The following is a 51,771-nucleotide window of genomic DNA, read 5'->3' on the forward strand; positions in this document are numbered from 1 at the left end:
CAACAATTTGAACTTCCACATGACCGGGATAATTTTTCAACGCTGTGTAAATCTCTGAACCTTCGTGTACATAACCACCAGGACTATTAATTGATACAACTAAGTCATCGCCATTTGCATCTTCAAGCGCTTTAGAAATCTTACCTGGGCTTGCAGCATCCATTTCAAACCAATCATAAATCCACGCTTCATCATTTGAAATGATTGGGCCTTTAACGTCAATGTTCACCGTCATTTTGTTTCTCACCTCCTTCAGATTCAGTTAATTTCGTATAGTTTTTCGTAATATGATGTGTATTTAAATTAGGATCATCTGAAATTTCATATCCTACTTCTAATCGAATTTCATTTCCTGTAAATGCACTTGAAGAAATGAGTTTATCAATACTTGTAGCGAGATCAAATATACTTTGATAAGATACAGCTTTAACTTCAATTTTTTTACCTAAAAGATACTCTTCTTTTTCAAAAAATTTAACGTTAGCTTCATCAGAAATCTTTTTCAACAAAGGTTTCACTGTGAAAAGCATGTAGTTTTTAGTTTGTTTTTCTACATCAGCCATTTCACCATAGATTAAAGCTGTAGGTATCCCCATTGCCATTGCTACTTGATTTAAAAAACCATTTGTAACTTTATTTATTTCTTCCACACTAGGGCCATTAGCAGATCCATTATAAACTTCTTTGTACTCAATTCCTTTTTGCTGCGGAACAATAGCAATATCTTTCTTACCAATTGCTTGATACATGTCATCTATGAATTTCTGTAATTTATCCACTTGTTCTTGTGTTTTAGCACCGATCATATCCATATCAACTACGCCACGAATTTGATTTTTTCGTTTCTGAGAACTTAAAATTCTTCCGAATAAGTCGCCATAATCAGCAAATAGTCCATCGATAAGTGGTGATAACTTATCATTTCGATATTTCAAATGGATAACTTCACTTTGTTTAAAACTTCTCTTAAACTGATAATCTTTTACTGTGACATTCGTAAAGGTATCTTCAAACACAGCATATTCGTTATGTTCAAAGTCATCAGCAATAAGTAAATCGCCATCATCAGCTTGAATAGCTAAACATTCATTATCATAAACAAGCTTTCGAATGAATATTTCCCAAAATGTACTTGCTGTCATGTTTTTATTCGGCCTAACATTTAACCGATAATATAGTTCGTTTTTTTCGAACTCTTCACCATTTTTCACCCTAAATTCTGATTGAGTAATTGTTCTCCCTAATAAAGATATACAAGTATCAATAGCTAATCGCTTCATGTGGACTCTGTTCGCTGTATCAATGAACATATCTACATCAAACATAAATTTAATTTCCTTGTTTTTGTTTAATACATCACTGATCCATCCAATTATCATCACCCCCTTTATTAAAATTTAATATTGCCTATAACAAAATCAGTAGCTTCTTGTATCTCATCCGCCCGATAAAGAGCATGAACAAAACACTGAAATCCATCTGTTTTTCGACGAACAGGCTCTTTCTTTTCGTATATTTTATTTCCATCAGCTTTGATAACAACCAATACATTTTGTGTATACCAACGCATCAGCGGATTATCATCAAAAACAATTTGTTTATTCGCAAATGCCATTTCAATACGTGGAGCTAACAAACTATGAATTGCTTTTGGGTTTCGTATAACTTCTATTTCAAATCCTTCTGCTACTAATAGTGGTCTTATTGCTTCCATACGGAAGTTATCCGCTATAATTTTTTTAATCCCATATTGTTCTCGCATTTCTACAAACCAATCAACAATGTGTTGAGGATTAATAGTCGGTTCATCAACAACTGTTAGTAATCCTTGCTCTTCCCACTCTTTAATTGGAGCGAATTTTTGTTTCTTGAACTCGCCTGCTTTTTTAGAATATCCGTAATAGATATCAACAAATTCTTTTCGTACGAAGGAATGAGTTTTAAAAATGTATTCCCCATTTTGTCTAAATAAAAGACCACATGCTGCAAAGTCCCGAATACTTGCAAAGTCTAACGCCCCTATGCATTCTTGAGCATATAAATCAGGAAAAGGACGATTTGTAGCAAGAATTTCTGACCATTTTGCAACGGACCGTTCTAAATTTGTAACAGGTAAGTTCATTCGCTTTGTCATGAACTCTTCTCGGTTACTTGGATCGTCCTCTAAATCCTCATACTCTTCTTTTATTGTTTCAAGTAAGCCTTCAGCATACTCACTTAACGGCTGAGATAACATTGGATTCGCCATTTCCCAATTATCGATTTCATCAACTTCTTTTTCATCATTTAATTTACAGATGAAAGGGAACAGCGCATTCGGACGGGCTTCACCCTTTAAAACTTTCATTGCCTTTTCTTTTAATTTATCTAAGAATCCATCTCTTACATATCCATCTGTACCAATGTAAAACTCACGCGGATTTTTCTTTTTTCCCAAACCACTGATGTGAACACGGACATCTTTATTGCTTTCATATTGATGGACTTCATCAAACATTACAGCGCCATCGCGAAGACCATCTTTTGTGTCTCCGTTTGATGTTCTAAACTTCACTACACTTCCAGTCGATTTCGAAATGGTTTGTGTTAATGTTGTTTTAAAAGCTCTTTGTAAAACTTCATTTCTTTTAATACATTTATGAATTTCATCTGGGCTTGTTTTTGCTTGCTCTTCACTGTTTGCAACAACGGAAATGTTATATTCAGGAATTCCATGTAATTCGCTTATTAAAAAGTGAAGAATAACTGTCATTAAACCATTTTTACCGCCGCCACGGCCAAGCATCCACAAGAATTTCCGATAAAATACACGGCTATTTTTCTTATAAAATAAAAAGACGAATGCTATTAAGAATTTTTGAAATGATTGTAATGGAAAGTACCACTTTTCACCAAAGCGGATACACTTCTCGATCATTTCATCATCAAAATACAAGTCGTCTCTGTTTAAAACGTATTTTTCCAGGTATTCAATTAACAGTTCTCTTTCATTGTTGAACTTTACTTTACCACTTCTATAAAGTTCAATGTATTCATCTACATATTTTTGCCTAATCATACTAAATCACTTGGACTGTAACCCGAATTAGAAGCACCAACTTTAGGGGAAAGTTTTATATCTCTTCCCAAAGCAATTAATGAACTGTTAATTTTATTCCTCTCACTTATAAGAGGGTGGGCTTTAACAAAAACTTGAGAACCGTTTTTTATCGTTACAGTCTCGCCTTCTTTATTAATAGTTTTATTTATTTTTCTAAATGCTTTTACAAGATCAATATATCTTTCTACCTTTTCAACTTCGACTAAATCTGTAATATCAATACTATTCATAAGCTGTTCTTTTAACCTCACAATACTAACAGCCATCTACCCACCCCCTTACGTGCGTAAAATCGAAAAAAACCTGACAGTTAACCCCCTCCTCCGGTGCCCCTTAGAGCATTTTTTCATGAAATTATTTAAGGGGGGGTGTTATTACCGAACCATTTTTACCACTTTTCATCGTTTTCCCATTTGTTTATCTTTTTAACAAACACTCTACCGTGTTCTTTATTATGGCAATCCACACAGACTGTTTCTAAGTTATCTATTTCTAATGCAAGTTCTGGATGATGTTCTAGTTCTTTTATATGATGGACAACGAGTTGAATCTTCTTACGCTTTGCACTCTCACTGTATTCATTGGTATCTGTTTGTACTCGACCATTGCGTTTACATTGCTGGCACTCATAAGAGTCTCTCTTCTTTACTTGTTCACGTATACTCTTCCACTCACCACTGTCATAGAACTTACGCTTCTGTTGTTTGGTTTTATATTCATTCATGAAGCTTACCTCTTTGTTTATAAAACAACTTAGCTATATCAAGAGCTAACAGGATAATCCAGAATGGAATTAAAAAGAAGATAACAGCAATTGATATAACTATTGTTGCTATCAACCATACAGCATCATCTATATTCTTTTGTGCAACATCACATATCAATGGATATAACCTGATTGTTGTATAAAGAAGCCCAACAATAAGATAAGCTAATAACCATAGCATTCTATCATTCTCCTTCCTCAATCCTTCCACGGAATTGAATATCAAGACATTTCTCGCAATAGAAACTCCCCAAGATATGGATAGATACTTGTCTGTTATCAGCTTGTATCTGTGTTGTTTTACTATCCATCAATTGATATCTATGTTCACATTCTTTATGTTGATTGATATGTTGTTTGTACTTCTCTAACTTCCACATATCTACAAACGCACCGTTACATTTTGGACAAACAGTTACTTCTTGATATTCTTCTTTTGACAGATAATTAACTCTATCCTGATGGCCACACACTAAACATTTAGAAGTATGGTAATGGTTAATCCCAGTACGAACCTCACACATCTATCTCACTCCTTTCAAAAGAATATTCCGATTATATATTTACCAAATAAATACAGGTTGTTATAATAAAGTTAACATTGCCATCAGGAAAAGTGACTCGCACCCCAAAGCGAGTTGCTTTTCTTTTTTTATGGCTATTTTTCTAAGAATTCATCCACCGCTTTACCCAGCAAACTGATCATCGCTTCTCTCTTTTGCTTTGGTGTTGTATTATCTTGCATATCATTAAAGATAGGAAGTACACTTTCTAATTTCTGTTTATCGATACGTTCATTCACAAGTTCCTGTCCTAACATTGAAATGAAAGTACCAATTGCAACCGCTTGTTCTTGTTTAGTTAGTTTCATTTTTCATCCTCCTCCAAAATAAAAAGCATCCATTCGGGTGCTTTTTTTATAGATTATTAATTTGTACTTTAATTCCGGTACGTGAAGTTTTAATCTTATTCCAATCACCTAATGATGAACCACTGATACACATCAACAATATTAAGTAACTGGAAGAAGAGCAAAAGCTCTCCCTAATGACAGTATCATTCAATCATTACCATCTGCTGGTTTCGGATTTTATGTGCTATCATTATGAAACCGTTTAGACAACATATAGATTATAAAGGAATCTTAATGAGTTGTGTTTTCCGCCACTTCCCACAATACAAATATATCACGTTGATTCCAAAACGATCGGCACATTTTCTGCCAAAAAGCGGTCACGACTCTGCCACTAATATTAAATTCCACATGAATACTGCACAGTTAAGTTATAATGAAGGACTTTACTATAATCCAATGCTTCTTATGCTATATCAGCCTGTACAACTTACGTTTAATGTTAATAAGATATACAGAAAGTATTTTTAATAGGAGATGATTTTATGTCCAGTTATAAATCGAAATGTCATGTTAGAAAGAATACGATTACTACAGGACCTTTTCTAGTTCCATTAAATGCTGCGGTTGGACAACCAAATAATAGGCTTGTAATTATCCTTAAGAATCCAACAAGACAATCGCTAGAAGCTGATGTGGTAATCGAGTATTGTCCTCCTGTACAAATCTCGGTTGATGGTACACCACTTCCCTTTATAATTACTGAGAATGAAAGACCTTTTCTGGAAGGGCTTGGCCTAACAATTATCCCTCCAATGAGTTGTACTCGATTAGAGTTTGATATTAGTTCTTTTGTAAACGGAATTCTTCATGTTAAATCCACAGGAGATTATTTAGTAGGAGAACGTCCATTACGTGGAAAACTTGAAATTGAAGTTGTTGGTGGATCTGGCCTTTCTAACCCTACAAATCCTGGTCTTTCCGTTGCAGATCCCTCTATGGTATTCCATTTTGCTGATTTCATAGTTTAAAAATAGGAATAACTTAATCTATGAGTATTAGTTATACTATTTAAGACACAAGTACAATCCTCTACTAAATTTCATATCGATTAAAATTTCTCACATCATTTTTCTAAGTAATGTTGGGATATCGTCATAAGAATATAATTTGCTTGATAAACCTAAATTCTCATAACGATGTCCCAATTATTAATTAACCTTATACATTTTGCTCAACTGACTTACCCATATCTTATATTGTGTGTAACTGCCCCCTTCTCTGAATCGTTTGGTATCATTGATTTCGTTTCACTTTCTCTTTTGAGTTACACAGTACGAAAATTATGAGTAACTGTATAGGGATACCATCAGCATTTTGCAAAACAACCTACGCTATGCTGAAAAATAAAATAAGCTGTCCATCTGGACAGCTTATTTAAATAATTATCGTTATTGGAAGTCGTTTTAAAATTCTACATGTTTACTTTTTTCTTATTCTTACGAATAAACCACAACACCACAGTTAAAAATAATAAAAAAATCAGTAAAAAGAGCGGTATTTTTTGAATAAAGAAAAATCCTTTCCAAAAATCTAACCTAGTACTATCAGGAGAATCTGTTGCCATCACACCTATAAAAAAAGACAACGGAATAGTAATTATATTTATCCCTAAACCGAGCATTACGAATGATAGATTTTTACTCCAGATTTTTGGTAATGCAGCCATAATAAATAAAACTAATGCGGTACCAATTATAAGAAACAGTGATCCAAAATAAAACCCAAAATAAAATACAATATCCACAATAAATTCCATAATCCCCCTCCAAGACTTTAATTATACCATCAATAAGGGGAACTTTGGTTGAATATGATATTCATAGAAAGTTAACATAACGCAATATTATCGGTATCACTGAAAAGAGAAAACCGTACGCTCACCAAGGAACCTTCTTTTTTAGTTCTATGAATCAATGCATTTTATATATGCTGCAATAACTCTAGATTTAAAAAGAAATAAGCAGTGATTAGATTTTAAACCTAGTCATTGCTTTATCCATTGCATCTTGGTTAACACCTATATAACGTAACGTAACCTTCTCTGACGAGTGATTGAATATCTCCATAAGTAATGCTATATTTTTTGTTTGCATGTACATGTGATACCCATACGTCTTCCTCAAGGTATGTGTGCCTATTTCATCTAATCCGAATTCTGCCGCTGCTCCGCTTAATATCTTATATGCCATGCTACGGCCAATTGGACGATTCCTACCTTGTCTACTTTGCAATAAGTACTCATTATCTTCCCTTTCCTCAATAAACCATTTAAGTTCTCTTTTCAGTGCTGCAGTAATTTGTATTCGTTTCTGTTTCCCAGTTTTCTTTTCTCTCATAGATATATGACTACCTTTGACATCTCCTACCCTCAATTTCAATATGTCCGAGATTCTCAGGCCTGTATTGATTCCCATAATAAAGAGAATGTAATTACGTAAGCTCTTCTCCTTAAAATAACCTTTTAGCTGCTGAATTTGCTCTGGATCACGTATTGGCTGAACGAAATTCATTATTCATTCCCTCCCGTTTCTTCTGTCTCGTAAACTTCTAATCCAAGCGCAAAAGCAAGTTTATAAAACGCTTTAGACTTCCAACGTCGATAAGTACGCTCTGACATCCCTATTTCGTTATAAACCATGTAATCACATACGTCCTCTTCTTCTAAATAACGTTTATAAATAATATCTCTTTGAATACTTCCTGCACGTCCGTTTCCTAATCGATTTAGAAACTGATCAATACTTAATGAAATTTTTTCAAGCCACTCTTCTCGTTTGCTTTGTTGAATATTTGCTATTGCAACATCTTCTAATGGCTTGCCAACTGTATGTGTAGGACCGTGCTCACGTATTTCATAAGAAGGAGTGACTTTCATTTCTTTACGCATCATCCCAAATTGCCTATGTATACGCACGCTTTCCAACACACCTTCTAATTCCTCTTGTGTCGCTGTTCTATCGATTTTTGGTAAGAAAGATAATTGTTTAGTCATGTAAGACCACTCCTTTTTATTTTTAAATTACTTTTGTCTTATTACTCCATGTCTTCGTTCATAACAAGGTCTATGCATGCCCATTAAATCTTCAATATCACGAGTGCTTAATTTTTCTTTTCGTTTTTTCTTGTTTTTCTTCTTGGCTTTATTCGATTGCTTTTTCCATTCACGTAGTTGATTCTTTAACCCCTTCATTTCCTCATCTCCCTTTTCAAAATAAAAAGGACACCTATTCCTAAAACAGCTTTAATTGCTGCTTTAATGAATTGGTGTCCTCTAGTTTTCTAGCCGGACTATATTCGAATGTTATTTTAAATATCCAAATAGTCACTATTAACATCATTAGTATATTTGCTGATTTCCTTTTCTTTCCCACACTTTTCACATTTATAATAACTAACTATCCCCATCTTACCAGTTTTAAAATCTTCATTGTCATGACTTTTAATACGTTTATATCTATGTATACATTTAGGTTCTTTTAATTTATCAAACCAATTTCCTAACATAAATTAATTCCTTTCCTCTCGAAAATATTCTTATTATTCCCATCCCCTTAAGCATACCTTAGAACAGATTCCCAATCAACGAAACGTGGTAGCATGTTTTTCTATAAACAAAAGGAGTATCTTGTTCAGTTTTATTTACGTGAATTGATTCACATTATTTACACATTTCCAAAATTTATGGATGAAATTATATATATTTTTCTTTTATATTTGTTACCTCCGTCATACAATAAAAGTGAAATTTCATATTTTTGGAATTTCATTAAACAAATTTCATTAACAGAGCAGGAGGAAAACACAATGAATAGTCTTTACGACAGAAGACCTAGTAGCACTCTAACTGTAATTATCGGTATTTTATTAATTCTTATCGCTTACGTAGGTTTGGCTTATACTAGTCTACCATTCAATTTTACATTTATAGCTCTAGCTGGTGTCATAGCTCTATACTTGAACTATGGTATTTATGGCCTTAAGTCAGCCTTTAGTCCGCTCCGAAAAGGAGTAATTAAAATTATTTTAATTGGTTACATATGGTATGCAGTACAAAGTTCGCTTGTTGCAGCAGTAATCAAATTTGGTTTTAACTTTCCGGTTGCTAGTAACGGAGCGACTAATGTTTTTGTAGACAACACACCTGCTCAATTCATCTATAACGCTTTAGATATTATATTTAGTTTAATTGGTGAGGAATGTCTCGTTTTAATTCCATCTATACTAGCAATTTACTTTTTGAAAAAACATGGAGTAAATGAGAAACGATCTATGATTATAGTTACAATTGTTGGAGCATTCTTTTTTGGCTTGGCACATTATTCTACATATAACGGTAACCTCGTTCAGATTTTCTTTATCATCGGTTTAGCTAGATTACCATTCAACTGGGTTGCTTTCAAAGCTAATTCATTATGGGCCAGTTCTATTACACATATCTTATTTGATTTCACACCTTTCTTAACAGCATTATTATTTTCTATCCTACGCTAAAATGATGATTAAGGTTGAATACGAATGACCATTGCGTTCTTCTTATTCAAAGTGCAGTTAGCTTTTGCTAGCTGCTTTTTTTATTGTAATCTTCCCAAAATGCACCTAAATGTCCTTTCCCCATATATTACTTTTAATAATTACTTAAGGAGTGGTGAGAATTATGCCGTCTGTTGTAGCTAACCTTCTTGTTCAAAATAGCAATGGTGCTTTTAATTTAGGTGATTTTTATAATGTTTCTCCGAAAGAAAATACAAAAGGTTATAATGGCTCGGGTGCCTCCAATGTTGGTTTTATTGTTAATACCTTTAATGGTGTAAGTGCAACAAATACGTTTGATAGTGATGTTGCAGACCAAGATCAAGTAGTAACAAGTTAAAACTGTCCACTTTTTGAATAAAACCTAATATTTCATCTATACTAAACAGTACAACCTGCTTCTTACCCAGGTTGTATTAAATAGAGCAGTTACCACAACTAACTGCTCTATTTTAATTTTTGTTACATTAACTTGATATTTTTATCCATACTATAAATCAACCATGAAATTTTATACTCCTTAAATTAATGGTTGTAGTGTTCTTATTGCAGTTAGCTTTTGCTAGCTGCTCTTTTATTTATTACCTTCTCAAACAATCCCCGTACACTATAATCTGTCCTTTCTTATAACTTGATCTCGTCGCTTTCGTTATAGAAATAGGCTTATATCCTATAACCTTTCCAGGAATCATTCATATCTTGTTTTTGAAAAAGTTGCTCTGTTTTATAAAAAGGTAGTTGCGGAAACAACTGCCTTTTTATTTATGACAAAATGAAATTTTTATTAAGATCATTATTATTTCCACATAATACTTTTAATTCCGCTTATACTTTGGCTGTAACTTAAAGTTACATACCATTTACTTGTAGGGCCTAGTTTCTTTTGTACAACAGGTAGTTAGCTCATTAAGCTAGCTACTTTGTTGTGCAAACTGAAGTTTTTATCTAGTTTACTTTCCTGCATAACATTTTCAAATCTGTTTATACTATAAATGTAACTTGTGGTTACAATTTGCGTATCCATGTGGAATAGTATTTACAGCAAGCAGTTAGCTACTTTAGCTAGCTGCTTTGTTGTGCCAAATAGCGTTTTGGTTTAGTTTTTACCTATTCATTATTTCCTTCTTTAATCTTCGCTTGTATAGCTTGCAACTCAGTTATCAATTTATCTAAATCGCCTTCCTCGTAGATTGATTCAGAAACTTTTTCTAATCTAAAAGCATATGGATTTTTATTTGTCCAATTCCCAATAATTTGTCCTTCGACCATATTTCCCGTAACTTTAAATTCTTTAATAAACATTACCCACGCTCCATTTCTACCAAATAACGATTTTGTTCACTTTTTTGATACATTTATGAAACATTCATGTGTTATCTTCAGTACGTTCTATTCTTTTTATAAAATCGTGTGAGATATACCAACACAAGAAGCTCTAGAGCCCTAACTCTAGGGCTTCTTAATTTAAGTAAGGATTTTGTTTAAATTTCTTTAACATTATTAATTCCTTTGCATACAGTATTATTACAAGAAATTCAATAAGTGCTCCGGTCTAGTTACCTTGAATTTCTTGCAAACCTTGTGGGAAGAATCCGTTTATAACAAACGGGTTCTTTTATCTATTCACCTTTTAACTGGACAAGCATATGTTATTGTATAGAGGCATCTGCTCATGGTAATCTATCTTTCTTTTCAAAGAGCATACTTATTGTGTGCTCTTTTCATTGATACGAAATAACAATGTTATTAAAACTAAAGTGCAAAAGTAGTTATTTGCTGGTTCCAAAATTAATTAAACTAATAACATATAAATGAAACATTAATAAAAAAAGATTATGCTACTATTTTTCTAAACGCAAAGATGAGGTGATTTTGATAGAATATAAAAATAAAGATATATTCAATACATTTACTTTTTCAGATATTAAACCTATTATCATCCCCCACCATCCAACTGGACCGACTGGTGTTACGGGGCCTGCTGGTGTAGGTTTAACAAACTACCTATATATTTTTGATACTACCAATCAGTCAATTGTAGTAGGTGGCAGTGTCACTTTTAATACCAATGGACCTATAATAGGTAGCGCTTTTACCCATATAGCGGGCACTGGAAATATTACAATTAACACCAGAGGAACATATGTAGCAGAATTCCAGTTAGAAGCTGCTCGTGAAAACCAATTTTCCTTTGCACTAAACGGTACACCGATTCCTGGCGGTCGTTATGGAACTGGGTCTCCACATTCTATAAATCAAGGTACTGTTGCTTTCACAGTAACAACTGTTCCTTCAACATTAACTTTAATAAATAATACTTCTTCAGCAGGTACTATCACCCTATCTAATAATGATGGCGGCTCTTTAACAAATGTATCTGCAAGTATAAGTATTTTTCAGGTAGGGTAATTACTTAGGTTAAAGAGTAATCATTTATAAAGCAACTATACTTTATCCTTATAAATCACTTTTTAATCATTTAATTTTTAAAAATTTCGATTTGTGATAGAATAAGCACATATCAATCTTTTTACTTTCACTTTAAAGATGATACTTCGCTTTTGGTCCTAGTTTCTTAGGACCTCTTTTTAACTAAATAAAAATTTGGTTTGAACCCATTCACCAATTTCATACTTTTACATACTTTAATACTACCTTTCTGTATAATGTGAGTTCGTCACTTTCGTTATAACAAGGTATAAGGAGCGCTCTTGATTAGCGCTCTTTTTATTTGTTGTTAAATAAGAATTTTGTTTAAAAATTAATAACATTCTCTAGCTTGGTGCACCCTATACCTAAAAGGAGCATTTATGAAAATTTTAAAATACATATCCCTTACTATTGGATGGATTGCATTATTATCAATTTGGTATGTGATTTTCTTTCCTTAACCCACAAGTTAATTTGTACAGTATGCGTTTCTTTTATCGCACTATTTATTAGCAATAACATATACTTATACGGACTATAAAAAATACAAAATATAATTCTTGGTCGAAGAGCACCCTTAGGGCAAATGGTGCTCTTTTTGATTAAAATAACTATTTTGTTATATTCCTTGCACTTTTAAATGAGACAAGCATATGTTGTAGTATAGTGTTTCATCACTTATATACACTTCCTTTTTTCAAGAGTACATATTTGATATGTACTCTTTTTGCATCACTATAAAATAACGCTTTTGTTCAATTTAGTAATTTCTTATATAATGGAAGTTAACTAATCCAGAAGGGACTGAATTATGCGCAGATATCAATATTTTTAATCTACCCATCACAACAATATAATGGAGGTAAAAGTATTGATTACAGAATTACAGACACAAAGATTACATCTAAGACAAATGAAGGAATCTGATTCATTAAGTATGTTTAAAATATGGTCTGATCCTGACGTTACAAAATTCATGAATATAAGTAATTTCACTGACGAAAATCAAGCGAAAAATATGATTCATTTTCTCAATGAACTTGCTCAAAATAACAAAGCTTTCCGTTTTACCATTATTGAAAAAGATTCTAATCAAATTATCGGTTCATGTGGCTATAATTCCTTGGATTTCGAAAACTCAAAAACAGAAATTGGCTATGATATTTCGAAATTCTTTTGGGGCAAGGGATATGCCCCTGAAGCCATTTCTGCTCTATTAGATTATGCTTTTACACATTTGAAACTAAATCGTGTCGAAGCAAAAGTTGAACCTGAAAATGTGAACTCCATAAAAGTATTACAAAAATTACAATTCACTTTTGAAGGGACTCTAAGAAAAAGCGAAATCTCAGCTGGGAAGCTTATCGATTTAAATATCTATTCGAAATTAATAACGGATTAATTTTAGTCCCTCGGCCTATACTATATTGAAGTATAGGCTTCTTTAATTTTTATACAAAATTCAAATTTTATATCTAATCATCTATAAGTTAGTTACCCGTCCTTATATATCGTATAATGATTATAAAAGGAGGTGATTATCATTAATACTGGAGATATAACTCAATTAATAGAATTTCTAAAACTGAATATAATCCCAATTGCAACATTTTTGATTTCCTTAGTGACCTTTATCATTACATTTGCTAACTTTCAAAGAAATAAAGCAAATATTACATGTCAGCAAATTGGCAATAATTCTTTAGCTAGCATAATGAGACCTGATAGAATTGATTTAGACACGCCTGATGTATATTGGCAAAGTGATTTTAGAGCAATTATTGATGTTATTATTACTAACAAAAGCGCCTTACCTATTTCGATAATAGAGTTTACTTTAAACAATAAACGAACTTTTAACTCTTATAGCAAACCTGGTGATCGCTATTGCGCTACAACACAACCCAGAGACACGATACATAATGGTGTTTTATCAAGCGGAACTGAACACCAAACGATATTTTTTATAGACGATAAATGTTTACAACCTGTATTGGATATTCCCCCATATACATCTTTAAGAGGCACTTTATTTTTCCACTTTAACGATCCAAATGATGTAGTGGTTGGAGATAACACTTTAGAAGTTATTACTTCTCGGAAAAACTTCGTCTTCTCGATAAAGATATCTGGCAACGTCCATTCTGTCCTTCCGCTACCAGATAGAATCCTTCGGGCTCGTGATGAAAAGTTTTTATGAAATCAATCCGTAATTCTTCAATATATTGGTCAAGTTCCTTCTTTCTAGTATCTTGAATATAAACTTTAGTGGAAGCTAATTCATTAGCTACTTCTTTAGCTTCCACAAGTTTTTTAGTTAATTTTCCAACCCTTTCTTGAGCCTCACCTATACCGAATATCAATGTGTTTCGCATCATGATAGTCTCTAATGCAATTGCTGTTCCCTCATTCGCAATCCATTGACCACGATAGTAACCTGATAAACCTAAATCTCCAGCATCATACGCTTTATCTGATTCCTTTCTGTTTTCTAGCGCTGATTGTTGCAATTGATTTATATATTCCTTGATTACTTCCTTCATTATCTCCAACCCCTTTTTTTAATTCCTTCAGTTTCTCACAATCGATTTCTCGAATCGTACTGAGGCATTTTTTCCAGTCCTAATTACTGGTGTTGTTACAGCCTTTTCTATATCCCACTTTCTAGTGATTACTCTTGTCATAAACGTGCTATAGCCAATTCCATTGGGCTTAGCTCGTTCTAACCACACTTTTCCCAAACCTTTTCTTTTTATAGCTGGTTTCGTAGAGGCCTCTTGATATCCCCAACCGCTATTTAATCTACTGTAAAATGTAGCTGCGTTTATACCATTCGCCTCAGCGATTCTACGCCATTTCGTGTGCACTCCCTCAAACTTGTTATGCCTTACGCTTCCTGGTGGTGCTGTTACTGCTTCTTCTAAATCCCATTCCGCTTCATAAACACGATAATGTAGCGTCTTTCTACTAATTCCATTAGATAAAGCTCTTGCATATTCTTCATCGGTTAACCAACGATTTAAAGCCGCCATCATTCTCCCTCCTAATCAAGTGCCAAAAATTGTGCCCTAGTACGATTTGAATAAGTTATCCTAATCTTCTGAATACCTTTCCCATACTCTTCTAATGTTGCATCCCAAGCTTCAGCTTCATTCCTAGCATCAAAGCAATCCATCTTTTGCCGTTCCTCTTTATCGTAAAAATGTACTTCAAAGCTTGGATTCAAAAACTTTTCACTGGTGCTTATAGCGTTGTAACGGAAACTCCCTATAACGTCATCAATAGTTAATTGCTTCATAATCGCATCCCCAGTTATTTAATTTTTTCCGTAATCGTAGTTGAAACACGATCAACTTTTCCACCTTGCCAAGTAATTACTTGTTCCCCGAATCCTGTTACTGGAGGATTCAGTGGCGTGACCTCGCCATTTTTGACCACATAAATTTTATTATCAGTAACATCGATTTCAACTTTCGTAGGCTTCATACGACTGAAATCCCCCTTTTTCTTGTTAGCTAACTTTTTGTTGTTGATTCCGTTGCAGCTCTTGTTTCATTGATTCGAATTTCACTAACCATGCTTGCCAACGCTTATCGTTTTCTTCTTGCTGCTGTATTGCCACTTCACAATTACAACCGCTCGTTTCAATCACACCTGGATAAGTTTCTTTACGAATAATTCCTGTATCATGACATAATACACACATGCTTATTCCTCCTTATTAGAAACCTAAGTTTGCAAGCCTTTGATCAGCTGTCGTAAATTTCAATACCTTTGAATCACCTAATAAACGACTAACGGTCTTAGCATCGTATTTATTAAAAAGTTTTTTTCCAGTAAAGTTTGTTGTGGTAAATGTACTCATTCCCTGTCTAGCATTTGATACCGCATATAACAGGCGTTGTATGAAATCAGATGCCTGTCTATTTGAATCCGTTGAACCACTTTCTGCCCCAAGATCATCTAATACTACAAAATCAGCTTGTCCAATTAATTGAACGAAATATTGAAGTGTATGTTTACTGCTCTTATCATCAAAAGAATCCATAATCATTCTTGTTATTGCTTCTAATTCAACGTACAAGCAACTTTTCATAAGATGATAATTTTCTTCTTTTTGACTGACATCCCAAAAATATTGATTTAATTCATGAAGCATGCTGTATGCTAGGAAACTTTTTGCCGTCCCTTGATTTCCTGTAAATACAACTTTTCTTATTTCTCCGTTCTTTAAATCCTCCAAGGTTTCTTCTACAGCTTTCTTGTGACTAATCGTTTCATCACATCCGGCTCTGTAATCAGATAATCTTGAAAGAAGAATTTTCTTGTTTGTAATAACACTAGCCTTTTCCAGCATGTTGAATTTCTGCAAACGGCTAATCTTCTTATAATGAGCGTTAGCTTGTTCTTCCAAAACCTTATCGTTTTGCTCAACTACACATCTTGGACAAACAGGTTTTCCTTGATAAATAATCATTTGAATTGGCTTAATGATTGTTTGTCCACCTATTACATAGGAGTGATTCATACATTGATCAGAATGGTAATTCACCTTCGATTCCAGGGATTCCGCCAGTTTTTTCATTGGTGTTGCCATATCTATTCGCTCCTTTTACACCTTTGTTCTTAAACTCTATTTCTGCTGCATTTACATCAGCTAAAGTACGAATGTTTTTGTTAACCCACTGTTTTAAAATCCCTTCAGCATAATTCCATTTCTTCTGCTGTTTCAAAGCACGCTCCATAGCTGCTTGTACAAGCTCTTCGCTTGTATCGTTTACCCATTGTGAAATACTTTCGGCTATGAATGAATTTAAAATACCGAAATTATTTTCGTAGAAATAGAAGATGCTACTACTACTTTGTATATTAGTATTTTGTTTATTAGTACTTAGTTCTTTAGTACTTAGTAGCTTGGGATTTTCCATAAATGGAACTTCCATTTGTGATTTTTCCACTTGTGGATTTTCCATATCTGGATTCTCCACTTGTGGAACTTCATAAATAATTGTCTCCCAGTTAGTAATCTTTCCCTTTTCGTTTTTTACAGGAAACCTTCTAACATAACCGAATTTTTTTAGTTCTTTCATTCCTACTCTTAAACTATCAATTCCATCTTTCGCATGAGTAGATATTTCCTCCATGTAAAACACCCAATCATCTGGTAACGATAAAATGTAAGCCAATATTCCTTTTGCTTTCCAACTTAAACGTTCATCTCGAAGACCTGTATTATTAATGGTTGTGTAATTTTTACTTTTACTAACTCGAAATGTTGCCATTTATTTACCTCCTTGTACAAACCGCCACATATACTTGTCCACTTTTGATAATTCGTTGAATTTCATAATGCGGATAACCAGCCTTGAAATACTGTTCAATCATTTGCTTTAATTCATCCCTGCTCTTTGCTAAGTTCCAAAACTTATTAGGTAATAGCACTTGATATTCAGTTAGACGCATCTACTATTTCCCTACTTTTCGTGATATACTTATAACAACTGTTTTTTCTTAAAGGACCCACTGCCATGGGTCTTTTTATTTTGTTTTACGTCACTCCAAGCCCACTGTTTTATTGGTTCATAAGTAATGTAAAGTAACAATGCGCTGCACGCGATAAACATTGCGAATATAACTAACGATGTTGTATCTTCCACTAAATCACCTCCTTTTGTGTTTCAAGCCAAGCTTCTAAATCCTTTTGTAGGAAAAGTAATTTGCGCCCTTCCCTAATCACTGGAAACTGTGGATGACTTGCTAATTCATACATTCTACAAACAGCGATATTGAGATATTCTGCTGCTTCTTTCACCCTCATTACTTTGTTTGGTTGTGATTGTTGTTGGAACTGCGCTAAAGCAGCTTGTATCTCCTCTCGAACAACTTCGCGGATTGATTCTTTAATGATTTGATCTAATCCCATTTCTTTTTTCTCCTTCCTAAATTATATTAACGATGGATAATCATACTAACCTTGGCCGTCATGCTTTTATGTATGATATCTCTTCATTGAAATCTTTCTGTAAAATGTTGCAATAACTGTTTACTGCAAACGCTGATTTTACGTCTCTCCAAGTTGCTGCGAAAAGTTTCTTTCCACCATCATGAACAACTTAATTCCCTTCCATAAAAACAAACTCATTTACTGGATGTTGCAAAACTTGTAATTGGCTCATTTTTTTCACCCCCCTTTAGTTTCATCTAATGAAACCTCATATTCAAAATTTTTTTCCTGTTCATTAAATAGAATGTCGGTTTTTTCACCTAAAACATTTGATATTTTTACAGCTACATCATAATAAACTCTTAGATTATAATTTATAATTTTATAGCAGTAAGACTTTGATATACCAACCATATTAGCTAATTCATGATATTTAAGACCAGAATCTTCAAAAGCTTTTTGAAGTGCCGTTAGTTGTTTTTGATTTTGCATCTGATCACTCCCTTCTGATGCTTACAAACTCATTATAAGTTTCATAACGTGAAACTTCAAGTGTTTTTAACAAAAAAATTTCAGAGAAGGAAACTTTTTTTACTCTTTACGTTTCTTGCTAGGAAACTTTATAATGTAATTAACGTAATTTACGATATATCGTAAAAAGGGGAGTATTTAAATATGGAAATGAAGGATAGAATTAAACAAATTCGAATAGATAACAAAATGAATCAAGAACAATTCGGAAAAGAAGTGGATTTAACTAAAGGGACTGTTTCAAAGTTTGAAAATGGAAAAGCATTCCCAAGTCGTGAAACCATAGAAAAGATAGCGAAGAGATTTAATGTACCTGTAAATTATTTGTACGGAGAAAATAAAGATGACGACTCTAGTGATGATAAATATAAAAAATTCAAAGAAATCATGGAATGGCTAGAACCGCTGCCAAAGGATAAAGAAGATATGGCGTTAGAACAAATGTTAGCTATCGCTCAAGCTCTTAGCAAACACCATAATAAAACAGAAAAATAGCCCCTTAATTAGGAATGGCTATTTTTTTAATTTCTGCTATATATTCTTCTAATTGATCTGGTGCATATTCTTTCACAGTATCTAAAAATAGGATTACAATTTCCTCTTTCGTCATCCTTAATTCTCCCCTTACATCCTGTTTTATATATTAACCGTCTTAAAGTGGAAAGTTTTTGTCGTTTCAGTCAAAATGTTTCCATTCCCTATAAAGTAGAAATGACACTACCAATTTGATAGTGTCATTTCTAATATTATATTAATTACCCGCCTCCTGGGCCTGGATCAATCATATATAAAGTTGTTTTTTGTTCTTTAGCACTTTGCACCTTATCTTTTTCTGTCACCTGAAAAGCTGTGATAGAAAGACAAACTACAGTAGCAATAGTGAAAACTATTTTCAAAAGCTTATTTTTCAAGCGTTTCACCACCCTTTTTGTATAATTCAATTATAACATTTCAATGCTGTCTTTGGTAGGAATATATAGAAATAATCACCTGATTTAGAAAAACTTTCTATAGACATTTCTAGGTATTTCTTCCCTTCTTCTCCTCCGACCGCAAGCCCCATATAGTACAATTGAAAACTACTAAGATATCCATTTGTATTTTGTAAAGCTTGTAAAATTTTAATCGCTTTTTGATTTTCACCTAGCTTTACATATAAGAATGCTTTTTCAGCATCATCTAGATTTTCTGGGTTAATGGTATGTAAATCTTTTTCATGATATATTCTTAAAAATAATAGTGTATTAAGTACTTTTTCTCTTCTTACTTCTAATTTTTTATTCACTGGAACACCAATTATATTTAATGATTTCTCCATGTACTCTTTAGCATTTTGATAATCAGAGAAAACATAACTTTCTCCAATTTTGCAATATGCTACTGCCTTTGTGCTAACATAGCAATTACTTTGATCATTTATTATTTCAAAACATAATTCACGTGATTCGTCTAAATTATTTTCGTGAAGTGCAACGAAAACTTCCATTTCTTTTATTCTTAATAAAAGAGAATCTCTTAATGTATGACATTTAATTCCCAAGATGTCCGGTAATAATTGCTGAATATGTTCATTGACCATCTTATAATTACCTAAATCAAAAAAAGAGTAAATTGTATTTAAAACAGATATTATTACCAGCTCGTTATCTGAGTATTTTTGATTTTTTCTCATTTTATCAACTTTCTCAAAGAACCTCTTAGGAGTAGTTATATTTTCACTTCTTTCTCTTAATGTTTTGTATAATGGAACCAAATTTAAATTTATCCTTACAGTTTTTGAATTGCCTTTTTTCTTTTCTTCTTCGCTTTTATTTTTATTAGTTTTAAAACTCATTATTCGTTGAATTACTAGGTCTTGAAGACCATATTCTCCAAACATATCTAACACTTCTAATGCTAATTTCAAATTTTTATGTGATAGTGTAGGTATACACTCTTTGATGCATTCCCTTCTAAAATCAACATTTTTAGGCTTATATAGCTTCAGCGCATCAACCAAGTGCATAAAATCAAATTTACCTTGCTTCTTAAAATAACTATTGACTGTTGTATGCGTTACTTTAAAACGTGTTGCCAATTTACGATTTGTATAACCATTTGATTTTAGACACTCCTGCATGTCATTTAAATCCAATAAAACTTGCACAATCCTTGTCCTCCTTATGGACAAAAAAGACAACGTTACCCTAGATGTCTTATGTTTACAGGAAAACGTGCCATTATATCTAGGTTATGTGTTATAATTATGTTTGAGACTTATGACAAGTGTTTTCCCTAGCGCGTTTAGGGAGGACGGTGTAAGGGTGTTGCGAGCACCACTTGCACAGTCGTAGGTCTTTTTCACGTCCGTTTATTTTATTATTTTCATAATATCACATTTTTTCCAAAATTCAGTCGTGTAGTTATCTGATTCTTATTGAGAAAGTTTTAAAATCGTTATATATCAACGTTTCTCAAGGGAGCCTAACGGCTCTTTTTTCTACAATAAAAAAAGAGCCGTTAAGCTCCACCTATGTACTATATGCCTGTTCCAGGGTCTAAACTTATATCCCATCCACCGCCGCCTGGATCATTTGTGAATTTTCTCATAGTCTTACATCCCCCTTTATCTAATTCTATTAATATTTTACTATTATTGAACATTGGATGACAATCATATCCTATAACTGAATTTGTTTATATATGGTAGAATATATCCATCGCTGATATGTCCAAACATGTAATTTTCATAGCAGCAAAATTACAACTAGACTTATACAACATGATTCAAAACAAATGAAGGAGTGTTTTAAGTGAAAGGACATATTCGAAAAAGAGGAAATAAGTATTGTATTGTTATTGATATCGGGCCTAATCCAGAGACAGGAAAAAGAAGACAGAAGTGGTTTTCTGGGTATAAGACAAAAAAAGAAGCACAGGCTGATGTGGCAAAGAAAATTACAGAGTTAAATGAAGGAACTTTTATAGAGCCATCTAAAGTTACGCTAAAAGATTACCTAAATCATTGGCTAGAAATTAAAAGTATGAGCATAGAAAAGAGTACCTTTGCTGGCTATAGGGCATTTATCAACCAACATGTTATACCTAGTATAGGAATGGTCGCGCTCCATAAATTAAATGTTATGCACATTCAAAAATGCTATAAGACTGCGATAGATAAAGGGATTGCAAACAATTCTATTCTGCTTATGCATAGAATTTTAAAGAGCGCTTTAAACCTAGCTGTAAAACAAAATATTATTTCTCGAAATCCAGCAGATTTTGCTGAGATACCTAAAAAAGAAAAAACCCCTATCCAGACTTGGACAGAGGAAGAAGTAAAAAAGTTTTTAGCTCATTCACAAGAATCACGATATCACATTGGGTATCTACTTGCAATAACTACAGGTATGCGTCTAGGAGAAGTTCTAGGTTTACGATGGCAGGACATTGATTTTGAAAAACATACTGTTACAATAAATCAAACATCTGGTCATGACAATAAAATCAAAAAAACTGCAAAAACAAATTCATCAAAACGCACAATTCCTGTACCTAATGAAACAATAGCAGCCTTAAAAAAACATAAAATTTTAATCAATAAAGAGAAATTAAAGTTTGGTTCTGCTTATCTAGATCAAGATTTAATAAATTGTAATGAGTTTGGAAGAATCATAAAAAGAGCACATTTCAGAAAAAGTTTCATTAGGATGACACACAAAGTAGGTATAAAAGAAATTAAATTCCATGATTTAAGACATACACACGCCACTCTACTATTGAAACAAGGAGTTAACCCTAAAATCATCAGTGAGCGATTAGGTCATACAGATATTTCAATGACATTAAGTGTCTATTCTCATGTTTTACCGAATATGCAGGAAGAAGCAGTTAAAAATTTCGGTAAAAGTATCTTTGGATAACCTATGTTTGCAAAATGTTTGCATTTTATCAAAAAAAGTCAAACAAATGTTGTCATATCAAGGTTTGTTTGACCTATCATCTTATATTCTTGATAAAATCTCCGAATCCCTATTGAAATATTTAATAATGGAGCGTTCTCACCACCGCGGGTTATGCATTCGAATCGATATACATAGGAGAAAAAATCTTGTGTTTTTTCATCTTTTATCGGCCCTGACATCGCCTCACAAATATTTTGTGATCTAAGAGGGGAAAAATAGATTTCTTCTTCATTTGTATTTTTTAAATATATAGGACGCTCACAAAAAATATGTGAGATTAAAGCGGGCACCCACTTAGAATACGTTTCATTATCATGTAGTACTGGCAAATTAGAAATCAAATCGGATTGCCATTCATATTTTGGTGGTTCTACTAATCTATTTGGTTTCCAATCATGAATAATCTCATACCAACTTTGAAAAATATAATCGAGCTGCTCTTGTCTAATAGGTTCTTTCGATACAATCCATGGTGTATTTTCATTTAATACGTATGGGTTATGCTGAATAAACAATATATCCGAAAACATATCATACAATCTTTCATTCAAACGTTTCAACTTACTCGTTAATAAAAATGTCTTATAATGTATCTCTACCATGTCCAGCCATTCAATAGGAAAGTATATAAATGATACCTTTTCATTTAAAAGGGGTTCTACTATATTTTCAAATGTTAGCAGCCTTAATTTTTTCATAAAATGATTCCTTCCTTTCTTCAGTTGTCTTGATTATCAAAAAGCTAGAACAATAGTTACTTAATCTAATCCATTTAAACCAAGTATTTAAAAGAAACGTAAAAACTGTTTATCTATATAAATTATTATCAAACCAACTCTTTTAAAAATTCAAAGTAATTATCATGTATAACACCTCTACTATATTTGAATTTTGATACATTCGAATTATACATTACACTTAATGCATTGTACTTATCATTTACAATATCTTTACAAAAAAACCAAAAAAGAACACCTTAATTCGGTGCCCTTTTTACAAATATCAACCTTTATGTAATTGAACATATAGATAACAGTAATCCCCCAAATGAAATTGCTCCTAGTAAACCTACTACAACTCCTGTTAAACAAATACAATCAGCAAGACAAATAGAAGACTGCGATAATGGAACAAATGACCTACTTGTACTCGAACCATATTGTTTTATTTTCTCATAATTCACATCTAACATTAGATGTAAACATGTTACACCATCCTCAATAGTATGTAGAGGTTCTTTTTCTAATCGCTCCAATAATTTACTATCAAAAGCAACTGCTAGAGAGTACTGCTTATCCGATTTCATATTTTGATAAATTAGTTGCAAACGAGATAATATATTGTTTTTCTTCTTTTCAGATGTTACTGTACATTTCATTTTATTAAATTCATTTAATAACAGTGTCAATTCATCTCTTTTTCCGTATAAATCTTTAGCTATTTTTCTCTTTAGTTTATACGAATGGAAAATAGATTTTAGTTCAACCATATTCATACACTTCCTAATTACATAGTATTTACCCTATTATTTTGTAGATAAACAGTACTTTTTAATCTTATTTAAAATACACTTAAGCAACTTCATTTACTATCGATTAACATTACATTAACCTTACACGGTTGTAATAAAATCATTAGCTAGAAGGAAGCAATGCCTAAACTAGACAGATATTTGATGATAAAACCATAAGAAAAAAGCAATGATTAGATTTTAAATCTAGTCATTGCTTTATCCATCACCTGTTAATTACATCTATATATCTTATTGTTACTCTTTCACTTGAATGATTGAATATATCCATTAATAATGGCTATATTCTTTGTCGGCACGTACATATAACTAATGTTTTTTTATTGATAAAGTGAAACTTTAATCAGCTCTCACCAATCGGGCTTTTATGGGCAGTCCGCCACCTAACTTCTCTTTGCTCTCGCTGAATTTTTTTGGGGATGTTACTGCCCGCAACTAGCAAGATAGATGTTATCAATATTCATACGTTACAATAGTACCAGTAGTATCAGTAAAACCATCAAAACAGTTAGAGCAACCACCACAGCCTCCACAGCCGCCACAACCGCCACAGCCTCCGCAACCAAAACAACCGAAGCAACCAATACAACGGAAGCCACCACAACGGAAGCCGCCACAACGACCTCCACCACAACCGCCACAACGACCACAACCGCCACAGCGACGAGCAGCATCTTCAATATAGTAATATGGATATTGGTTTTGCTGGTCCCAATAGACAATATTTCCAGACCGGTAATCATTAAGGCTTAACGCTTGTAGTTCTTGTTGAAACTGATTCATTTTCATAACCTCCGTTTATAAAATACAACCTCATCGATACTTCCCTATATTCCTGTTCGTTACATCTAAGTAGAAATAGCGCTATAAACTAAGTTCAATACGTACACCAACAAAGTATGACTTATCACTAGATGATGCACCTTGTTCATATACCTATTTTTACTATGGGCTCATTTTTATAAAGTGAAACTTTAATCAGTGGGGTTTTGTTCATCCCCTACCTAACTTCTTTGCTTCCGCTGAATTTTGAGGTGGGGGGCTTACTGCCCGGCAAATAGCGGGATAAATAAAAATTTAAAAATATGAATTCTAGCGTCATATCTTCATACTTACTAAGTTCAATTAATTTCTCAATAATTATGATGCCATGTCCTATATATTTCCGTCTGCTGCTTAGATTTTTCTGTACTGTAAATGGCTTTCGCTATAACACCTCCAAGTGACCGGTTTCTATGACGGATATGAAATTCCAACAAAAAAAGCCCTAATTAGGGCTTTTCATTCTATTTCTCCAGCAAAACTCTCTATGAAATTGCTAATTGAAAAAAGACACACTTAGATTGATGCGTCTTTTTGTGATGCCTCTTTTGTGAAATCATATAAAGCAATTGCGCCTAAAAGAACAAGTATACCTTGAGGAACATCTAGCAAAATAGTTTTCCAAATTTCTGGAATTACCCATTTAATATCTGCTGCTGTTTCAAGATATGTTTGGAAATAGCTGATTGTAAAATTAATTATCCCTAAAAATACAAACAACGATAAACCAAATCGAATTAATTTCTTATTTGTAAACATATAACACCTCTCAAAATTCATTGGATATTCCTGCTTTTGCTTCTTTATATTTCTATATCTTTATATCTAATTTTAACACATAAAGAACTCAAAAAAATACGATATGCATATTTGCATATCGTATTAACAACACTCCATGATAATTTAGGAATTCCTGCGAAGAAAAAACAACTCCGTTACAGCTAATAGCTCGGGTTTCTTTTCTTATTTAACTTCATACCACCAACATTTACGTTCTTTAATTGTAAAATAAATGTGACAGAAGTTTATCCAGTTAATGCGTAGACAAGTAAATGAGCTAAATTATCGATATTCTATTTCGCCATATCCGTAGCACTAATAACTTTACGCAAATTTGACAAGAAAAAATATATAGATAGGTATGATTCAGACCTATCTATAACATTACTTCTATTCTTTATCCAATTACGTCTTTTACGTCTGTATCCACTGGCCACTTTTCTAATGTATAAGCCATTTCCCAAAATGAATATTCATATTGACTGCTAATAATAAAATGCTGTTTCATACGTTTGCGGTCTGCCTCTGTTACTTTTTCAGCGATAGTATCTAAACGTGTAATTTGTTCTTCAACTAGCGTACGGAACCAATCAGATCCATAAGCAGAAATCCATTCGTTATAAATTGGCTCTTCCGGCTGGCACTCTTTTAAGCGTTCGCCAATTTCATAATACAACCAATAGCAAGGTAAAATTGCTGCAATGGTATCTCCTAAATGCCCTTCATACGCAGCACGATACATATGTGAAGTATACGCATATGCAGTTGGCGCAGGAATAAAATTATCTTTTTCTTCTTTCGTTATCCCTAGTTTTTTAGCAAAATTCTCATGTAAAGATAACTCGGCCTCATATGTATTTTGAGCATGATGTGCCATACGAGCTGTCGTCTCTAATTCAAGAGCTTTTGCAGCTCCTAAAGTTTGTACTCTAGCAAAATGACTCAAATAATATGAATCTTGAAGCACATAATAGCGAAAACTAGCTAAATCTAATGTTCCTTCACCAAGTTTTTTTACAAAAGGATGGTTAAAACTCGCTTCCCAAATTGAATCTACTTCTTTACGTAATGATTGTGAAAAAGTCATTTAAATCCCTCCAATAATGTATAAAATATAAGTATTTATCCACAATTATTAAAGCTGTAAAATAAAAAAACTTTCTTTACAGGCGTAAAGAAAGTGAAATTGACAGTATTTATTTACTCATTAAATAGCAACGTCTTTCCCACTTCCCTACGCTGGCATTAACCAGATCAGGTACTAAGAGTCTCAAAATCACATTTGATCTCAGCCTATAAAAGGCCCCCCTAGTGGATAAATATTTTGTTTTTATAATGTATTCATCATAGCATACTTCGTGAAACTGTCAAAAAAATTCGTTATATAATCTCCTTAAAACCCTTCTTCTTTTCTAACTTTTAATGATGTTTCAATAATCATATCTAATAGTTTGCTATAACTAATTCCCGCTGCTTCTGCACTTTTGGGCAATAGGCTTGATTGTGTCATCCCTGGTAATGTATTAATTTCCATTACATATGGAATTCCGTCCTTCACCATCATATCAACTCTTGCATAAACACTACATTTTAATGCTTTATAACAAGTCAGTGAAGCTTTATTTACACGTTCCTTAATTTCTGCTGGAAGTTCGATAACTTCCTCAACGGTACTAGTATCATCATATTTTGCATTGTAATCAAAGAACTCGGCTGCATGTCGAATTGAAACTATAGGTAACTGTTTTCCATCCAGAATAGAACATGTAATTTCATCACCTTTTATATACTTCTCAATTACTACTTCAGAATCCCATTCGAATACAGTTTCTAGCATTGAGATCAATTCATTTTTATTGTAAACGATTTTCACCCCGACACTCGATCCGCCAGAGTTTGGTTTTACCACTAATGGAAATCCTAACTTATCTAACTCATCAAGATTTAGATCCTCCATTTTTGTAAGTTCAATCCAATCTGGTGTTTCTACACCTTCATAACGTAAAATCTTTTTCGAAATATTTTTATCCATACATATACTGCTAGATAACATATTACTTCCGCTATAAGGAATCCCTAAACTCTCCAGTGTTCCTTGAACTGTCCCATCTTCTCCGTATTTTCCGTGTAATGCGAGCAATGCAAAGTCAATGTCTTTCGCTTTTTCAATTAAATCCATTTTTTCGTTTAATGTAATTGGAACTATTTCATACTTATTTTTATCTAAATGAGCAATCATTTCATTCCCCGTCATAATTGAAACTTGTTTTTCAGACGATACCCCGCCCATAATAACACCGATTTTCATTTTCTCAACTCCAAATTTCATTTTTTAATGTATCACCAATTATTTTAATTCCACGAACTATTTCTTCTTCTTTCAAGCGCGAAAACCCTAATCGGAAAGTGTTTGCTCCTTCTCCATCAGAGTAAAAAACATCTCCAGGTGAAAACGTAACGCCTTTCTCATAACACTTTTGTAAAAGTGTGCGGGCATTCATATGCTCTTCTAGCTCTATAAATAAATGAAGTCCACCATCTCCAGTCATTCTTTTAAAAGGAATGTACTGGTTACATGCCCCGACAGCTAACTCATATTTTTTCTTATAAACAGATCTTGCCTTTTTTAAATATTTTTCAAAATATCCCTCATGTAAATATTGAAACAGAACAGCTTGATCTAGCGTAGATGTGTGAATCGTTCTTGCTCTTTTTACGCTTTCTAAATAATGAATCAGCTCTTTATCTGCAATAATCCAGCCTACACGTAAACCAGGGAAAAGCACCTTTGAAAAGCTACTAATATAAATCACATTATTGCCAGCTCCCGCAAAAGTTAATAATGGAGCTAAATGTGAACCTGAATAACGTAATTCTTCATTAAATCCGTCCTCTATAATAGGAACGTTGTATTTTGAGAATAACCTCATCAATTCCGTTCTTTTCTCTGAACTCGTAACAATACCGGTTGGATTATGATAAGAAGGAATTAAATAAGCAAAATCAAAATCTTTTTCACGCAAACTTTTTTCAACTTCATTCGTATCAATACCATCCTCATGCATATCAATCCCATGAACTTCAAGTCCATGTAAACGGAAAAGCTTAAGTGCAGCATGGTGAGTTGGATTCTCACAAATGACACGACCGGATTTTTTTGATAAAGAAGAGAGTACAATATCCAATCCTTCTGTAAATCCATTTGTAATTAGAATATCTTTATTCGAAATGTCTACACCTTTCATTTCCATGTAATGAAGTAAATAATTCATTAACGGTCTATATCCCTTTGCATATCCGTAGTTCAATACGATGTCCCCTTCAATGGACATACGAGTAAGAAAAGCTCTTTTGAAATTTTCAACATCAAATAGCTTCTCATCCGGGGCTATACTATTAAAAACAATCATTCCCTTTTCCCAACGAACACCATGTTTCATTAAATCTAATTCGTCCGCTAATGCGGTCACTGTATTAAGTTTATTTTTCCAATCTATTTCAACAGACGAAGTGTTAGATATATCCACCTTGGCAACAAAGTTCCCTTTTCCTTTAACTGCATAAATGAGTCCTTCTTGCTCTAAATCTGCATAAGCAGCGAGTACAGTGTTTCTACTCACACTTAGTAATTCACTTAGTTCCCTTGTTGATGGGATTTTTTGATCCCCGAGCAAATGCCCTTTCATAATCATTTTCTTCAAATAATCTTTCAATTGAATATAAACGGGACGTTCTTTAACAACTTTAAAATCCTTAAACAATTTCTTACCCCCTGCAATCATTTTTGCATATTTATTTCATTCTCAAAAGGTCCACGGCATATGTATTTTTTATAAAGGGCGGTACGGTCTTACAAATCTTTTCGATATAAGTTTATTACATCTTTTAAAGCTGCAGCTGCAGCGCCTCTTGGATTAGAAGCCCCACCAATTGTAGTAACTTGTCCCATCGTATCTGTAAAGAACGTAATTCCTTTTTCGGTTCCATTTACTTTTGCTAACGGATGATCTTTTTCTATTTGGCACGGTTCAACATTTAAATTCACATTGCCTCCCTCATCCTTATATGTTGATGCTATTAATTTAATAATTTTATGTTGTTCCTTAGCATTTCGAATTTGCTGTTTTGTAACGTGCTCGATTCCTTTTATATGTATATCAGTAAGTGTTTTCTCTGTTTCCATTAAGCTGTTTGTCAAAAGTAACAATTTACACGCACTATCTGAACCACTTATATCTAATATAGGGTTTGTCTCAGCAATTCCTTTATTTTGTGCTTCTTTCAGTGCTTCTTCAAATGTCATATCTTCCTCATACATTTTCGTAAGAATATAATTAGTTGTTCCATTTAATATTCCTTCTATTTTTTCAATACTGCAACCGGCTAAACTAAATTGTCCGATATCTAGTGTCGGTAGTGCAGCGGCTGTTGCACCGCTATATCGAATTCGTATATTTGCGCCTTTTGCTGCTTCATTTATTTCTCTCCAATTTGTAACGAGCGCACCTTTAGAAATTGCTACTATATCCATCTGTTTTTCAATCGCTTGTTTCATATATTGTTTCCCTGGATTTCCATCTTTAAGATTTGTAACTGTTGATTCTACCAATACAGTACCACTTATGCTAGTTGTTGCACGTTCCTTCGGATGATACTCTAAATATTTTTCAATTGCAGCGGTACCGCCACCATACATTAATAAATGATGAAGTGATAAGCCGTCTTCATTATGTATTGCAATATTTCTCCCTAATACGCCGCTTACAACTAATTGAATCCCATATGTTTCATATATATATGAATATTTTTCATTTAATAATTTTATAAACTCTCTGCCTACTGTTCCGTATCCTGATAATACAACTTGAATTTTCATAATATCCCCCCATATTTTTCTACCAAATCCCTCTTTCAATATAATATAAAGCGCTCTCGAATTCCATCGAGAGCGCTTTATTATTACCTATTTCGGTAAACGTGATAGCTTTTCAGCAATTGTTCTATAAAACTCTTGAATGCTAGAAAAACCTAACGAGTCTGAAACACTTAACCCTATCATGTCGAGATGGTCCCAATTCGCTTTTGTTTCGATATGATTCCATTTTCCAATCTGTAATGACTCATTATTATTTACAGTAACATTAGAAGATGGTGCAATCATAGAATTTGTATTTACTACACCATCATTTTGCCACCAAGAAGTATCAACTAGCGGACGGTTTTCTTCATATCTCGCATAAGAACCTAAGAAAAATGCATTTCCCATTAACACTTTATTCATCGTTATATGAGGCAAATGTAAACCTGTTATAGGTGCTGCTTGTGATGCATGTCCACTATAGGATAAATAATACACATCTGGTTGCGTCTTTACCCAATTATTTAACTCCTTTGCACCATCTGTACTTAAATCCCATTGACTTATATCTTTTGTATTTTTCCAAAGTGAACTATTTAGAATACGATTACTATATTGGAAAAAGGACTCTCCAGCATTCTTCTTTATACCCCATTGATCCAATTTAAAATCATATAATGATAAATTATTGTTTCCTCCAAAGCTTGCAGCTGTAATGAGTAAATCTTTAACAAACGGCAGTAGAAGACTACCATCCGCAAGTGTTGTACCGTTGTGAGGGGTTGCTAATGTTGTAACACTATGAACGTATGATTTTCCGCCTTCAAATAGTGGTGATATTTTGGTGTCTGGGTGATTTTTCACATAATTCTTTTCTTCAAAACTACCTTCTTTTAATAGCTGTACTAATGTTCTAATCGTTTGTCCACCCATGCTATGTCCAACTAAATGAACTTTATTTGTTTCACTCCAATTCGGCGCAAAACCACTATAAGTTCTGCCAAAACGATTATGTCCATGTTTCTCAGCATGGACTGCACCATAGTCTACTGTCCCACCGCTAATTTGTGCATACAATTCACATGCACGATCCCAGTTACTAGAAACAGGTCCAACAGCTGCGGTATGTACCGTATAACCATTTCGTTTCAAATCTTCCTGTATATCATGAACACCACCCCAATATTTTACGCCAAGCATTTCTTCTCTACCCCATCCAGCAAATCCATTCACCAATATGATAGGATAATTATTTTGTTGCCTCTCTTCAGCGTATGATATTTTCGCTGCGAATGAACATACGGTCACTAATGCAAAAAAACATATTTTTAAAAATAACTTCCCCATACTTTCTCCCCCCTAATAAAACGTTTACATTTTTCTTCCTGAAAAAATTAACAGAATAATTTAACAACTTAAACATAATGTAAATTATTTTATATACATTGTATATATAGAAAACATATACAACTGTTGATAAATATTAATTCAAGCAAATATTTACTTTTTACAATATAACTTGTAAATCTATTTATTTAGATTTATAATTAGATATAGTTTCCTCATGTTAAAAAGATTTAAAAACCATAAGAAAACTAATCTCATTGCTTGAAAAGGAGGAAAAGGCATGCAAATCGGATTCAATATTCATACATTATCTCAACCTACTAAAATAACTCCATCTCATCTTGAGCATAATACTATCTCTTCTACTAAACTTGAAGATAAAAAATCAAATGATTCCATCAAATTTGATATTCGTTTATCTGAAAAAGAAATGAAACAACCTGAGCATAAATTTAATGAATTAGATTTATGGAAGATGCTAAAAGATAAAGGTGTTCCTTTATGGATTATACTTGAAATGCTACAAAAGGCTCGTAAAGAAAAAGAAGCACAAAATAATTCAGTTCAAAATTCAAATGCGATTGAAGAAACGAGTGAGACTCGATTAAATGAAGTAATGTAAGTTATTTAAACGGTATTAAAAAGAGCTCGAGGTTGATAAAGTATCCATCAACCTCGAGCTCTTTTTTAAGATTTTTCTCCAATCGTTACAAACTGAATTGATACCTCATCTCTATAACCTTCAATTAACTTTCTTACTTTTACTTTTTCATTAATCAACGTATTATCTGTCGATATTTTAGGGTTTTCATCACCTAATGACTTTTTCAAGTGTAGAAGTTGCATATTCGTTTCATTTGCTTTTATTTCTTTATACACACTATTTTTCACCACAACGATATACCATAGTGCTCCATAGTCACGTTTATTGCCAAGCCAAGCATCACTACCATATGTAACAGGTATCTTGTTTCCTTCTATTTCAATACTTTTTATATTCTTTTCTTCTTCATTTATAAATAATAGGGAACTTTCTTTTGGAAAATTCGGCAACGTATCTAACGTTTTAGAAAGGGATGCTTGATCACGTTTACGAAAAAGCTTTGCATTCATCATCGCTTGTGCAGTAGATTCATTTATTATCAGAACCCTTTTTTGGTCAAATCTACCTGTTTTCACTGCAAAAGCTTCCTGTTCTTTCGTGTTTTCCTTATAACGATTCATAATTGCTCCAGTATGATTCTCATCTCCAATGATTAACACACCGTTAGCTGGAAATCTGTTTTCGTTTTTAGAGCATGCACTTACACTTAATAACAATAATATACTTAATATGAAAATAGATAATTGTTTTTTCATCACAGTTCCTTCCATAACTTCAAATTGTTTTTTTACATGCTTTTCTGCAATCTTACTTGCTGATTTTCTCTATTGTTCCATTGTCTTATGAAGCTTTTGTAAATAACGCCAACGAGTTATAAAGAAATATAAAACTTGTATACATATAAATGAAATTAAAATGACGATAGAGCTATTTAGAATAGAAAAATCGACTAATTGTTGTAATGCCATATAAGCGACTACAGTATGTATTACTGCAACGACAATTGGTAAGAAAAACATTAATAATAACTGTCTCGTTACAACTTTCTTTAGCTCCCGTTTACTTAACCCCATTTTCGAAATCATTTTATACTGCTGTTGATCACGATTCAAATCAGTATATAATCGGAAATAAATAAAACTAGCAGCAAATGTGAAGAAAACGATTCCGACTAAAACACTAGCCATAAGTAATAACCCATTCGTTTGTTTTGCACTTAACAACTCTATTGTTAGTGCTCTAAATTCAAAATGTATATCTCTAGGTTCTTGATCAAATATATTATTTAATTGGTTTGAAACCTCTTTCGTTTTTATCCAATCATCTACAACAAATCCGTAAGTACGATATTGAATAATATCTTCATTATCTGGACCACTATTAAGTGGAATTCCATCATATACATGATCTTGAATAGCAATATATATCCCTTTCGTATCATGTGGCAAAACTAAATTATCGACAGTTTTTTTCACATGAAATGTCTTTGTCCAATCGCCTTGAATGACTTCAATATTCTTCTTATAATCACCATTTTTAAATTCTTGTTTTTGTGATACCATTCCAGGAATTAATAACATTTCATCTTCTTTTTCAATCGTTTCTTGTTGATACCCTAGCGCTCTCGCAAGTTCGTTATATTCACTTAATTTCATTACATATACATTACTTTCTGTATATATATATGAAGATGAAGCCATTCGATACGGAATATTAGCATCAGCCAGATGGTTTTTTATAATAGAGAGATGTTTATCCGCTATTTTGTTGTTTTCAGGAGCCATGTATAGTAATGTATACGGATTCGTCATCCTTACTAAATCTTTATTTCCAAGAGCAGCTGTCGTGCCAATTGCTGTAAAAGCAACTGCTGATATAATAGATACTATAAAAAACATTGTTGCATTATCTTTCATACGATAAATTAATTCTGAAAATGTTAGTATATTTGTTCTCTTTAAAAAGAAAGTTTCTCTCCTTTTAGCAAGATGCAATATATAAACGCTACACTGTGTATATAAAAAGTACGTTCCAATAATCACCAGGAATACTCCTATTCCTAGCACAATAAAACTATGATTTGGGATAAAGCGAAATACTAAAATATAGCCATACCCTATACTAAATAAAGAAAAAATTGATAATAAAATTGACGATTTTGGTTCAGGTTTTGGCTTTTCTCCTGCTTGAATCAGTTCCACAAGCTCTGTAACTTTTATCATTTTAAATGTTACTAGCGAAACAATTAAAAATAAGAACAGAAATGTAATGATTGTTAATAATACAGCCTGTACTGGTATATAAAAAGGCAAGCCGTTACTAATCATTAATACACTTGCGCTTATTAATAAAACTAGTTTAGAAAATATGAGTCCAATAAGAATACCTATACATATTGAACCAAAACCAATTAACATATTTTCAATTAACAATAACTTTTTAAGCTGTCTCATTGACATACCTTGCATCATTAAAACGCCAAATTCTTTCTTACGCGTTTTTAAAAACGAACTAACTGAATATAAAATGAAGAAAAATGAAAATACAAAAATCAATCCTTGCGAAACTGAAAATCCCAATGTACCAAATGCACTTATTGTTGCACTTGTCGATTTCAACTCACCTTGTAAATCAGGATGAAATAATAAAAGAGCATACGTAAAGAAAATCATAATAGAAAATGCACTACTTAAAAAATGAGCAGCATATGTACGCTTATTGCGAAAAATATTATTAAATGCGAACTGACGAAAAGTCATGCCTTTTTCCTCCTAACAAAGAAAGGACATCCATAATCTTTTGATAAAAAGTTTGCCTACTTTCACCACAATAAATTTCGTTATATAGTTGACCATCTTTAATAAAGATTACTCGGCTGCAAAAGCTCGCTGCATACGGATCATGTGTAACTAACATCATCGTTGCTTTTTCTTCTTTATTTAGAGTATCAAGCATCTCCATTACATCATTTGAAGATTTAGAGTCCAAGTTCCCTGTTGGTTCATCTGCAAGTAATAATTGCGGCTTATGAACGATCGCACGAGCGATTGCTGTTCTTTGAGCTTGTCCCCCTGATATTTCAAATGTTCTTTTATTCAAGATATCTGTAATATTTAACTTCTCTGCAATCTCTTCCAATCGCTTGTTCATTTCTTGCACGGAAACACCATCTAAAGTCATCGGCAATACGATGTTTTCTTTTACAGTAAGTGTGCTAAGAAGATTAAATGATTGAAAAACAAATCCTAATTGTTTTCTGCGGAATAACGCTAAATCTTCTGATGATAATTGGAAAGGATTTGTGCCATTTATTAAAATTTCTCCCGATGATGGAGAATCAATAGTAGATACCATATTTAATAACGTTGTTTTTCCACTACCAGATGGCCCCATAATCCCTACAAATTCACCTTCTTGAATTGATAAATCAATATCAACTAATGCTTTATAAGGTACTTTCCCTTTATATACTTTACTAATACTTTTTGCATGTAAAATTTCCATGTATATTCTCCCTTCATTTGCACGTCTCATAACAGAGTGTAAATGAATTGTCTTACAGCTCATATTGATTCGTCTTTCATTTATCTTACACGCTTGTAAGATTTCTAAAAAAACTGATAATAAAACTTTTTTTAAACTGAAATTAACGCATAACTATCTTATAATAATTGTATAGTAGCAGGAAATACAAAGTATATGAAACCTTTATTATATAAATGAGAAAAGACCGATTGCTTTATCGGTCTTTTACTACCCAACGTTATATTTTTATCCACTCAGATCTTCTCAATATATAATGATTATATATTTGATTTTCTATCCTCTGTTGGCTCTTATAAATAAACCCACATTTTTCAATAACTTTATTTGATGCTACATTGTTAATTAAAGCAATTGCGTTAAGGACATTTAAATTTGTTTCTTTAAACAAAAAGTCAATTAAACCTTTAGTCGCTTTTGTAGCATAGCCATGATTTTGATGTTCATTTGAGATAGCATACATTATCTCTCTGTTTGGTGAAGGGAGTTCTTCTTTCATACCTGTGCAGCACCATCCAATAAATTCATTTGTGGTTTTCTTAAATATTCCTAGTCTTAATATGTGATCATCTATGTTAGTCGTAGTTCTCACTGCATGAAGAAACGCTTTATTTTCTGGTATTTCATAATTTACAACCCAATTAACCCTTTGTTCTTTCGTCGATTTCCAGTCCGGTAAAAACTTTTCTATTTCCGGTTGATTGGATATGTTATAAATACTCTCTGCATCTTTAGTGGAAAACTCTTGTAAGTAAATTTCACCACAATCTAGCCTAAATAACTTAGCGGAATTTTCTATTTCCATGACCATCCCCCATTGCCATCAACCTAAGCTTTTGAGATACCCCCATACCGAAATTTTCACCTTTTTACAGTTATTTATGAGAATTCAGCTCATTTTTTCGTTTTCGGGAACAATCAATTTCTTAAGTTGATGGGTATGTGATAATGCATCCATTTGAACAAATTTTCCTTTTCCATACCGATCACACACCTTTTGTAGAGTAATAGTATCAGCATATCCCAGTTTAAGAAGCTGATTACGAAATATTTAGAATTTTTTCGCGAGAATCCTCCGAAATGTAATACGGACTTTAAATATTTTCATTTATAATTCTCTATTTGTCTATACTTTTCATACCGCTGTTGTATAAGCTCTTCCGAGGATAATAGTATCAATTTTTTCAGAGATGATTCGATTACAGATTCAATCACTTTTGCCTGTGATTTTATATCATTTTGTGCTCCACCTTTAATTTCAGGAATGATTTCATCAATAATTCCTAAATGTTTTAAATCTTTTGCTGAAATTTTCATATGTTCAGCAGCTTCTGGAGCATACTTAGCGTCCTTCCATAGGATAGATGCTGCTCCTTCTGGCGAAATTACCGAGTACCATGAATACTCTAACATATGGATATGGTTACCGACACTAATGCCAAGAGCTCCACCACTTGATGCCTCTCCAATTACAATACAAACAATTGGCACTTTAAGTGTAGCCATTTCAAATAGATTTCGAGCTATCGCTTCAGAAATTCCACGTTCTTCAGACCCTTTCCCTGGATAGGCGCCTATTGTATCAATAAATGTAATAATAGGGCGATTAAATTTATCAGCTTGTTTCATAAGTCTTAGCGCTTTTCTATAACCTTCTGGATGTGCCATTCCAAAATTTCTTTCTATATTTTCCTTTGTATTTCTACCTCTTTGATGACCAATAACCGTAACGGGCATCCCTTTAAATTTTGCAATACCACCTATCATTGCTTTATCATCACCATATAATCGATCACCATGAAGTTCGAGAAAGTTTGTAAACAATAAAGGTATATAGTCCAATGTCGTGGGCCGGTTACGTAGCCTTGCAATTTGAACTCGTTGAAAAGGTGTAATATTAGAATGAATTTTATCTTGCATTTTATTTAAACGTTTTTCTAATACATGAATTTCTGGCGATAAATCTACATTATTTTCTTTCATAATTTTCTTTAATTCATCAAATTTCTCTTTTAATTCAATAATAGGACGTTCAAAATCCAAACTCATTTTACCCTCCAAATGTTATGATTTACCTCACTCTAATCAAAAGACTTAGAAATAGAATCAATAAATAATTCAAAACCATCCACAACTATTTTTTGTTCTGATTCTGATAAATTATTGAGAATACTTTGATAAAATGTAATGGATTGCTCTCTTAAGCAATTAACAGTTATGTGACCTTTTTCTGTGAGGTGCAGAAAAAGTTCTCTTCTATTTTTTTCATTTACTTCACGATAAATAAGCCCCTTTTTTACTAACTTATCTACCAATCTACTTACAGTTGAAGTCTCTAATCTAAGTTTATTGGATAGTTGCCAAACAGTTAATTTTTCCACCTCTAGTTCCTCTAACGCCATCATTTGAGAAGTTGGTAAAGGTTTTTCAAATAGCCCATTGGGCAAATTTTGAGATTCAAAAACCCCAGTTATTATAATCATTTTCTTAATATCTGTTCTTAGTTTTAAGGCATCTTCTCTTTTCAAATAGGTCACCCTCCTACAACTAATGTATCATACATCAATTGTATTATACATGAATATGTTTTTTTCACAAGCTTAACGTAAGCCAATATTACAACAATGGTACGTTAAAAAAGCAAACGGAATACATCCAGCTTGATATGACACAAATGCTGTCTGGTCTAATCCCTGGTGAAACGATGGAAATCCCCGAGGCATACATTGGTCAAAATCAGAAACTTCCAGCACGTGTTATTATCCATCGTTTAACCGATGATCAAACGCAAATACGTCTGAAAAACCAAGCAATACGTGAAAAGAAGAAAGGCATTGTCATGAAGGATAAAAGTAAACGTTTAATGAGCATGAATGTATATATCACGAACACGTCGCTAGAAGAAGTACCGACGAACTACGTGCATTCATTATATTCACTTCGTTGGCAGATTGAAATTTTGTTTAAAACGCGGAAGTCATTCTTTGAAATTGATGAATGTAAAAATATAAAAAGAGAACACCTAGAGTGTCATTTATATGGGCAACTCATAGGTATTCTCCTTTGTTCTTCTACAATGTTTCAAATGCGACAGTTTCTGCTTGAAAAGAAAAAGCAGGAACTGAGTGAATACAAAGCGATTTATATGATTAAAGATTACTTTCCTTTACTGTTTCAAGCGATAGCCGTTGGCACAGAAGAACTTTTAAAAATTCTGCATCGCCTTTATCAACTGCTCAAAAAGAACGGTCGTAAATATCATAGACATAAGAATATGAACGTCTTTGATATTCTAGGGATTGTGTATAACACGACGGTGAAGCATAGACAAGCTGCCTAGCGAAAAATCACTTTTTAATAGGCTTCTTTAGCATGCCTACTTTTTTATCACTTACTAGTTTTGAAACAAGAAGCATTTCGTATCTAGTAATTTACTTGATTAGCTTGATGGGAATGTAACCATCCCCCTTAATCACGTTTACAAATACATTATAGTGCCTTAATCTGCTTCGTAAGTTCCATAAACCGTTCATCCAGTGCTTTATATTCTTTGTCGTTAGAAGTTAAAAAGCTTAATTTCCCTAGTACTTCTTGTCTCTCTGTTTCTAACGTTAAACGTAGCTCTTCAATATCATCTCTTGTTTTCGTAGGTTCTTCTAGCTGCTTTTGTATCGTATTGTTTGAAAACACGAGTTTTGTGTTAGTTGTTTTCTCCAAAAAATATCGATCGTGAGATACAATTACTAATGTTCCGTTATACTCAGCTAATGTATTTTCAAGTTGTTCACGTGAAGGTAGATCCAAGTGATTCGTCGGTTCGTCTAAAATGAGTACATCTTTTTCATCTAAAATATAAGCCATTAGCTTACATTTTACTCTTTCTCCCATACTCATATGCTCAATCGGCTCTTTCCATTGAGAAGCTTGGAACCCTAAATGTTTCATTAAATTTTGGACTTTTCCTCTTTCTTCAAACGTCTCTTTAAAAAATAAATTTTCTGGTGTTTTATCAAGCGGTAAATCAAAAACTTCTTGTGTTAAATAGCCGATGTTCGCAGATGGTGAAATCCATATTTCTCCTTCAGCAGTTTCCGTTCCCATAATCATCTTCAGTAATGTTGTTTTCCCACTACCGTTTGGTCCAACAATCGCAACTTTCTCACCGTGCTGAATTGTAAAATTAACGTTTTCAAATAATACTTTCCCATGAAAGTCTTTTTTTAATTGCTTCACTTCTAAAAAACGTTTTCCTACTTTTTTGTTCGCTTGAATAGAAAACTCAACTGAATACTCTTCTTTCACACGTTCTACTTTCGCTTTCTCCAGCTCTTTTTCAAGTCGTTTTCGTTTTGACTTCACTTGTGCATCCATTCGCTTCGCTTTTACACGATAGAATTCTTTCACACCTTCTTGTTTTGTAGACTGTGCGTGTGCCTTTTGTGACCATGAACTCAATTCTTTTATATGTGTTTCTACTTGTTCTATCTTTTTTTGCTGCTTTTCATATTCACGCTGCTGCGACTTTCTTTTTTGCTCACGTGCTTTCATGTAGCTCGTATAATTACCACTATGCTCAATTAATTTTTTGTCCTCAATTGACCATATTTTTGTTGCGACAACATCTAAAAAATATCGATCATGCGATACAACGATAACTGTACCTTTCATGTTTTTTATTTGTTTAATGAGAAATCCCGTACTGATCTCATCTAAATGATTTGTCGGTTCGTCTAATATTAAGACATTAGGATTTTCAGCAAATCCTTTTGCTAATCGAATTTTCAGCTTTTCACCACCACTTAAAGTATGAAAATCGTTCGTTGGCACGCCCCATTTTGCAAGAAGTTCTGCTTCTTTTGCAATTACATCATTACTAATAAAAGATTCTATTTCTTGCTCAACATATGCTGTTGTCATATTCATTTGCATCCATTCAACAGTACCTTTTGAAGGTTCAATCTTCCCATTTATTAATTGAAGTAACGTTGATTTACCAGCACCATTTTTACCGATTAATCCGATAACATCCCCTTGTTTTACTGTCACATTCATTTTCTCTAACAACATATTTTCTTTTATTTCAACATAAACATCATTTAATTTTAATAGTTCTTTCATAAATACCGATCCCTTTCATTAAGGGAGAATAAAAAATCCTCCCAAATAAATTTGGCAGGATTAGTCATTACATTATTTATACCCAAATAAGCTATTGCGCAATATAAATAGCAATACCGTTGTATGGAAATTGGGCAGACTAATCCTATTTTTTAGAAATTGAAATTTATTGAATTTCAACATTTAAAAATAAGATTAGTTAATCATCGTCCACCCATCATTCCTTTCCGTCGTTAATAACCATATTGTACCATACTAGTACTGTATGAGTAAATGCAATTATATGTGCTGTTAAAAAGATTGCTTTCTTTTAGGTTTATTTATCATTCCTTAACTTCATGTTGAATAAGCACAAGTTACATTGATTGTAATACGTCCTTTAGATTTCCCCAGTAGTAAACTTCTAAGCACTCTCTATTATATAAAGTGAAACTTTAATCAGTGGGGGTTTTCTTCATCCCCACTGATTATTAGTTGAACCAATCGGACTTTAATGGGCAGCCCGACCCCCACCTAATTTCTTTGCTTTCGCTGAATTTTGAGGTGGGGGTCTTACTGCCCATTAAAGCGGGATAAATTTTGTATAAAAACAAAATGTTATTCATTATCCAATAATCACTTATTGTTTTTCGATAAATTTTTATTGATTATTCCCTTATAATAAGCTATTATATTTTTACAGAAAATATTAATGTAAGGATTGAATTTATGGACAGGACATTAAAAATCACAAAGTTAAATATGTTTTTAAGGATTTTTCTCGTCCCGATTATAGTAGGGATAATTGTTGGTATACTAACTAAATTGGGGCAAGGTATACTTCCTGGACATTGGAATTCATTAGCTAATCTAGGAAGCGTTTGGTTAGTTCCATCCTTTTTTGTGGCTAGCTTTAGTTATTCTAAGCGTACAGCTATACTTTCTGGTATCCTTGCACTACTCGGTATGGTATTAGGCTACTATGGTTATGCAATAGTTATTAAAAATGTAGCTCACTCTATTTATTTTATATCCGTATGGATTGTATGTGCATGTATAGGAGGAACTATCTTTGGAGTTGCAGGTTTTCTATGGAAAGATACTACGGATCCACTTCATAAATTCGGAAGCGCGCTTATTAGTGGCGTTTTTGTAACGGATGGACTTCATATTCTTTTAAATTTTGAAGACTATAGTCACATGTTACCTGTTGGATATACCGAAGTCATAGTCGGGATTATCTTGATTCTTGTATTAGAACGCTCTAATGCTAATCGAATTTCTTCTTTCTTAATGATGGTTCCTATCACTATTTTAGGATTAATTGGATATAAATTATTAAGTTTGTTTACTTAATTAAAATTCATGAAGCTAGCTCTATCAAAGGGCGAGCTTTTTTCTTACAAAAAACTATTTAAATATTAATAAATTATTAAAAACCTCTCATTTAACAGCCTTATTTATTATTGTGTCATTACACATACTTACACGACCTTTTATTAGGATCATACCAGTCTTTTATATCATTTTATTTAATCCATATAAAGTAAGGCTAAAAAACTTATTTCAAAAGTTCTTTAGCCTGAGTCATTTTTACACATTTAAAATTTAATACGTACAACGGTACCTTTACCAACTTCTGAATGGATTTCTACACTATGTCCTAATTGCTTCGTAATTTCATGTACGAGATATAGCCCCATTCCAGTTGATTCTTTAAAATCTCTACCATTTTCTCCTGTAAAGAAAGGTTTAAACACTCTTGGTAAATCTTGCTTCGGTATTCCTACACCATTATCAGCAATTTCAAGTATAACATTATTACCTTCCTTACAAGCTTTCACTTTAATCTTCTCTCTACTACCAGATGAATATTTAATCGCATTCGATAGTATTTGTCCAATTAAAAATTGTAACCATTTCGCATCACTTTCTACTGTAATGTCCTTATCAATTTCAAGCTCTGGATATACAAAATTCCGGATAAAGAACCGTTTATGCTCATGTACCGAATCATTCACTATTTTATATAGTTGTACTCTTTCTACATAAAAATCTTGTGTAAATGCTTCTAAACGTGCGACATACAGAGCCATTTCTAATCCCTTTTTTAATCGATCAGTTTCCTCATTTATACTTTCAAAACGTGAATCTACTTCATCCTGTGTAATTAATTCTATTACAGATAAAGGTGTTTTCATTTGATGAATCCACTGATTCATAAAGGTTAAATGGTCATTATTTTTTCTCTCTTGCATTTGCAGCTGATTTTGATAATGTCGATATTGCACCTCAAGTAGTTCTTGAAGAGCAGCCGATACAGCTGCAAAATCAGATTTTTGAACAGATTCATCCAAAGATTGCATCGGGTTTGCTAAGCGCTCATAAAAAGAACGATGTGTAAAATAACGAAACACTAAATAACTTCCCATAAAGAAAACACCTAGAAACATTGCATATAACGCCGTTGTAATATGATTATGCCCATCAAACCAATATACGAGAAATATAGCTAGTAGTTGAATTATAGTAAAGCAAATAAGTGGTATATGATCACGTATAAACAACCTTATCATTTTTCTATACCAGTATCCCAAGTAATATGCAATCTATATCCAACACTACGAATCGTTTCAATCGCACCTTCTATATGTAACGTTTGTAACTTTTTACGCACACGTGTTGTATTTACACTTAATGTATTATCATCAACATAAGATTCGCTATCCCATAATTTATTTAACAACACTTCCCTACTCACAACACGCGGATAATTTTTCATTAATGTCTCTAATAAAATAGCTTCGTTTCTCGTTATATCAATCTCTTCGTTTCTAAGTTTCAATACAAGTCTTTCAGGATATAAACAAAGGCCTTGTTGCTCAATCATTCGCTCTTCTAGTTTCGGTGCATAATCTCCATATGCACGTCTTAAATGACTACGAATTTTCGCCACTACAACTTCATAATGAAAAGGCTTCGGAATAAAATCATCGCCACCGTTTTCTAACGCCATAACTTGATCCATCGTACCTTCACGAGCCGAAATGAATAGTATCGGACATGTAGAAACACTACGAATTTGACGACACCAAAAGTAACCATCAAAACTCGGTAAATTAATATCTAATAAAACTAACTCTGGTTGTTCATCTAAAAAAATGTCTAATACATTTTGAAAGTCCGATACAATAACTCCTTGATAACCATATTTCGCAACATATGTTGATAATAGTTCTGCAATTTTCATATCGTCTTCTACAATCATAATTTTGACCATTATTGAACTCCTTTTTAATCCACAATCTCAAATATACTTATATAAAATAAATACTACCTCTTTTCACAAAATCCGTAAATTAAAAAAAGGATGCTTTTATACAAAAGTATCCTTCTTCTATTATTCTTACTTAATATGAAAGTTACTGCAATTAAAACCTAGCTTCTCCACATAATCCATACTTAGTTCCATTCGTGCCGTTTTAAGTGGATCCACAACTTGACAAACTTTTAAATCACCGGCAGCTGATGTGTGGCACATGAAATGCTCTCTTCTTTCGGTGCAGTACCAATTACACCAATTATTTGATTAATCAGAATTTTTAGTTCATTTGAAAACAAAACATGTTCATTATGTATTAAGACGATTTTTATTGTATTTTCATGTAGATCTTCACCCATTACGCCAAGGTTCACCCCTGTAGTTAAAACACCTTGCTCTGCAATTTTTATCTTTTCAATCGTTACAGCTAATATGTCACCAGGTTCTGCACCACTGATATATACAGGTCCAGTCGTCGGATTAATTCGGTTTCAATCAAATTCTTGAAACGCAACATCTTCAGAGTCAATTTGATTCTCAAAGCAATCATATGTTCCAAATATAAGACGACTCCCAATTTCTACTTCCATATGTTGCTTTGAAATAAACTTTGATTAAACATACCTCACAGACTCGTAATTTATGGTAAACAAGAAGAATTCATTTTGAAAAAAGATTGATCAAAATGAATTCTTATCTAACAAATTTAAGTTTCTATACTATAAAAAGTTTGGTCATTTTCTATCTTTATTCTTCAACAAACGCGCCCTTTTCTTGAACAACATGCATCGTATTATAATTTAGACATAAAGACAAAACCCTAAATTACGAAGTGTCTTATAACTCTTTGGTGTGCTCATACACTACCGATTGATACGTTTCCGGATTAATTCTCAAGAATTTCGTGTAACCTCTCAGCAAACTCTTTATGATGCACTGTGTTATAGCCCACATGGTTTCCTGGAAACTCTGCGAATTCTGTTCCGAGGTGTTCTGCCAAGTTGAATGCGCAATGGTAAGGAAAAAATTCTCGTGAAATACTTCCACCGGCTGGACGTACCTGTATCGATGCAGGTTTTAATGAGCGCTTTAATGCATCGATGTTTAAAGTATAGCTGAGAATTCCCGGGATTTCATACTCAGTGAAATAAAACGAATTGCCGAGTAGTCGCTTTGTTAGCATATCCTTCGATAGTCCGGAATTGCTATCATCGATATTTGACAATAACTTCATGACCTCACTTTTATGATTCCCTTTAAGGTCTTCCATGAAATTTATAGCCTGCTTCAACTCATTTTCAGGTAAAAGTTGTAATAAAACCGGTTCGTGTGGGATTAGTAACTGTACCTGCCCAGGATGGCGTATACACAAATCAAGTCCGATGACAGCACCAGAACTACTTCCGAATATATAAGCCGGTTCATTGGTCAAATTGGCTAGCAGCCGGTGAGCGTCTTCACTATGTGTTTGCACATGGTAATCCTCAGTTTTATTGACGAGATTGCTACGGGAATGACCACGACGATCGTAAGTAACAACGGTATACCATTTAGCAAGATGGTCGGCAATATTATGGAACTTGTCGGCATCACCACCCCCACCATGAATCAAAAGAAGAATTGGACCCGAGCCACGCACCTCATAATAGATGCTTGCTCCAATTACTTGCAATGTTCCGTTTTTTACTATACTCATTTGTACATCCTTCCTTTCTTTTGTCATCTCCCTTAACATTACATGATTGGTGAATGATATAAAATGCAGGAAATAACTAAGAAACAAATTCACCATAAGAAAAAGCAATGTGTGGCTTTAAAATAAAGTTTGATTAAAAATATTGTGTTAAACCGTATTCTATGTTGAATAAAAAGAAACCATTTTGAAAAAAGTTTAATCCAAATGGTTTCTTATCCAGCAGGTTTATGTTTTATAAAAAAGTTTGATCATATATTTACAATTCTTTGATTAAAGAGATACAGCATCGCAACTTTATTTCAAAACTACACCATACATGGTTTATTCTCTGATGACATCGCGTAAATAATATGGTCTTTATGAATTCGATACATAATACCTCTCCCTTTTATATTTATCTACTATTACTAATTAGCTTTTTTTATACAAGCTCCTCTTAAAATTAAATGTTATTTTTATGTAAAAAAGCACGCAGATTGTTTTATAACATACACTCTTTACTATAACAGAAAGGTGGTATCACTATGCCCCTTATTCCATACAACGAAAGTGATGTTGATTTACTAGCTCGATTAATTCGTGCTGAAGCTGAAGGCGAAGGTCGCCAAGGTGAGGAGTTAGTTGGATGCGTTGTAGTAAACCGTGTATTTTGTGATTGCTTAGATTTTAAACAACTCCGTACCGTACGAGACGCTGTATATCAAAGCCCCGGCGGATTTGAAGCAGTACAATATGGATATTTTTATCAACGTGCTCGTGAATCAGAAAAAGAAATCGCACGAAAAGTTTTACAAGGTCAATGGCGCTGGCCTGCACGATGGGCTCTTTGGTATTTCCGTCCAGTTGGAGCTTGTCCGCCTGAATGGTATAATCAGCCATTTGTAGGACAGTTTAAAAGCCATTGTTTTTATGAACCAAGTGGTGATGAATGTCCGAAAATGTATTCACGATAGTAAAATTTGCAACGCAAGTACTTAGAAATTTTGGTACTTGCGTTGCTTTTAACTGTGTTTTAGAAATCTAATAGTGTGATGAAATTTTCTATGCCTACTACATGTATTAATAATGGTATACGAGGACCATTTGATTGATTCATAATGAGCTTATATATAATAGTGAATAATTGTTTTTGATTTTCTTTCATTATTTTTTTATTTTCATGATGACAAATCGTATATAATTGCTCCATTAAGTTAGAGTAATCTTTATTAGAACGAAGTATTTTACAAACTTCTACTAGCCATTCTTTCTGCCTTTCATCTAATGTGTAGTAAAACTCTGCATTTTTCTCCTCATTTACCGCGATTAATTTTTCAGATTGAAAGTTTCTTATCCAATACTCTGCGCGATTACTTATCGCTCTCATTTCATCTAATGCATAGCTCCTATCTATTTTCTTTAATATCCCCTGTAAAATAGTTGAATCAAAATTTAATAATGGTAACGTTCCTGCTACTTGATTAAATTTCGGATATTCTTTAATCTCACTATCAACTCTAGAGATTTTAATTGCATCAAATAAATCTTCATTTTTGAGCGTTTTATTTTCATAACTATCTTTCAATCGCTCATACTCTGTATAATTACGAATCACATCTTCATCCAACCCAATATAAAAAGCAGCGCCTGGTTTGTATTTTGCAAACATAAAGAGAATTACTTCTGGTATATACACTTTCAATAAATTGCTTGGTGTAATACTATTCCCTGAAGAACTAGACATTTTTTCATGATTCCCTTTAATACCAATAAAATCGTAAGCAACGTAATGAGGCGCTTCTCGATTGAATATTTTCCTTGCAATTTCTTTTGATACATTATAACTACCCGTTTCTGATGAATGATCTCTACCGCCCGGTTCAAAAATAACATCCTCTATCATCCATCTCATCGGCCAATCGATTTTCCAGTTTAGTTTCATTTTATTTGTATTTAATACGGATAACTCTTTTTCATTTCCGCATTCACATTCATACCGGACTGTTTTTAATACTTCATCAAAATGTGTAATAGTTGTTGTATCTTTTCCGCATCTCTCACAATATAATGTAGCTGGATAAAAGCTCTCTCGCTCTTCTTCACTACACTCTCTAGTTTTAAAACCCATTAAAATATCATATATTTCTTTTCGTTTATACAAGGCCTCTAATATATTTTCGTTATACCTTCCGCTTCTATATTCATCATGTTGATAAATAAATTCTACTTCAATTCCAAATGCTTGAAGCGATTTTTCAAACTCTTTTTCAAAATGCTCCGCATACGAGTTATGACATCCATACGGATCTGGAATATCACAGTATGGCATACCAATATACTTTGCAAAAGATGGATCAATATTTTTGGAACTTTTCTAAACCTATCATAATCATCCCACGAAAATATAAAACGAGTCTTTTTCCCTAAATCTTGAAGTGCTCTTACTACGAAATAAGTCGTTACGATTTCACGAAAGTTCCCAATATGAACAGAACCTGACGGACTAATTCCAGATGCACAAACAAACATTTCTTTATTTGGATGTTTCCTAATTAATTCATGTGCTACTTCATACGCCCAATGCATATATTACTCACCTCAATTATTTTTTGTTTCTCATTTCCAGTTTTATGCAACAAAAAAACTCCCACCCCCAAGATTATTCATCTTGAGGACGAGAGTTGTTAGCTTCGCGGTACCACCTCAGTTTGTTAATATGTCACCATATTAACCTCTTCAGGTACGGCAAAATATGCTTATACCCTATCTCTATAACGGGAGAACCCGTCGCACCATCCCTAAATAAATCAGTTCCTTGCGCAGCTCCAAGTCTTTTTTCATTAAGATGTATACCGCTCTTTCTCAGCTACCAGAGCTCTCTGTACGTATTCTTTCTTAACTACTCTTCTCTTCTATGCCTTAAATATTAGTTTTTTAATATGATAATTTATAACACTTTTATTGTCAAACTTTTCCGAATCGAAATCGTAAAATTATCTAAAAAAATTCTTTATCGCTTCTAATTGAATTTTGTGGCTACACTCATCACAACAATATGCCCCTTTTGGTTTCTCTTTAAATCGCTTATATTTTTCACTGCCTTCGTAAACACGAAATATATTCTTACAAGAAAAGCAAACAATCTCATAAAACATCATATGCATTTTCCTCTCCTTGTTTATACACTTTTTTAATCACTTGAGAAGGTCATTTTTCTACAGTATAAATTTTAATATCCTTTGACTAAAAGGTTTACCTCTATTCTTATCGAATTATATTAATATCTTATAACGCGAGGTGAACATCTTGTTCAGTAATATAGAATTAGTTTTAGATGCTAAAGCAAGTTTAGCTGAAGGACCATGTTGGAATGGAAAAAAGCAACTTTTATATTGGGTTGATATTATGGAGAGAAAATTATGCATATATAATCCTACCGCTAATACGAACCGAGTAATTGTTCTCAATCAACAAATTGGCTGTGTTGTTCCATATTTAGAGGATGTACTACTCTTAGCTATGGAAAACGGCTTTTATTCTATTAATGTAAATACAGAAAAACTGACACATATTTTTGACCCTGAACCACATTTAATAGAAAATCGTTTCAATGATGGAAAATGTGATCCAGCTGGTCGTTTCTGGGCAGGTTCTACAGATACATACGGTATGAATGCTGCAGGTTCCTTGTATTGTTTACATCATAATTTAAGTGTAGAGAAAAAAGTTTCACATGTAAATACATCAAATGGAATTGCTTGGTCACCTGATCATACATACTTTTACTTTATAGATACACCTACTAAAAAAGTAGTTCGCTATCAATATAATATACGTACTGGAGACATTCATAATCCAAGTGATGTAATCAATTTCTCTGAAAATGATGGTCTACCTGATGGTATGACAATTGACGAAGAAGGTTGTTTATGGATTGCACATTGGGGAGGTTCAAAAATAACTAGATGGAATCCCTCTACTGGAGAACAAATATTAAGCATTCCAATTCCCGCGTTATATGTAACATCATGTACATTTGGTGGGCCTAATTTAACAGATTTATATGTTACAACAGCCAGAACAAGAATGAGTGATAACGAATTAAAAGAGTATCCACATGCTGGTGGTATTTTTCGAATTCAAACAAATGTTAAAGGCTGTCCCACCTATTCATTTTGCAATAAAAATATTGGAGCTGAAACAATGTGAACCGTATCGATTACATAAGACAAGAAGAAAAGAAATATCACGACCTTTGCTATGAACAATATAAACTGTTTGAAGCTGGCTCTTGGCTTTTCAAACCAGTTAAAACGGTTATGGACTTGATGAACCACTTTGACGGACAAAACAACTTGCAAGTACTTGACCTTGGCTCTGGCGTTGGGAGAAATAGCATTCCAATTGCAAAAAAAATAAAAAATACTAGCGGCACCGTTACATGTGTTGATTTACTTAATTCCGCTTTAACAAAGCTACAAATTTATAGCAAAGAACATGATGTATTCGAGGTTATAAAAACAGAAGAAGCAGCAATTGAAAACTATCATATTGACTCTAACGCTTATGATTATATCGTTGCAGTATCAAGTTTAGAACATGTCAGATCAGAAGAAGATTTTAAAAATGTACTCCACTCTATGAAAAGAGGTACAAAAAACGACGGTATTAATTGTTTAATTATTAACTCTAACATACAAGAAATTGATTCAATAACGAATGAAGAATTAGAAGCTTTAATTGAAATTAATCTTTCAACCGAAGAAATGATAAGTACTTTAAAAAGCATTTATAAAGAATGGAAAGAACTAAAAGTTGAAATAAAAGAATTAGCTTATGATATTGTTCGAAATGAAAGACACATTCAATTAAAAACAAATGCTATATCGTTTGTAGTTCAGAAATAATCGTATAATAAAGATATGATTATTTCTCTCAGATTTATTTTTATTGCACGAAATTTGCAACTATAAATATTTATGAAACAAAAAATAAAAGAGCACTTGTTTCCGCAAGTGCTCTTTTGGGGATTTTGAGATACCCTATTAACGAAAGTTAAGGTTACTTAAAGTTAAAAGGTATTTATATTATATGCTTGTCCTTTTTATTTGTGCATAATCAATATATAAACATCTTTAATCATTCTTAATAACTTTTAGTTATCGTTCTTTCTTACATTTTATCATTAAGAAATTGATTGAAGGTTTATTTGCCATGTTCTTATTTGGTTCATCAATTTCCGAAACTTGTACTAATCTATATTGATTAAAATCTTTTTTTATAGATTCAGAATCATAAAAGAACATTTTTACACCTTCCATTATCTCATAATAATCTTTATCCAATTGTTTTCCTTTTCCGTACATGGGAGCTTTTTTAGAAACAGTTGTAAAAACCATATATCCGCCTGGTTTTAACTGATTATAACAATCTTCAATAAATTTCTCTCTTTCCTGTTCATTCAACAAATGAAGAAGTGCATGACTAAATATCCCATCATACAGTTTATTATCAAAAGGCATTTCGTTTACTGAACCGTGATACATACTAACATCTTCTAGTCCGTTTTCTCTTGCTAAATCGATCGCTGTTTTCGAAATTTCAATACCTGTTACATTTATACCATTATCGATAAAAACCTTTGCATTTCTTCCATATCCAATACCCGGAACTAATATATTCTTAACGTTCTTTTCAAGAAAAAAATCTTTTGTCAAAATTGCAGATTCTGTAGGTTCAAATCCCCACATCGTTTGTTTTTCGATAAAACTTGATTCCCAAAATTCCATTATGTATCTATCTCCTTATTTTCAATCCATTTTTAGTATCACATTAAAAACTTATAAATTTTAACGCTGCGTCTACCTATGCCAAATTAGTTTTTTACCACATTCACTATAAGTCCATTGAATATAGCACAATTATAAGCCTATATCTATTATAATGATTGGTTTAAAATCCACCCTATTTTATTAATCCTTACGTTTGTAGAAAAATAAAAAAGCCAATACTTTGAACTGCACCCCAATTG

At 32.9% G+C, this 51,771-nt stretch carries 59 protein-coding genes, 6 pseudogenes, 1 riboswitch and 1 other annotated feature (1 of these 67 cut by a window edge); of the genes and pseudogenes, 13 read left to right on the forward strand and 52 right to left on the reverse strand.

Translation table 11 applies throughout. The features are described 5' to 3' along the window. From DN401_RS01845 to DN401_RS01880, 8 genes are all read right to left on the reverse strand, one after another. Positions 1–235, reverse strand: the 5' end (the start) of a protein-coding gene (locus tag DN401_RS01845) for a head maturation protease, ClpP-related (RefSeq protein ID WP_149287464.1). It extends 548 nt beyond the left edge of the window; 235 of the gene's 783 nt are visible here — the first part of the coding sequence; it begins with the start codon at positions 233–235; its stop codon lies off the left edge, out of view. Next, positions 219–1,379, reverse strand: a complete 1,161-nt coding sequence (locus DN401_RS01850; RefSeq protein WP_149287465.1) for a phage portal protein — start codon at positions 1,377–1,379, stop codon at positions 219–221. Before DN401_RS01850 ends, DN401_RS01845 begins: the two co-directional genes overlap by 17 nt. A gap of 11 nt (positions 1,380–1,390) precedes the next feature. Beyond that, entirely contained in the window at positions 1,391–3,058 is a 1,668-nt protein-coding gene (locus DN401_RS01855) for a terminase TerL endonuclease subunit (RefSeq protein ID WP_149287466.1), read from the reverse strand. Beyond that, entirely contained in the window at positions 3,055–3,366 is a 312-nt protein-coding gene (locus DN401_RS01860; RefSeq protein WP_149287467.1) for a P27 family phage terminase small subunit, read from the reverse strand. Before DN401_RS01860 ends, DN401_RS01855 begins: the two co-directional genes overlap by 4 nt. Positions 3,367–3,488: 122 nt before the next feature. Next, entirely contained in the window at positions 3,489–3,824 is a 336-nt protein-coding gene (locus DN401_RS01865; RefSeq protein ID WP_001008152.1) for an HNH endonuclease, read from the reverse strand. Beyond that, positions 3,817–4,047, reverse strand: coding sequence for a hypothetical protein (locus DN401_RS01870; RefSeq protein WP_149287468.1), 231 nt, complete (start codon positions 4,045–4,047; stop codon positions 3,817–3,819). Before DN401_RS01870 ends, DN401_RS01865 begins: the two co-directional genes overlap by 8 nt. Before the next feature lie 4 nt (positions 4,048–4,051). Next, entirely contained in the window at positions 4,052–4,390 is a 339-nt protein-coding gene (locus tag DN401_RS01875; RefSeq protein ID WP_149287469.1) for a hypothetical protein, read from the reverse strand. Between the two features lie 134 nt (positions 4,391–4,524). Next, on the reverse strand, positions 4,525–4,737 hold the full coding sequence (locus DN401_RS01880; protein ID WP_000778974.1) for a hypothetical protein: 213 nt from the start codon (positions 4,735–4,737) through the stop codon (positions 4,525–4,527). Positions 4,738–5,264: 527 nt separating this feature from the next. On the opposite strand from DN401_RS01880, the gene DN401_RS01885 reads away from it, so the two are divergent. Continuing rightward, positions 5,265–5,750 (forward strand): hypothetical protein, encoded by a 486-nt coding sequence (locus DN401_RS01885; RefSeq protein WP_000100518.1) that lies wholly within the window; start codon positions 5,265–5,267, stop codon positions 5,748–5,750. 443 nt (positions 5,751–6,193) lie between these two features. Here the strand turns inward: DN401_RS01885 and DN401_RS01890 are convergent, their stop codons facing one another. From DN401_RS01890 to DN401_RS01905, 5 genes are all read right to left on the reverse strand, one after another. Next, positions 6,194–6,538, reverse strand: coding sequence for a hypothetical protein (locus DN401_RS01890; RefSeq protein WP_149287470.1), 345 nt, complete (start codon positions 6,536–6,538; stop codon positions 6,194–6,196). A gap of 211 nt (positions 6,539–6,749) precedes the next feature. Beyond that, entirely contained in the window at positions 6,750–7,292 is a 543-nt protein-coding gene (locus tag DN401_RS01895) for a site-specific integrase (protein WP_098212482.1), read from the reverse strand. Next, positions 7,292–7,774: an ArpU family phage packaging/lysis transcriptional regulator gene (locus tag DN401_RS01900; protein WP_149287471.1), complete on the reverse strand. Its 483-nt coding sequence runs from the start codon at positions 7,772–7,774 to the stop codon at positions 7,292–7,294. Before DN401_RS01900 ends, DN401_RS01895 begins: the two co-directional genes overlap by 1 nt. Before the next feature lie 27 nt (positions 7,775–7,801). After that, positions 7,802–7,972: a hypothetical protein gene (locus DN401_RS29675; RefSeq protein WP_179953568.1), complete on the reverse strand. Its 171-nt coding sequence runs from the start codon at positions 7,970–7,972 to the stop codon at positions 7,802–7,804. Between the two features lie 116 nt (positions 7,973–8,088). Then, entirely contained in the window at positions 8,089–8,286 is a 198-nt protein-coding gene (locus tag DN401_RS01905; protein ID WP_149287472.1) for a hypothetical protein, read from the reverse strand. 300 nt (positions 8,287–8,586) lie between these two features. Here DN401_RS01905 and DN401_RS01910 point away from each other — a divergent pair, with 300 nt between their 5' ends. Continuing rightward, positions 8,587–9,273, forward strand: a complete 687-nt coding sequence (locus DN401_RS01910; RefSeq protein WP_149287473.1) for a CPBP family glutamic-type intramembrane protease — start codon at positions 8,587–8,589, stop codon at positions 9,271–9,273. 163 nt (positions 9,274–9,436) lie between these two features. Continuing rightward, a complete protein-coding gene (locus DN401_RS01915) occupies positions 9,437–9,652 on the forward strand; it encodes a spore germination protein (protein ID WP_001141549.1) in 216 nt (71 codons plus the stop codon). Positions 9,653–10,419: 767 nt separating this feature from the next. Here DN401_RS01915 and DN401_RS01920 read toward each other — a convergent pair. Continuing rightward, positions 10,420–10,614, reverse strand: a complete 195-nt coding sequence (locus DN401_RS01920; protein ID WP_149287474.1) for a hypothetical protein — start codon at positions 10,612–10,614, stop codon at positions 10,420–10,422. Between the two features lie 564 nt (positions 10,615–11,178). Here DN401_RS01920 and DN401_RS01925 point away from each other — a divergent pair. Continuing rightward, a complete protein-coding gene (locus DN401_RS01925; RefSeq protein ID WP_149287475.1) occupies positions 11,179–11,721 on the forward strand; it encodes a collagen-like protein in 543 nt (180 codons plus the stop codon). Between the two features lie 892 nt (positions 11,722–12,613). Continuing rightward, the gene (locus DN401_RS01930; protein ID WP_071679571.1) at positions 12,614–13,144 is read left to right on the forward strand and encodes a GNAT family N-acetyltransferase; all 531 of its coding nucleotides are present in this window, start codon (positions 12,614–12,616) and stop codon (positions 13,142–13,144) included. A gap of 967 nt (positions 13,145–14,111) precedes the next feature. Here the strand turns inward: DN401_RS01930 and DN401_RS01945 are convergent. The 12 genes and pseudogenes from DN401_RS01945 to DN401_RS01990 all read right to left on the reverse strand — a co-directional run. Next, positions 14,112–14,285, reverse strand: a pseudogene (locus tag DN401_RS01945) (glyoxalase); the annotation flags it as partial. Positions 14,286–14,312: 27 nt separating this feature from the next. After that, entirely contained in the window at positions 14,313–14,777 is a 465-nt protein-coding gene (locus DN401_RS01950; protein WP_149287476.1) for a nucleoside permease, read from the reverse strand. An 8-nt stretch (positions 14,778–14,785) separates the two neighbouring features. Next, entirely contained in the window at positions 14,786–15,040 is a 255-nt protein-coding gene (locus tag DN401_RS01955) for a hypothetical protein (protein ID WP_149287477.1), read from the reverse strand. A gap of 14 nt (positions 15,041–15,054) precedes the next feature. Further along, positions 15,055–15,228 carry a DUF3954 domain-containing protein gene (locus DN401_RS01960; protein WP_000805174.1) on the reverse strand — a complete coding sequence of 58 codons (174 nt, stop codon included), beginning with the start codon at positions 15,226–15,228 and terminating at the stop codon, positions 15,055–15,057. A gap of 25 nt (positions 15,229–15,253) precedes the next feature. Continuing rightward, positions 15,254–15,448, reverse strand: a complete 195-nt coding sequence (locus DN401_RS01965; RefSeq protein ID WP_016124626.1) for a hypothetical protein — start codon at positions 15,446–15,448, stop codon at positions 15,254–15,256. Between the two features lie 15 nt (positions 15,449–15,463). Beyond that, entirely contained in the window at positions 15,464–16,339 is an 876-nt protein-coding gene (locus tag DN401_RS01970; protein ID WP_149287478.1) for a P-loop NTPase family protein, read from the reverse strand. Beyond that, a complete protein-coding gene (locus tag DN401_RS01975) occupies positions 16,278–17,024 on the reverse strand; it encodes a DnaD domain protein (RefSeq protein ID WP_149287479.1) in 747 nt (248 codons plus the stop codon). Before DN401_RS01975 ends, DN401_RS01970 begins: the two co-directional genes overlap by 62 nt. Positions 17,025–17,028: 4 nt before the next feature. After that, positions 17,029–17,205: a hypothetical protein gene (locus tag DN401_RS29680; RefSeq protein WP_001241130.1), complete on the reverse strand. Its 177-nt coding sequence runs from the start codon at positions 17,203–17,205 to the stop codon at positions 17,029–17,031. Positions 17,206–17,234: 29 nt separating this feature from the next. Beyond that, positions 17,235–17,399 (reverse strand): hypothetical protein, encoded by a 165-nt coding sequence (locus DN401_RS29685; RefSeq protein WP_000390298.1) that lies wholly within the window; start codon positions 17,397–17,399, stop codon positions 17,235–17,237. Further along, entirely contained in the window at positions 17,399–17,665 is a 267-nt protein-coding gene (locus DN401_RS01980) for a helix-turn-helix domain-containing protein (RefSeq protein WP_000522024.1), read from the reverse strand. Before DN401_RS01980 ends, DN401_RS29685 begins: the two co-directional genes overlap by 1 nt. Positions 17,666–17,723: 58 nt before the next feature. Then, positions 17,724–17,825: pseudogene (locus DN401_RS30075) on the reverse strand (Rha family transcriptional regulator); the annotation flags it as partial. A gap of 98 nt (positions 17,826–17,923) precedes the next feature. Then, positions 17,924–18,178 carry a helix-turn-helix domain-containing protein gene (locus DN401_RS01990; protein ID WP_149287480.1) on the reverse strand — a complete coding sequence of 85 codons (255 nt, stop codon included), beginning with the start codon at positions 18,176–18,178 and terminating at the stop codon, positions 17,924–17,926. Positions 18,179–18,361: 183 nt separating this feature from the next. Here DN401_RS01990 and DN401_RS01995 point away from each other — a divergent pair, with 183 nt between their 5' ends. Continuing rightward, a complete protein-coding gene (locus tag DN401_RS01995; RefSeq protein ID WP_000425256.1) occupies positions 18,362–18,712 on the forward strand; it encodes a helix-turn-helix transcriptional regulator in 351 nt (116 codons plus the stop codon). A 260-nt stretch (positions 18,713–18,972) separates the two neighbouring features. Here DN401_RS01995 and DN401_RS02000 read toward each other — a convergent pair whose 3' ends face one another. Together DN401_RS02000 and DN401_RS02005 are read right to left on the reverse strand one after the other, a co-directional pair. Then, the gene (locus tag DN401_RS02000; protein WP_179953567.1) at positions 18,973–19,128 is read right to left on the reverse strand and encodes a hypothetical protein; all 156 of its coding nucleotides are present in this window, start codon (positions 19,126–19,128) and stop codon (positions 18,973–18,975) included. Between the two features lie 26 nt (positions 19,129–19,154). Then, the gene (locus DN401_RS02005) at positions 19,155–20,363 is read right to left on the reverse strand and encodes an AimR family lysis-lysogeny pheromone receptor (protein ID WP_149287482.1); all 1,209 of its coding nucleotides are present in this window, start codon (positions 20,361–20,363) and stop codon (positions 19,155–19,157) included. Between the two features lie 646 nt (positions 20,364–21,009). Between DN401_RS02005 and DN401_RS02010 the strand changes: the two genes are divergently transcribed. Continuing rightward, positions 21,010–22,119, forward strand: coding sequence for a site-specific integrase (locus tag DN401_RS02010; protein WP_149287483.1), 1,110 nt, complete (start codon positions 21,010–21,012; stop codon positions 22,117–22,119). Between the two features lie 38 nt (positions 22,120–22,157). On the opposite strand, the gene DN401_RS02015 is transcribed toward DN401_RS02010, so the two are convergent. The 10 genes and pseudogenes from DN401_RS02015 to DN401_RS02060 form a co-directional block, all read right to left on the reverse strand. Continuing rightward, positions 22,158–22,859, reverse strand: a complete 702-nt coding sequence (locus DN401_RS02015; RefSeq protein WP_086403819.1) for a pPIWI_RE module domain-containing protein — start codon at positions 22,857–22,859, stop codon at positions 22,158–22,160. Positions 22,860–23,170: 311 nt separating this feature from the next. Beyond that, positions 23,171–23,656, reverse strand: coding sequence for a homoserine dehydrogenase (locus tag DN401_RS02020; RefSeq protein WP_127063977.1), 486 nt, complete (start codon positions 23,654–23,656; stop codon positions 23,171–23,173). A 209-nt stretch (positions 23,657–23,865) separates the two neighbouring features. After that, positions 23,866–24,000, reverse strand: a pseudogene (locus DN401_RS30440) (site-specific integrase); the annotation flags it as partial. A 145-nt stretch (positions 24,001–24,145) separates the two neighbouring features. After that, positions 24,146–24,475: a heterocycloanthracin/sonorensin family bacteriocin gene (locus DN401_RS02025; RefSeq protein WP_113710692.1), complete on the reverse strand. Its 330-nt coding sequence runs from the start codon at positions 24,473–24,475 to the stop codon at positions 24,146–24,148. Positions 24,476–25,030: 555 nt separating this feature from the next. After that, a complete protein-coding gene (locus DN401_RS02030) occupies positions 25,031–25,294 on the reverse strand; it encodes a DUF3937 domain-containing protein (RefSeq protein WP_002082716.1) in 264 nt (87 codons plus the stop codon). 397 nt (positions 25,295–25,691) lie between these two features. Beyond that, the gene (tenA, locus tag DN401_RS02040) at positions 25,692–26,381 is read right to left on the reverse strand and encodes a thiaminase II (RefSeq protein ID WP_000144518.1); all 690 of its coding nucleotides are present in this window, start codon (positions 26,379–26,381) and stop codon (positions 25,692–25,694) included. Between the two features lie 127 nt (positions 26,382–26,508). Next, positions 26,509–26,614, reverse strand: a riboswitch (TPP riboswitch). A gap of 73 nt (positions 26,615–26,687) precedes the next feature. Next, entirely contained in the window at positions 26,688–27,602 is a 915-nt protein-coding gene (locus tag DN401_RS02045) for a D-alanine--D-alanine ligase (RefSeq protein WP_002164531.1), read from the reverse strand. Between the two features lie 4 nt (positions 27,603–27,606). After that, positions 27,607–29,055: a MocR-like pyridoxine biosynthesis transcription factor PdxR gene (gene pdxR, locus DN401_RS02050; protein ID WP_000471644.1), complete on the reverse strand. Its 1,449-nt coding sequence runs from the start codon at positions 29,053–29,055 to the stop codon at positions 27,607–27,609. Between the two features lie 89 nt (positions 29,056–29,144). Then, positions 29,145–30,170, reverse strand: a complete 1,026-nt coding sequence (locus DN401_RS02055; RefSeq protein ID WP_000701757.1) for a homoserine dehydrogenase — start codon at positions 30,168–30,170, stop codon at positions 29,145–29,147. An 87-nt stretch (positions 30,171–30,257) separates the two neighbouring features. Beyond that, complete coding sequence (locus DN401_RS02060) at positions 30,258–31,499, reverse strand: esterase/lipase family protein (protein WP_000517070.1); 1,242 nt, start codon at positions 31,497–31,499, stop codon at positions 30,258–30,260. Positions 31,500–31,779: 280 nt separating this feature from the next. On the opposite strand from DN401_RS02060, the gene DN401_RS02065 reads away from it, so the two are divergent. Next, positions 31,780–32,121: a DUF3914 domain-containing protein gene (locus DN401_RS02065; protein ID WP_001165456.1), complete on the forward strand. Its 342-nt coding sequence runs from the start codon at positions 31,780–31,782 to the stop codon at positions 32,119–32,121. Positions 32,122–32,186: 65 nt separating this feature from the next. On the opposite strand, the gene DN401_RS02070 is transcribed toward DN401_RS02065, so the two are convergent. From DN401_RS02070 to DN401_RS02095, 6 genes are all read right to left on the reverse strand, one after another. Then, positions 32,187–32,858, reverse strand: coding sequence for a lipoprotein BA_5634 family protein (locus tag DN401_RS02070; RefSeq protein ID WP_127063976.1), 672 nt, complete (start codon positions 32,856–32,858; stop codon positions 32,187–32,189). 69 nt (positions 32,859–32,927) lie between these two features. Then, positions 32,928–34,862 (reverse strand): ABC transporter permease, encoded by a 1,935-nt coding sequence (locus DN401_RS02075; protein ID WP_000144159.1) that lies wholly within the window; start codon positions 34,860–34,862, stop codon positions 32,928–32,930. After that, the gene (locus DN401_RS02080; RefSeq protein ID WP_000404283.1) at positions 34,837–35,607 is read right to left on the reverse strand and encodes an ABC transporter ATP-binding protein; all 771 of its coding nucleotides are present in this window, start codon (positions 35,605–35,607) and stop codon (positions 34,837–34,839) included. Before DN401_RS02080 ends, DN401_RS02075 begins: the two co-directional genes overlap by 26 nt. A gap of 259 nt (positions 35,608–35,866) precedes the next feature. After that, positions 35,867–36,451, reverse strand: coding sequence for a GNAT family N-acetyltransferase (locus DN401_RS02085; protein WP_000402112.1), 585 nt, complete (start codon positions 36,449–36,451; stop codon positions 35,867–35,869). A 299-nt stretch (positions 36,452–36,750) separates the two neighbouring features. After that, a complete protein-coding gene (locus DN401_RS02090) occupies positions 36,751–37,695 on the reverse strand; it encodes an acetyl-CoA carboxylase carboxyltransferase subunit alpha (protein ID WP_000050722.1) in 945 nt (314 codons plus the stop codon). Between the two features lie 32 nt (positions 37,696–37,727). After that, the gene (locus tag DN401_RS02095; RefSeq protein ID WP_000817658.1) at positions 37,728–38,174 is read right to left on the reverse strand and encodes a MarR family winged helix-turn-helix transcriptional regulator; all 447 of its coding nucleotides are present in this window, start codon (positions 38,172–38,174) and stop codon (positions 37,728–37,730) included. Positions 38,175–38,257: 83 nt separating this feature from the next. Here DN401_RS02095 and DN401_RS02100 point away from each other — a divergent pair. Further along, positions 38,258–38,986 (forward strand): annotated as a pseudogene (locus tag DN401_RS02100) (IS4 family transposase); the annotation flags it as partial. A 149-nt stretch (positions 38,987–39,135) separates the two neighbouring features. On the opposite strand, the gene abc-f reads toward DN401_RS02100, so the two are convergent. After that, positions 39,136–40,764, reverse strand: a complete 1,629-nt coding sequence (gene abc-f, locus DN401_RS02105; protein WP_000661372.1) for a ribosomal protection-like ABC-F family protein — start codon at positions 40,762–40,764, stop codon at positions 39,136–39,138. A gap of 708 nt (positions 40,765–41,472) precedes the next feature. On the opposite strand from abc-f, the gene DN401_RS02110 reads away from it, so the two are divergent. Further along, positions 41,473–42,099, forward strand: coding sequence for a DUF6518 family protein (locus DN401_RS02110; RefSeq protein ID WP_000376271.1), 627 nt, complete (start codon positions 41,473–41,475; stop codon positions 42,097–42,099). Positions 42,100–42,344: 245 nt separating this feature from the next. Here the strand turns inward: DN401_RS02110 and DN401_RS02115 are convergent, their stop codons facing one another. From DN401_RS02115 to DN401_RS02130, 4 genes and pseudogenes are all read right to left on the reverse strand, one after another. Further along, on the reverse strand, positions 42,345–43,319 hold the full coding sequence (locus DN401_RS02115) for a sensor histidine kinase (protein WP_002164532.1): 975 nt from the start codon (positions 43,317–43,319) through the stop codon (positions 42,345–42,347). Beyond that, entirely contained in the window at positions 43,316–44,023 is a 708-nt protein-coding gene (locus tag DN401_RS02120) for a response regulator transcription factor (RefSeq protein ID WP_000239008.1), read from the reverse strand. Before DN401_RS02120 ends, DN401_RS02115 begins: the two co-directional genes overlap by 4 nt. A 126-nt stretch (positions 44,024–44,149) precedes the next feature. After that, a pseudogene (locus DN401_RS02125) lies at positions 44,150–44,655 on the reverse strand (acetamidase/formamidase family protein). A 296-nt stretch (positions 44,656–44,951) separates the two neighbouring features. Continuing rightward, positions 44,952–45,761 carry an alpha/beta fold hydrolase gene (locus tag DN401_RS02130; protein WP_000029414.1) on the reverse strand — a complete coding sequence of 270 codons (810 nt, stop codon included), beginning with the start codon at positions 45,759–45,761 and terminating at the stop codon, positions 44,952–44,954. A gap of 524 nt (positions 45,762–46,285) precedes the next feature. Here DN401_RS02130 and DN401_RS02135 point away from each other — a divergent pair. Beyond that, complete coding sequence (locus tag DN401_RS02135; protein ID WP_001128402.1) at positions 46,286–46,714, forward strand: cell wall hydrolase; 429 nt, start codon at positions 46,286–46,288, stop codon at positions 46,712–46,714. A 59-nt stretch (positions 46,715–46,773) separates the two neighbouring features. Here DN401_RS02135 and lysS read toward each other — a convergent pair. Together lysS and DN401_RS02150 are read right to left on the reverse strand one after the other, a co-directional pair. Continuing rightward, positions 46,774–48,326, reverse strand: a pseudogene (gene lysS, locus DN401_RS02140) (lysine--tRNA ligase). 81 nt (positions 48,327–48,407) lie between these two features. Continuing rightward, positions 48,408–48,664 (reverse strand) — a binding site (T-box leader). Positions 48,665–48,733: 69 nt separating this feature from the next. Next, entirely contained in the window at positions 48,734–48,904 is a 171-nt protein-coding gene (locus DN401_RS02150) for a DUF2197 domain-containing protein (protein ID WP_000551042.1), read from the reverse strand. Between the two features lie 142 nt (positions 48,905–49,046). Here DN401_RS02150 and DN401_RS02155 point away from each other — a divergent pair, with 142 nt between their 5' ends. Beyond that, on the forward strand, positions 49,047–49,949 hold the full coding sequence (locus DN401_RS02155; protein ID WP_000492433.1) for an SMP-30/gluconolactonase/LRE family protein: 903 nt from the start codon (positions 49,047–49,049) through the stop codon (positions 49,947–49,949). Further along, positions 49,946–50,647 (forward strand): class I SAM-dependent methyltransferase, encoded by a 702-nt coding sequence (locus tag DN401_RS02160; protein ID WP_001079453.1) that lies wholly within the window; start codon positions 49,946–49,948, stop codon positions 50,645–50,647. Before DN401_RS02155 ends, DN401_RS02160 begins: the two co-directional genes overlap by 4 nt. Before the next feature lie 252 nt (positions 50,648–50,899). Here DN401_RS02160 and DN401_RS02165 read toward each other — a convergent pair whose 3' ends face one another. Continuing rightward, positions 50,900–51,529, reverse strand: a complete 630-nt coding sequence (locus DN401_RS02165; protein ID WP_000397612.1) for a class I SAM-dependent methyltransferase — start codon at positions 51,527–51,529, stop codon at positions 50,900–50,902. Between the last annotated feature and the right edge of the window lie 242 nt (positions 51,530–51,771).

Origin of the sequence: Bacillus sp. BF2-3, from assembly GCF_008368795.1 — a bacterium.
In the GTDB taxonomy this organism is placed as follows: domain Bacteria; phylum Bacillota; class Bacilli; order Bacillales; family Bacillaceae_G; genus Bacillus_A; species Bacillus_A cereus.

Bases quoted from the DNA above. Each gene is read 5' to 3' on its own strand.
- DN401_RS01850 (WP_149287465.1), bottom strand. From the start codon at position 1,379: ATGATAATTGGATGGATCAGTGATGTATTAAACAAAAACAAGGAAATT.
- DN401_RS01855 (WP_149287466.1), bottom strand. From the start codon at position 3,058: ATGATTAGGCAAAAATATGTAGATGAATACATTGAACTTTATAGAAGT.
- DN401_RS01860 (WP_149287467.1), bottom strand. From the start codon at position 3,366: ATGGCTGTTAGTATTGTGAGGTTAAAAGAACAGCTTATGAATAGTATT.
- DN401_RS01865 (WP_001008152.1), bottom strand. From the start codon at position 3,824: ATGAATGAATATAAAACCAAACAACAGAAGCGTAAGTTCTATGACAGT.
- DN401_RS01870 (WP_149287468.1), bottom strand. From the start codon at position 4,047: ATGCTATGGTTATTAGCTTATCTTATTGTTGGGCTTCTTTATACAACA.
- DN401_RS01875 (WP_149287469.1), bottom strand. From the start codon at position 4,390: ATGTGTGAGGTTCGTACTGGGATTAACCATTACCATACTTCTAAATGT.
- DN401_RS01880 (WP_000778974.1), bottom strand. From the start codon at position 4,737: ATGAAACTAACTAAACAAGAACAAGCGGTTGCAATTGGTACTTTCATT.
- DN401_RS01885 (WP_000100518.1), top strand. From the start codon at position 5,265: ATGTCCAGTTATAAATCGAAATGTCATGTTAGAAAGAATACGATTACT.
- DN401_RS01890 (WP_149287470.1), bottom strand. From the start codon at position 6,538: ATGGAATTTATTGTGGATATTGTATTTTATTTTGGGTTTTATTTTGGA.
- DN401_RS01895 (WP_098212482.1), bottom strand. From the start codon at position 7,292: ATGAATTTCGTTCAGCCAATACGTGATCCAGAGCAAATTCAGCAGCTA.
- DN401_RS01900 (WP_149287471.1), bottom strand. From the start codon at position 7,774: ATGACTAAACAATTATCTTTCTTACCAAAAATCGATAGAACAGCGACA.
- DN401_RS29675 (WP_179953568.1), bottom strand. From the start codon at position 7,972: ATGAAGGGGTTAAAGAATCAACTACGTGAATGGAAAAAGCAATCGAAT.
- DN401_RS01905 (WP_149287472.1), bottom strand. From the start codon at position 8,286: ATGTTAGGAAATTGGTTTGATAAATTAAAAGAACCTAAATGTATACAT.
- DN401_RS01910 (WP_149287473.1), top strand. From the start codon at position 8,587: ATGAATAGTCTTTACGACAGAAGACCTAGTAGCACTCTAACTGTAATT.
- DN401_RS01915 (WP_001141549.1), top strand. From the start codon at position 9,437: ATGCCGTCTGTTGTAGCTAACCTTCTTGTTCAAAATAGCAATGGTGCT.
- DN401_RS01920 (WP_149287474.1), bottom strand. From the start codon at position 10,614: ATGTTTATTAAAGAATTTAAAGTTACGGGAAATATGGTCGAAGGACAA.
- DN401_RS01950 (WP_149287476.1), bottom strand. From the start codon at position 14,777: ATGATGGCGGCTTTAAATCGTTGGTTAACCGATGAAGAATATGCAAGA.
- DN401_RS01955 (WP_149287477.1), bottom strand. From the start codon at position 15,040: ATGAAGCAATTAACTATTGATGACGTTATAGGGAGTTTCCGTTACAAC.
- DN401_RS01960 (WP_000805174.1), bottom strand. From the start codon at position 15,228: ATGAAGCCTACGAAAGTTGAAATCGATGTTACTGATAATAAAATTTAT.
- DN401_RS01965 (WP_016124626.1), bottom strand. From the start codon at position 15,448: ATGTGTGTATTATGTCATGATACAGGAATTATTCGTAAAGAAACTTAT.
- DN401_RS01970 (WP_149287478.1), bottom strand. From the start codon at position 16,339: ATGGCAACACCAATGAAAAAACTGGCGGAATCCCTGGAATCGAAGGTG.
- DN401_RS01975 (WP_149287479.1), bottom strand. From the start codon at position 17,024: ATGGCAACATTTCGAGTTAGTAAAAGTAAAAATTACACAACCATTAAT.
- DN401_RS29680 (WP_001241130.1), bottom strand. From the start codon at position 17,205: ATGCGTCTAACTGAATATCAAGTGCTATTACCTAATAAGTTTTGGAAC.
- DN401_RS01980 (WP_000522024.1), bottom strand. From the start codon at position 17,665: ATGGGATTAGATCAAATCATTAAAGAATCAATCCGCGAAGTTGTTCGA.
- DN401_RS01990 (WP_149287480.1), bottom strand. From the start codon at position 18,178: ATGCAAAATCAAAAACAACTAACGGCACTTCAAAAAGCTTTTGAAGAT.
- DN401_RS01995 (WP_000425256.1), top strand. From the start codon at position 18,362: ATGGAAATGAAGGATAGAATTAAACAAATTCGAATAGATAACAAAATG.
- DN401_RS02015 (WP_086403819.1), bottom strand. From the start codon at position 22,859: ATGAAAAAATTAAGGCTGCTAACATTTGAAAATATAGTAGAACCCCTT.
- DN401_RS02020 (WP_127063977.1), bottom strand. From the start codon at position 23,656: ATGAATATGGTTGAACTAAAATCTATTTTCCATTCGTATAAACTAAAG.
- DN401_RS02025 (WP_113710692.1), bottom strand. From the start codon at position 24,475: ATGAATCAGTTTCAACAAGAACTACAAGCGTTAAGCCTTAATGATTAC.
- DN401_RS02030 (WP_002082716.1), bottom strand. From the start codon at position 25,294: ATGAATTTTGAGAGGTGTTATATGTTTACAAATAAGAAATTAATTCGA.
- tenA (WP_000144518.1), bottom strand. From the start codon at position 26,381: ATGACTTTTTCACAATCATTACGTAAAGAAGTAGATTCAATTTGGGAA.
- DN401_RS02045 (WP_002164531.1), bottom strand. From the start codon at position 27,602: ATGAAAATCGGTGTTATTATGGGCGGGGTATCGTCTGAAAAACAAGTT.
- DN401_RS02055 (WP_000701757.1), bottom strand. From the start codon at position 30,170: ATGAAAATTCAAGTTGTATTATCAGGATACGGAACAGTAGGCAGAGAG.
- DN401_RS02060 (WP_000517070.1), bottom strand. From the start codon at position 31,499: ATGGGGAAGTTATTTTTAAAAATATGTTTTTTTGCATTAGTGACCGTA.
- DN401_RS02065 (WP_001165456.1), top strand. From the start codon at position 31,780: ATGCAAATCGGATTCAATATTCATACATTATCTCAACCTACTAAAATA.
- DN401_RS02070 (WP_127063976.1), bottom strand. From the start codon at position 32,858: ATGAAAAAACAATTATCTATTTTCATATTAAGTATATTATTGTTATTA.
- DN401_RS02075 (WP_000144159.1), bottom strand. From the start codon at position 34,862: ATGACTTTTCGTCAGTTCGCATTTAATAATATTTTTCGCAATAAGCGT.
- DN401_RS02080 (WP_000404283.1), bottom strand. From the start codon at position 35,607: ATGGAAATTTTACATGCAAAAAGTATTAGTAAAGTATATAAAGGGAAA.
- DN401_RS02085 (WP_000402112.1), bottom strand. From the start codon at position 36,451: ATGGAAATAGAAAATTCCGCTAAGTTATTTAGGCTAGATTGTGGTGAA.
- DN401_RS02090 (WP_000050722.1), bottom strand. From the start codon at position 37,695: ATGAGTTTGGATTTTGAACGTCCTATTATTGAATTAAAAGAGAAATTT.
- abc-f (WP_000661372.1), bottom strand. From the start codon at position 40,764: ATGAAAGAACTATTAAAATTAAATGATGTTTATGTTGAAATAAAAGAA.
- DN401_RS02110 (WP_000376271.1), top strand. From the start codon at position 41,473: ATGGACAGGACATTAAAAATCACAAAGTTAAATATGTTTTTAAGGATT.
- DN401_RS02115 (WP_002164532.1), bottom strand. From the start codon at position 43,319: ATGATAAGGTTGTTTATACGTGATCATATACCACTTATTTGCTTTACT.
- DN401_RS02120 (WP_000239008.1), bottom strand. From the start codon at position 44,023: ATGGTCAAAATTATGATTGTAGAAGACGATATGAAAATTGCAGAACTA.
- DN401_RS02130 (WP_000029414.1), bottom strand. From the start codon at position 45,761: ATGAGTATAGTAAAAAACGGAACATTGCAAGTAATTGGAGCAAGCATC.
- DN401_RS02135 (WP_001128402.1), top strand. From the start codon at position 46,286: ATGCCCCTTATTCCATACAACGAAAGTGATGTTGATTTACTAGCTCGA.
- DN401_RS02150 (WP_000551042.1), bottom strand. From the start codon at position 48,904: ATGCATATGATGTTTTATGAGATTGTTTGCTTTTCTTGTAAGAATATA.
- DN401_RS02165 (WP_000397612.1), bottom strand. From the start codon at position 51,529: ATGGAATTTTGGGAATCAAGTTTTATCGAAAAACAAACGATGTGGGGA.